Below are 55,624 nucleotides of genomic sequence, written 5' to 3'. Positions count from 1 at the left end.
ACCGGGAGCCGGGCCGCGTCGGCGAGGACCACCGGGACGCCGCGCCGCACGGCCGTCGCGGCCATGCCGGGCGAGGCGTCGGCGCCCAGGACCTGCAGGGCGGGGCGTCTGAGCCGGCTGGTGACGATGCCGGTGCCGCAGCCGAGGTCGAGGAGGGTGTGCGCGTCCGCGGGGAGCAGCCCGAGGACGGCGGCGGCCGCCGCCTCGGCGCGCGGGACCCCGCCGCGGGTGGCGTCGTAGGCCTCGGCCTCGGCGTCGTAGTCGAGCAGGGATCTCACGGACGGTATGTGCGTGGTCATCAGCTCGCGCCGTGGGCCGGGGCCAGGGCTTCGACGCGTTCGGCGAGGGCGAAGTCGGACTCCGTCACCACATCGCCGGCGTCGTGGCTGTTCACGGAGAGCCGGACCGTGTTGTAGCCCAGGGTCAGGTCGGAGTGGTGGTTCAACTCCTCCTGGACGCTCGCGATATGGGCGACGAGGGCGCTGGCGGCGAAGTGGCCGCCCAGCCGGTAGGTGCGGAAGATCCGGTCGTCCTCGAAGGCCCAGCCGGGGAGCTCCCGCAACCGGTCCTCGATCTCCTTCTGTGACAGCGGCTCACTCGGCATGCACCGGCTCCTTTTCCCCGTGACGTGTAGTCAAGGTTCCCACAGTGCACGGTGGAACAATCCTTTCGCGCCATAGTGCGCTCGGGTACTTCTACGCCTTCCAGGTCCGCCGCACCCCCCATATGCTCCTGCGCCGAACGGACTGTTACCAGCGGTAACGAGGGGGCATTCGCCATGGCGGGCACAGGAAGTTCCAGACGTACGTTCATCGTGGGCGCGGGCGCGGCGGCCGCCGCCGGCGCGGTCCTGACCGGGGTCGGAGCCGCGCCCGCGGCGGCGGCCGGGGCCCTACCGGCTCCCGACGGACGGCGTGTCGCGGTGCTCGGCGGCGGGGTGGCGGGCCTGACGGCGGCGCACGAACTCGCCGAGCGCGGCTACGCCGTGACCGTGTACGAGCGCCGGGCCCTCGGCGGCAAGGCGCGCAGCATGGACGTACCCGGCAGTGCCCGCGGCGGGCGCCGGCCGCTGCCCGCCGAGCACGGCTTCCGCTTCATCCCCGGCATCTACCACAACCTGCCCGACACCCTGCGCCGCATCCCCTTCCCCGGGAACGCGGCCGGGGTGTGGGACAACCTCGTCGCCCCGCGCGAGATGATGTTCGCCCGGGCGGCCGGGCGCGAGGACCTGCGCGGACCCATCCCCTGGCCGGGGCACTCCCCCGCCGAGCTGACGCCCGAGGAGATCCGGCGCGCCCTCACCGGCATCCTGCAGACCCTGGTCCGACTCCCGCCGCACGAGACGGCGTACTTCGTCGACCGCGTGCTGGTCTTCCTCACCAGCTGCGACGAACGGCGCGAGGAGGTCTGGGAACGGACGCCGTGGTGGGACTTCGTGCGCGCGGAGCGGATGTCGAACGAGTACCGGCGCATCCTCGCCGTCGGCATCACCCGCAACATCGTGGCGACCAAGGCCGAGGAGGCCTCCACCCGCACGGTCGGCACCCTCGGCGAGGGCTTCGTCCTCAACCTGCTGGGGCGCGGGGCCGACGGCCCGCCCGACCGGATCCTCAACCTGCCGACCAACGAAGCCTGGATCGACCCCTGGGAGGCCCATCTGCGCTCCCTCGGCGTGGAGTTCAGGATCGGCTGGACCGTCCGGGAGGTGCGGTACGCGGACGGCCGGGTGAGCGGGGTCGCCGTCGAGGGACCGGACGGCGCCGGGCATACCGTCACCGCCGACCACTACGTGAGCGCGCTGCCCGTCGAGCACGCCCGCCGCACGTGGAGCGCGGCGCTGCGGGCCGCCGATCCGATGCTGGGACGCTGCGACCGGCTGGAGACGGACTGGATGACCGGCATCCAGTTCTATCTGACCGAACGGGCCGAGCTGGTGCACGGCCACCTCAACTGCATCGACTCCCCCTGGTCGTTGACGGCGATCCAGCAGGCCGAGCACTGGCCGGCCCGCGACTTCCCGGCCGACTACGGCGACGGCACGGCGGTCGACTGCCTGTCGGTGGACATCTCCGAATGGGACAAGCCGGGGATCCTGTACGGCAAGACGGCCAAGCAGTGCACCCGTCAGGAGGTGGCGCGGGAGGTGTGGGCGCAGCTGAAGGCCTCCCTCAACGACACCGGGAAGACCCTGCTGACCGACAGCACGCTGCACTCGTGGTTCCTGGACCCGGGTGTGGACGGGCTCGGCACCCCACACCCCACCAACCAGGACGAGCTGCTCATCCACCCGGTCGGCACCCTGTACAACCGGCCGAGCGCGGGCACCCGTGTCCCGAACTTCTTCCTCAGCGGGGACTACGTGGCCGTGGACATCGACCTGGCGACGATGGAGGGGGCCAACGCCTCGGCGCGTGCGGCCGTCAACTCCCTGCTGGATCGTGACGGTTCCACTGCCGCGCGGTGCACGGTCCACCGGATGTACCGGGCGCCGGAGCTGGAGGCCGTCAAACGGCACGACCGGTGGCGGTACCGGCTGGGCCTGCGGAACCTCTTCGACCTGGGCTGAGGCACCGGCCCCTCCTCGGCTACCGTCGTGCGCATGACGACGACGGGTCCGACGACGAGTGTGGGCACCTTGCTGCGCGCCTGGCGGGAGCGGCGCGGCCTCAGCCAGCTGGAGCTGGCCGGCCGCGCCGATTCCTCGTCCCGGCACATCAGCTTCATCGAAACGGGTCGGTCCCGGCCGAGCGAGGAGATGGTGCTGCGGCTCGCCGATCATCTCGACGTACCGATGCGGGATCGCAACTCCCTCCTGCTGGCCGCCGGCTACGCCCCTCGTTACGCGCACACCGCGCTGGACGACCCGGCGATGGAGACGCTGCGCGAGGGCATCGCCCGCCTGCTGACGGGGTACGAGCCCTATCCGGCGCTGGTCGTGGACGCGGTGTACGACGTCGTCGCCGCCAACCAGGGCATCGTCATGCTGCTGGACGGGCTGCCGGAGCACCTGCTGACCCCGCCGCTGAACGCCATGCGGATCACCTTGCACCCCGAGGGCCTGGCCCCGCGGATCCACAACCTCAAGGAGTGGCGCGGGCACCTGCTGGCGCAGATGGAGCGGCAGATCGCGCTGGCCCGCTCGGAGCCGCTGCGCGCCCTGTACGAGGAGGTGTCGGCCTATCCGGTCGCCGACCGGGCGGGCGACAGCGCCCCGCAGGAGCCGACCGCGTACATCGCGCTGCCGCTCGTCATCGAGCACGACGGGCACCTGCTGTCCTTCGTGTCGTCCATCGCGACCTTCAACACCCCGATGGACGTGACCGTCGCCGAGCTGGCCATCGAGACGATGCTCCCGGCCGATCCGGCGACGGTGAAGTACCTCCGCTCACTGGGAGGTTGATCCCGCGCGCAGGGCGAGCTGCTGGATCACGGCGAAGCCGGCCACGGTGAGGGCCTGCATCGGGATCCACAGCACGCCCGCGGTGGTGGGCTCGAACCAGAGCGCGAGCGAGACCAGGCTGAGGGCGGCCCAGGCGTAGTTCGTCTCGATGACGAGCTTCACCGGGAGGACGGGCGGCTGTCGCCGCGAGGCGAGCCATCCGACGCCGGCCCCGTAGACGACGAGCAGGATCCCGAGTGCCGACAGCAGCCCCTGCCCGACCCCGAGCAGCCGGCCGAGCGGGGCGGAGAAGGCGACGTACGCGAGCCCGTTGACGGTGGTGACGACGGAGTCGAGGGCGAGGAAGCGGCGCAGCGCGGTCTGCGGGACGCGGTTGCGGGCGAAGCCGGCGAGCGGGGTCGCGGACATGGGAAATCAGCCTCCATCGAGATCGAACGGCCAGGTGGGACACGGATCCCGGGACCGAGTGCGCGGCCCCGGAACCCGATGCGTCCACTGTGCCGGGGGCCGCGGGGAGGGTCGATTACCTCCGAGGTAACGAGCGCCTCCGGTGCCCCCCGTCCCTGCCGCGGCGCGGAACCCGTCCGACGGCTCCTCCGGGGAGGGCGCAGGCCGTCAGGGGTGGTCGCGGAACGCCGCGTGAGCCCGCTCGATCTCGCCCAGGTACTGATCGAGGCGGAAGCGCACCTCCTCGACGGTGGTGCCGTCGGGGCCCGCGTACATGAGATCGGACCAGATGACCGTTTCGCCGAGGAGGCGGACCCGGACGGTCAGTCGGTCCGGGCCCGGGTCGGGACCTGCCTCGGCCGCCACCTCCGCCAGGCGCGGCGCGTCCGTCGGGTGGAGCGGACCGCCCGGGCGGAGCAGGCGCGAGGGGGCGAGGCCGGCCATCCGGTTGTCGCTGCGCGCCACCACGTCGAGGCCGTCGACGAAGAGGTAGGTGTGGACGGCGGTACACACCGGCGGCCCGGGGCACGCACCGATGAGCAGCTCGCTCCTCCCGTGGTCGTTCCGCCTGTGGGGCGCGGTGGCCCGCAGTGCGCGCGGGGGTCTACGCGGCATCCGCCCGAGGTGAGGTCATGGGCCGATCGTAGCGGCCGCGCCGTACCGGTTCCCACTCCGTTTCCCCGTCCAACACCTGTTGTGCGGGCGGAGCTTGTCGTGCCGTATCGGCGCCGGGAGGATGCCAACCCTTTTTGAGCCGCACGGCAGGAAACGTTGGGGTTCCCCTGGTTCGGCCAGGGGTGGGGGGCTAGGCTTCACCGCGTCAGAATCACTCGAACGCCTTGTCGACATATGGAGAATCCGCCGGTGCGAGCCGCCGCCCGACCCGATCTCGCCGCGATCTGGCGTCGTACCCGGGCGCTGGCGCAGGAGCACGGGCAGGATCCGGCCGAGGTGCTCGCGGTGGAGCGACTGAGTCATCTGTCGGGGGTCGCACCCGGGCGCATTCCGCAGGTGGTGGCGGGTACCGCCGTGGAGGCGCCGCTGGAGCGGCGGGTGCACGAACGCTTCCTGCGGCTGCGCGCGACCCGACGCGACAAGCACGGCCGGGAGTGGCCACTGGCCGCCATCGCCGACGACTTCGACGCCCCCGGCGCCTCCCTCGGGCCGCTCAACGCCGGTACCGGGCTGCCTCGGATGGGTCACGCGGCCGGTGTACAGCGGTTCTTCGGCGTTCACGCCGGCTTCCTGCTGGCCGACAGCAAGAGCGCGGTGGAACGGGCCCTCGCCCTGTCCTCCACCACCGTCCCGGACGGCCGGGACGACCTGGAGCACCTGTCGTACCTCACCGGCATGACCCCGCAGGCCATCCGGCTGACCCTGGACGGGCGGCCGCCCCGGCTTCCGCTCAAGGAGCAGGTGCACCTGCGGTTCGAGCACCTGCGCCGCACCCGGGTACGGGAGGACGGCCAGCCCCACTCGTTGGCGGCCGTCGCCAAGTCCTTCGACGCGTCGGGACAGTCGCTGACCCGCCTGGCCCGGGGTGAGGGCCTGCCGAACCTGGCCGCGGCCGCCGGGATCCAGCGTTTCTACGGTGTCGAGGGCGGATTCCTGCTGGCCGAGGACTCCGAGGCGCTCGCCGGTGCCCTCGCCCTGGTCGAGGGCGAGTTGGAGTCGGCGGTACGGGACCGGGAGAACCCGATGCTGGCGGTGCTGCGCGCACACGACGTACGCAGCATCGTCACCCGGGCCGGGCGGCTGTCGCCCCGGGGCTGGAAGTCGCTGGCCGACCACTTGGACGACCTCCTCGCGCGCGAGGGACAGCTCGGAGCCCCGGGCACGAGGGGCGGGTCGCCGATCGAGGGCGTCGCCGCCGAGGGAGAAGCACCATGAGGACCACACGGGCCATGCGCAAGCTGGCCTCCGAACTGTTGGAGGGCGCACACCTGACGCCACCGGCCGAAGCCGGGGAGATCATCGGGGCGCTGTGCACCGCCTACGCCCTCCGGCGCGGCGGAGAGCGGAAGGTCGATGTCCATTTCACCTCCTTCCCGCCCGACACCGCGAGCGGGCTGTGGCTGGAGCTGGACGACGTCGACCTGATCGTCGTCGAGCAGCACACCCGGCCCGAGCACCAACTCGTCATCGCGTGCCACGAGCTGTGGCATCTGGACGAGGGGACCGGCGAAAGCGTCGGTCCGGGCATGCTGGCGGCCGCCCGGCTGGCGGGACACCCCGGCCGCCTCGCCGAACTGCTGTCCTCCGGACCCGGACTGGAGGCGGTGGTCCGACAGGTCGCCGCCCGCGCCGACCAGGGGGATCCGACGGAGATCCGGGCCGAGACCTTCGGCCTGCACCTCGGCAACGCCCTGCGCTCCTACCTGCCGTCACCCCGGGAGCAGCAGCTCCCCGAAGCCATCGAGCGCATCAAGTCCTCACTCGGTTGGGGAAGCCCCGTGCCACGCCGTGACCCGCACCGGCCGGTCGCCGCATCCTTCACGCCGATGCCCTCGGCACGGCCCTGACAGAGAGCACGCCACGATGAACCAGTGCACCCCGCCCCGCCACGCGATCGTCATAGGCGGCAGTCTGGCCGGCCTCCTCGCGGCCGCCGTCCTCGCCGAGCACGCGACGGTCACCGTCATCGAAGCAGACCCGCTGCCCGAGGCTCCCGCCCCGCGTCGTGGACTCCCGCAAGGCCGGCACACCCACCTGCTGTGGTCGGGCGGTGCGCGGGCCATCGAGCGGATCCTGCCGGGCATCACCGACGACTGGACGAAGGCGGGTGCCCTCCGCCGTAGCCTGCCCACCGATCTGGTCACCATGACGGCCCAGGGCTGGATCCCGCGCTGCGCGGAGAAGCAGTTCAACATCTCCTGCAGCCGCGACCTCCTCGACTCGGTGGTCCGTGCCCGGGTGACCGGTCTGCCGGGGGTCTCCACGCTCCGGCGGAGCCGGGTGCGCGCCCTGGAGGGCACGGCGTCCCGGGTCACCGGCGTCCTGGTCGACACCCCCGAGGAAACGGGCAGGCCGCTGAGCGCCGACCTCGTGGTCGACGCGAGCGGTCGGGGCTCGCGCGCCCGGACCTGGCTCCAGGCGCTCGGCGTCACGGGCATCCGACAGGCCGAGGTCGACTCGGGGCTCGTCTACGCGACGAGGATCTTCGAAGCCCCGGCCGGGGCCCACGCGATGGGCTTCCCCATCGTCAACGTCCAGTCCGACCCCCGGGTCCGCGTGCCCGGGCGGACGGCCACGATCGTCCCGATCGAGAACGGCCGGTGGCAGGTCACCCTCTCCGGGACCCGCGGCGGCCAGCCGACCGGCGACCCCGACGCCTTCATCCCGTTCGCCAAGTCGGTCCGGCACCCGATCGTCGGTGAGCTCCTGGAGGGCCGCAGACCCCTGACGGACGTCGCCGTCACCCAGGGCACCGCCAACCGCCGGATCTACTTCGAGAAGGCCGAGCTGCCCGACGGCTTCTTCGCCGTCGGCGACTCCGTCGCCACCTTCAACCCGCTCTACGGCCAGGGCATGACCGTCGCTGCGCAGGGCCTCCTGGCCGTACGCACCCTGCTGCGGGCGAAGGGCCTGGAGCATCCCGGGATCGGGCGCGAGGCACAACGGGTCATCGCGCCCCAGGTCGGCACCGCCTGGGAGCTCGCCACGTCGCAGGACATCCTGTATCCGGGGGCCACCGGGATGAAGCCGCGCGCCGGCACCGGTCTGCTCAACGGGTACGTCAACCGGCTGATGACGGGGGCCACCACCGACGAGGCGCTCACCGCCGCCCTGTTCAAGGTCCTCACGATGAGCATCGCGCCCACCCACTGGCTCCGGCCGTCGCTGGTCTGGCACGTCGCGCGGGCTTCGGACCGGGGAGCGCTGAAGGCGCCGCCGCTCACCGCCGCGGAACGGGCCGTCGCCGGACTCGACCGGGCGCCCGGCCCGACGGAGGACCCGGTCGGCCCCGCCGACGCCGTCGGACAGGCCCGATGAGCGGCGGGATCCTGCCGCTCCTGCCCGCTTCCCTGATGATCCTGGCGCTGCTGATCAAGGTACCGAAGCTGCGCCGGGACCGGGACCGGCCGTTGAACCGGACGGCGTGCGCGCTCCTCGCCGTCGGGGCACCCATCAACTTCCTCGCGACGCCGTCGACCATCGCCGCGGTCAACCGCCTCACCGGCGTGGTCAACTTCTCGGCGCCGCTGGTGTTCGGCCTGTGCACCGTGTTCTCCGGGCTGTGCGTCGTCCTGGTCCTGCAGTGGCGCGGCGGGCCGCCCGCGGCCGTACGCCGGGCCACCCGGCTGACCACGGCCCTGTTCGGCGCGGCGACCGTGGCCATCGTCGTCCTGTTCGTCATCGGCGACGCACCGGTGGAACGGCTCGAGGACCTGGACACGTACTACGCGACGACGCCCTGGATCCGCGAGATGATCGTCTGCTTCCTCCTGGCGCACACCATGGGCACCTCGGGGCTGACCTGGCTGTGCGGCAAGTGGCTGACGCGTGCGGACCGCGCACTGCGCCCGCTGCGCACGGGACTGGCCCTGATCGTCGTCGCCGGGCTGATGGACCTGGCCTACCTGGCCGCCAAGTGGGCCTCGGTCGTGGCCCGCTGGACCGGCCACGACCTGGTGTTCCTGTCCACGGACGTGGCGCCGCCCCTGGCCGGGGCCGCCGGGCTGCTGCTCGGCGCCGGATTCCTCGTGCCGCTGGTCGGCGGGTCGGCGACCTGGGTGGCCCTCGGCCAGTACCGGCGGCTGCGCCCGCTGTGGAAGGCGTTGCGCGGATTCGCGGCGACCCAGGGACGGACCGTTCCGCTGACCTGGTGGTCCCCGGTGGGGATCCGGCTCATCCACCGCGAGTCGGTCATCGACGACGGCATCCTGGCGCTGGCCGGCTGGTTCGACCCCCGGGTGCGCGGCGCCGCGTACGAGGCGGCCCGGGACCGCGGCATGAGCGAGGCGCGGGCCGCCACGGTCGCGGACGCTGCCGTCCTGGCGGCCGCGTGCCGGCTCAAGGCCGCCGCCGCCGGCGGACCCGGGCCGGGGCCGGCGGCGATCCCGCAGCCGTACCGCCTGGGCCGGCTGCCCCTGACCGCGCTGGCCCACGCGTTCCGTACCTCCGACATCGTCGCCGCGGCCCGTGATGCGGCCACGGCCGGCCCGCCGGACGTGACCCCCGACCCGGTCGGCGCCTGAGGGGAACGAGCCACGGCCCTCCGGCCGGGTTCCCGCGACAGCACGACGCCCCGGAACGAGGGTCCGGGGCGTGCGTCGGCGCGAGCGTCCCCACGCGGGGTCGGCGCGCGGTGCGGTCAGAGCTCCGCGAGGTCCAGTCCGGCCTGCGCGGCGGCCGCCTGCACGGTCTGCTCCAGCAGCACGGCGATGGTCATCGGGCCGACACCGCCCGGCACCGGGGTGATCAGCGAGGCGCGGGCGGCGGCCGACTCGAAGTGCACGTCGCCGACGTTGCCCTCGTTGTAGCCGGCGTCCAGGACCACCGCGCCCGGCTTGATGTCCTCGCCCCGGATGAACTCGGCCTTGCCGACGGCGGCGACCAGCACGTCCGCCTGGCGCACGATCGAGGGCAGGTCCTGGGTGCGCGAGTGGCAGTAGGTGACGGTGGCGTTCTGCTCCAGCAGCAGCATCCCGGCAGGCTTGCCCAGGATCGCGCTGCGGCCGACGACGACGGCGTGCTTGCCGGTCAGGTCCACGTCGTAGGCGGCGAGCAGCCGCATGATGCCGCCGGGGGTGCAGGAGACGAAGCCCGGCAGGCCGAAGCCCATGGCGGCGAAGGAGTGCATGGTGACCCCGTCGACGTCCTTGCCGGGGGCGATGGCCTCGAAGGCGGCGCGCTCGTCGATGTGGTGCGGGACGGGGTGCTGCAGCAGGATGCCGCTGATCTGCGGGTCCTCGGAGAGCGCGGTGAGGGTGGCCACCAGCTCCTCGGTGGTGGTCCCGGCCGGCAGCTCGACGTGGCGGGAGGTGATCCCCGCCTTGGCACAGCGGTTCTGCTTCATGCGGACGTAGGTCACGGAGGCCGGGTCCTCGCCGACCAGCACGGTCGCGAGGCAGGGCGCGGTGCCGGTGCGCTCGGTGATCTTCGCCGCGTAGGCGGCGGTCTGCTCCGAGATGCGGCGGGCGAGGGCCGTGCCGTCCATCAGCCGGGCGGAGCCGGAGTCAGTGGCGGGGGCAGTCTGGGCAGTCGTCACGGGGTCTCCTGAACGTCGCTGCGGATCGCGGTTCGCCCAGGCGCGCGGCAGTCGACGTACCGGAGGTCCACAGGTACGCCGGGCCGCTCCCCGGTGGTGATCCACCCGAACGCCAGTCACGGCCCGCCGACCACTGTAGTCGACATATCCGGTGGTTGTCGGGCGTCCGACCTGGGACGATCAATGCATGACGCGTACTTTCGACCATCTTGTCGCCGAGGCCGAGTCCGTCTCCGTGGACGGCTGGGACTTCTCCTGGCTCGACGGCCGGGCCACCGAGCAGCGCCCCTCCTGGGGCTACCAGCGGCTGATGAGCGAGCGGCTGGCCCAGGTGCGGTCCGCGCTGGACATCCAGACCGGTGGCGGCGAGGTGCTGGCCGGATGCGCTCCGCTGCCGCCGCTGACGGTCGCCACCGAATCCTGGCCGCCCAACATCGAGAGGGCGACGCGGCTGCTGCACCCGCTGGGCGCCGTGGTGGTCGCCGACGCCGACGAGCCGCCGCTGCCCTTCGGCGACGCGGCCTTCGAGCTGGTGACCAGCCGGCACCCGGTGTCGATCTGGTGGGACGAGATCGCGCGGGTGCTGGCACCGGGCGGCAGCTACCTCTCGCAGCAGGTCGGTCCGGCGAGCGTCTTCGAGCTCGTCGAGTACTTCCTCGGCCCGCAGCCGGAGGAGGTCCGGCGCGGCAGGCACCCCGACGACGCGGTCGCCGACGCCACCGCCGCCGGCCTCGAAGTCCTCGATCTGCGCTCCGAACGTCTGCGCACGGAGTTCCACGACATCGGAGCCGTGATCTACTTTCTACGGAAGGTGATCTGGATGGTGCCCGGCTTCACGGTCGGGCGGTACCGGGACCGGTTGCGTGAGCTCCACGAACAGATCGAGAAGGAAGGTCCGTTCGTCGCTCACACCGCCCGCTTCCTCATCGAAGCCCGCAAAACGGGCTGATCTGAAGGGCGGACGGATCTACGCGGTTCCGGGTTGCGTGGCCACAGCGTGGCGCAGGTCACTCAATTCAGCGCGTAACGAATCGACTCGGGCATGCGATGAACCGACAGGTGTCCTCGCGCGGCCCGGAATACAGACCCCCCTCGGGTCTGTTTCCCGAGTTCGCGCGATGATGTCCCGCCCACCATTTATCTGTTCGCAACGAGAGGCTCCTTGTGTCGCTCAGCCCGTCCCGTACGTTCCCTCCGGAGATCGCCGAATCCGAGGCCCTCGTCGCGCTCGTCGAGCGCGGCCGCGAGCAGGGTCACATCAACGGTGACGACGTGCGCCAGGCCTTCGAGGCCGGCCGCATCCCGGTGGACCAGTGGAAGCGGGTCCTGCGCAGCCTGAACCAGGTCCTGGACGAGGAGGGTGTCGCCCTCCACGTCAGCGCGGCCCCCGCCACCAAGGCTGCCGCGAAGAAGCCCCGCAAGGCTGCCGCCGCCCCGGCCCGCACCGTGGCCAAGAAGGCCACCGCCGCGCCGCGCCCCATCGGCGCCCGTAAGACCGCGGCCACCGCCGCGGCCACGGCCGCCACCACCGCCACGGCGATATCCGCTTCGTCGGCCGCCGCCATCGAGGACGAGACGTCGGCCGAGGCCGCCGCCGAGCCGAAGAAGCGCACGGTCAAGAAGACCGCCACCAAGAAGACCGCCGTGAAGAAGACCGCGGCGAAGAAGACCAGCGCCAAGGACGCCGACGAGGGCGAGACCCCCGTCGTCGAGGGTGAGGACTGGGCTGCCGAGGACCTCGCCGACGAGGCCGAGGAGGAGGCGCCCAAGACGGGCGGCACCCAGGGCTTCGTCCTGTCCGACGACGACGAGGACGACGCTCCGGCGCAGACGGTCATGGTGGCCGGTGCCACCGCCGACCCCGTCAAGGACTACCTCAAGCTCATCGGCAAGGTGCCGCTCCTCAACGCCGAGCAGGAGGTGGAGCTCGCCAAGCGCATCGAGGCCGGTCTCTTCTCCGAGTACAAGCTCGAAGAGGAGGAGGACCACAAGCCCGCCTTCAAGCGCGAGCTGGAGATCCTGGTCGAGGACGGCCGCCGCGCGAAGAACCACCTGCTGGAGGCCAACCTCCGCCTCGTGGTCTCCCTCGCCAAGCGCTACACCGGCCGCGGCATGCTCTTCCTGGACCTGATCCAGGAGGGCAACGTCGGCCTGATCCGCGCCGTGGAGAAGTTCGACTACACCAAGGGCTTCAAGTTCTCCACGTATGCGACCTGGTGGATCCGGCAGGCGATCACGCGTGCCATGGCCGACCAGTCGCGCACCATCCGCATCCCCGTGCACATGGTCGAGATCATCAACAAGCTCGCCCGTGTGCAGCGCCAGATGCTCCAGGACCTGGGCCGCGAGCCCACCCCGGAGGAGCTGGGCAAGGAACTCGACATGACCCCCGAGAAGGTCATCGAGGTCCAGAAGTACGGCCGCGAGCCGATCTCCCTGCACACCCCCCTGGGTGAGGAGGGCGACAGCGAGTTCGGTGACCTCATCGAGGACTCCGAGGCGGTCGTCCCGGCGGACGCGGTCTCCTTCACCTTCCTCCAGGAGCAGCTCCAGTCCATCCTGGGCACGCTCTCGGAGCGCGAGGCGGGCGTGGTGTCCATGCGTTACGGCCTCAACGACGGCCAGCCGAAGACCCTGGACGAGATCGGCCGCGTGTACGGGGTCACCCGTGAGCGCATCCGCCAGATCGAGTCCAAGACCATGTCGAAGCTGCGCCACCCGTCGCGTTCGCAGGTGCTGCGCGACTACCTCGACTGAGTCGATCTCCTCCAGAACGCCCCTGACCTGCGCATCCGCGGGTCGGGGGCGTTCTGCGTCGCGCCGTGCGATCAGGTCAGGCGGAAGACGGGGCCCTTCGGGGTGAACGGCAGGGAGGCGCCCTGCGGGATCAGGTAGGCGTGCTCGCGCCGGATCCGTAGGGTGTCGCACCAGCCGTCCGTGATCACCAGGACCGGGGCCCCGGGCGGGAAGTCCTCCGCCCGCTGGAGCAGGTCGACGCCCGGCTGCAGCTCGGTGCCCCCGCGGCCGCGGACCCGTACCCGGCCCGCGATCTCGGTCGGGGGCAGGTAGCCCGCGTCGTAGGGCGCCGCGTCGCAGAAGACGACGCGCGCCGCCGGTACGTCGCGGGCCTCCGCGTACGAGGCGATCGCGCCCAGCGCCTTGCCGAGCAGGGCGGCGTTCATCGAACCCGAGGTGTCGAGCACCACGCCGAAGGTGCAGCGGGCGATCTCCTCGGGCGGGAAGTGGCGGCCCGCGCGCGGGATGTCCGGGGTGGACGCCTGGCGCCGCGCCGGGCGCGCGAAGCTCCGTACCGGTTCCGGGCGCGGCACGTACGCGTCGAACCAGCGGGCGAGCCGGGCGTCCCAGGGCACGGGCGGGTGGGCCAGGGCCCGGATCTCCTGGATCAGTCCGGCGGGCAGCAGGCCTCGCTCCCCGTAGGTGTGCAGGTCGAAGCCTTGGACCAGGCCGCGCCGGTAGAACTCGTCCAGGTCGGTGTACGGTGCGCTGCCCGGGTGGGGCAGCGGCTCGCCCAGGATGTCCCCGCGGCCCTTGCCGCGCAGGGTGGCGAGGCGGCGCATCCGGCGCACGTCGGTGGTGATCCGGTCGTAGACCTCCTCGACGGAGAGGTCCTTCAGCTCCGGGTCGTGCAGCAGCCCGGACGGCATCGCGCCGACGCCCATCTCGACGAGCCAGCCGTTGACCACGTAGTCGGCGGCCACGTTGTGCAGGTACGGGTCCCGGGCGCCGCGGCGCTCGCCGTGACGCAGGGCCGCGTGCAGCATCTCGTGGGCCAGGATGAACCGCCATTCCTCGTCCTCGAAGGTGCGCAGCGGGTTGACGTAGATCTCCCCGGCGGTGGCGCTGACGGCGGCGATGTCGATGCCCTGGGCGCGGGCCAGCTCGACGTCGGCGACGATCTTCAGACCGCTGGCGAGGCCGCCGAGCAGCGGGTACGCGGAGACGAACCAGTTCAGGGCCCGCTCCCACGGCTGCGGTTCGCGGTCCTCGCGGCCGGCGGCGCGCTCCATGGTGACGGACACGGACCGGGTGAGGGCGTGGGCGAAGCCGGTCTGCCAGTCCGGGACGGCCTGCCAGTGGGTCCACACCTCCAGCAGCTGGTCGGGGGCGCCGGCCGGGCCCGTACCGCAGTCCTGGTAGGCGGCCGGGACGCCGCCCCGGCGCCAGGCGCGGGCGAGCTGTTCCTCGTCGCCGCCCGGGTACTGCTGGGGCAGGTGGTCGGGGGCGCGGCCGACGGGGAAGGTCTGCAGGAAGCGGTTGACGACGACGCAGCGGGCGGCCAGCTCGACGGGGTCGGGCCGGCGCCGGACCGGCTCCTTGGCGGCCGGTACGTGACCGAAACCGAGGTGGAGCAGGCAGTGGGCCAGCGCCCAGGCCCACTCGGCGTGGTCGGCCCGGCGGGTGGGGTGGGCGTGGATCACGCCGTTGGACGTGACCACGGCCGTCCCGGCCGCGTTGCAGGCGGCGCAGCGGGCGTCACGGCAGTGGGTGGCGGAGACGGCGTGCAGGGCCGGGTTCGCGCGGATCGCGGCCCGGCCGGCTTCGTAGGCGAGGGTGGCCGGGTCCTGCTCGTCCTGCTGGGCCTGCTTGCCCGGGCGCCCGGACCGGCGCGTCACCGGCGCGCCTCGACCAGGCGGGGCATGTCGCGGGCGGCCTCGATGAGGAACCAGGCGGGCAGCACCGGCAGCCCGTCGGCGTCGTCGGCGATGACGGTCTGGGCGACCTCGACGGAGATCTCGGCGAGCTGGACGAGCAGGGACTTGGCCCGGTAGGCGGTCTGCCGGACGGCGGGCGAGACGTGTTCCTTGCGGGCCGGGAGTTCCTTGACCAGGCGGCCCCGGAAGGCCTCGGCGAGGTAGTAGAGCAGGTCGCGGTCGCCGAGCCGGGCGGGCCAGGAGGCGTCGCCCTTGATGATCGCCTCGATGCCGAAGGTGTGGCGGACGATCTTGGCGTAGCCGCAGAAGGAGACGGCGTGCGCGGGGGTGAGGGTGCCGTGCGCGATCACCTTGAGGGTCTGCTCGTCCAGGTCCGGCCCGAAGGAGTGCAGGGCGTCCGAGAGCATGTGCCAGGAGCGCGGGGTGGAGAAGGGCTCCTCGGTCTTGGGCGGCTGCGACCAGAGGTGGTCGGGGCGGTCGGTGAGGTGATCGGTGATCCAGGGGTGGATGCCGTGCTCGCCCGCCCAGACCAGCCAGTCCTGGGCGGACGCCTGGAGGTGGACGTGGGTGAGGCGGTTCACCAGCGCGGAGGCGATCGGCCGGGCCAGCGCGTTGTCGGTGGCCCGATTGCCCGCGCCGATGACGATGGAGCCGGCCGGGAGTTCGTAGGAGCCGATCCGGCGGTCGAGGATCAGCGAGTAGAAGGCCTTCTGGACGTCCGGGCTCGCGGCGTTGAGCTCGTCGAGGAAGAGGCAGTACGGCTCGTCGCGGGCGATGGCCTCCGGCGGGCAGAACACGGACCGGCCGTCACGGATCTGCGGGACACCGATCAGGTCCTCGGGGGCGAGCTGGGTGCCGAGCAGGCTGACGCACTCCAGCCCGAGCGAGTCGGCGAACTTCCTGACGAGCGAGGACTTTCCGATGCCGGGAGCCCCCCAGAGGAACACGGGCCGGACGGTGGCGAGACCGAGCAGCAGTTCGGGGATCTGGGCGGGGGTGACGGTGACGGCAGCCTGCACGGGCGTGGATGTCCTCGGGGGTGTGGCGGGTGTGTGGTGCGGCCAGTGTCGCCGCACCGCACGGCCCGGGGCATCCGGTTTTCGCGCCCGGCCGCCGAGGCCTCCTCGGGATCAGGTCTCGAGGAGGTGCTTGAGCTTCTCCTCGCCCCGGGGCATCTCCTTGCGGACCATGGGCCGGACCACGAGGGGGACGAGGGCCCGGCCCACGCCGTGGCCCTCGAAGTCGACGTCCAGGGTGAGCCGGGAGCGGGCGCCGCCGTCGAGGGGTTCCACGGTGCCGCGCACGTCGGGTCGTACCGGTCCGTCGATCCCGTGCACGTGCCAGCTCCGCGGCGGGTCGAGTTCCACGAACTCCATGGTCGTGGGAACCCGCCGGCGGCCGATCTGCCGGGTGACGAGGATCCTCGAACCGACGTGCACGGGGAGATCGCCGATCGGGACGGCGGATACGGCGCTGTCCTGCCACTCCGGCAGGTGCGTGGGGTCCGTCAGGTACGCGTAGACGTCCTCGGGCCTGCGGTCGATGTCGATGCTCTTCCTCATCGCGGACATGATGGTTCCTTGGCGCCCCCTGGCCGGCCCCTTCTTCCACGCTACTCCGCGGGGGACGCGGCGGCGCGGTGCTTCCGGGCGGACATGGCCGCGTGGACGAGGACACCCGCGAAGAGGAAGAGCACGCCCTGGTAGACGGCCGCGTAGCCGGAGCCGGCGACCAGCCACATCGAGAAGCCGAAGGCGAGGGCGGCGAGGACTCCGTCGCGGGCCAGCCGGCCGGGGTGGACCCGCTCGCGCTGCCCGGAGAGCAGGAAGTGGATCTGCGCGGCGGTGGCCAGCAGGTAGGGCACCGTCGCCGTGAAGGTGGTGATCAGCACGAGGCTCTCGAAGACGCCTTGGCTGCCGGCCGTGTAGTTGTAGACGGTGAGGGCGGAGGCGAGGGCGACGGTGACGATCACGCCGACGACGGGGACGCCGCGCTTCTTCGTCTCGAAGGCCTTCGGGAAGAGCCCGTCCTTGGCGGCGGCGTACGGGGTCTGCGCGCTGAGCAGGGTCCAGCCGTTGAGGGCGCCGAGCATCGAGATCACGGCGGCGCAGGCGACCACGGTGCCGCCCCAGGTGCCGCCGGCCCCTCCGTCTGCGGAAAACATGGCGTTGACGGCGTCGGTGAAGGGGGCGGTGGAGGCGACCAGCCGGTCGTGGGCGACCAGGCCGAAGACGGCGACGGTACCGAGCAGGTACACGGTGGCGGCGCCGACCGTGCCGAGGACGGTGGCCCGGCCGACGTTGCGGGCCGGGTCGCGGACCTCGCCCGCGCTGACGGTGGCGGACTCGACGCCGAGGTAGCTGAAGAGCAGGATCGCCGCGGAGGCGGAGACGGCGCCGGCCGCGCTCTGGTCGGTGGCCCGGAAGGGGCCGAGGTTGGCGGGGTCGAAGAAGAACAGCCCGCCCACGGCGACCAGGAGCAGCGGGGCGAACTTCAGCACGGTGGCGACGACTTGGACCGCGCCGACGTAGCGGGTGCCCGCCAGGTTGGCGACGGCGGGGAGCCACTGGACGGCGAGGGCGGCCAGGCACATGGACCACTTGTGCTCGCCCACGGCGGGGAACAGCACCGTGAGGTAGCCGACGGCCGCCACGGCCAGGGCGGCGTTCGAGACCCAGGCGGTGATCCAGTAGCTCCAGGCGGCGAGGAAGCCGGCGAAGTCTCCGAAGGCGGCGCGGGCGTAGACGTAGGGGCCGCCGGTCCGCGGGTGACGTTCGGCGAGCCGGCCGAAGACCAGGGCGAGGGCGATCGCGCCGGCGGTGAGGACGGCGAAGGCGACGAGGCTGATGGTGCCGAAGGGGGCGACCGAGGCGGGGAGGAGAAAGATCCCGCCGCCGATGATGTTGCCCATGACCAGGCAGGTCGCCACGGGGAGGCCGAAGCGGCGTGCGTGGGGGTCGCGGCCGCGCCCGGGGGGTGCGGTGGCCTCGGCGGGCAGGGTTGCGGTGCTGGTCATCGGTGGTGCGCCTCTGGGTGTCTCACATGCTGGTCAGGTCAACACATGGTTGACCACCACGAATGCGGCACAAAATCAGCGGATTTCGTCCGGTGCGGGCACCCCTGCGGAAGGAAGGCCTCCGTCATTTCCGCCCCCGGGCGGGGTTTCCTCCATCGGCTGCCCCGCGGGCACGACCACCGTCTCCCCGGCCGCTCGGCCCACGGGTGCGGTCACCGCGTCGCCCGCCGGCGCGACCACCGGTACCTGCGGCCCGTCCGCCTCCCGCAACCAGCGCCGCAGCACGGCGTGCACCGCCTCCGCTCCGGCCGGCTCCGCGCCCGGGTCGGACAGTTCCGTGGGCCACATCAGGAACGGGTGCCCCTGCTCCCCGCCCAGCCCGCCGTGCGAGCCGATCTGCTCCTCGAAGGCGTGCACCGTGCCCGTCCGCGGGTCGTACGCCGAGTTCACCATCACGTCCGCCACGTGCGGGAAGGTGTCGGTCCGACGGACGGCCCGCGCCGCGCCCGGTCCGAAAGGAGCCAGCAGCTCCTCGGCCTCCCCCGGTACGTCCAGCCGGGCCGCCCGTCCACCCCGGCCCAGCACCACCCCGTCCACCAGCAGGAATCCCACCCCGGGATGGTTCGCGAGGGTGGCGAGCAGGGCGGGGTGCGCACGCTCGACGTCGGCCCGCGACGCCCGACCGACGATGTCCGGGAAGGAGATCAGGGCGAGGTTGCCCGAGGCCAGGACCACCGGATCGGAGCCCGGCCCCGGATGCGCTGCCTCCCCCTCCTCCTCCACCGGCCGGTGGAGCGCCGCGAGCACGGCCGCCCGGGCCTCGGCCCCGCTGCGGGTCCGGCCGGCCCGGCGCGAGACCGGCAGTCCGCAGCCCGCCCGGACGAGGTCCTCGAGGGTCAGCCCGTACCGTCCGAGGAAGGTCTCCCCCGGGCTCTGGCCGTGATCGGAGAGCAGCACGATCCGGTACCGGCGCGGCGCGTGCTCGGCGACCCGGGTGATCAGCGCGAGGCTGCGGTCCAGGCGCCGCAACACCCGGTCGGTGTCCCGGCCGCGCGGGCCCGAGTGGTGCGCGACCTCGTCGTAGGCCACCAGGTCGGCGTAGACCGCGGAGCGCCCGGCGAGCATGTCGCCGATCACGGCCGCGACGACCACGTCCCGTTCGACCACGGTCGCGAAGGCCCGGATCAACGGGTACAGCCCGCCGCGCGACACTCGCGGCCGGTCCCCGCGGATCCGCGCCCGCAGCGACTGGGCGATCTCCCGGACCACCTCGGTCACGAAGGACCCGGCCGTACGGACGGCGTTGGCCGGATCGGAGAAGTACGCGAAGTAGCCCGCGCGGGACCGGTTGGCCCGGCCCCGCCGGGCCGAGACCGACAGCACCAGCGCCAGCTGATCGGCGCCGCCGCTGAACAGGTTGCCCCGGCTCGCCCCGTCCAGCGTGAGCAGTCCGCCGTCCCCGGTGCGCCCGATGGCCCGCCGTTGCAGCTCGGCGGCGCTGGTCGGCCGGTTGCAGACCATCACCTCGCCGGTGTCCTTCTCGTACCAGCGGAAGGCGGGCACGTCGAAGTTGGAGCCGTGCAGGATCCCGAGCTGGCTGGCACCGGTCTGGCTCGACCAGTCCGTACGCCAGGAGCGGGCCCGGTGGCTGCCGTCCAGCAGGCCGGCGACGGTGGGCATCAACCCGTCGGCGCACGCGCGGCGCAACTCCTCGTACCCCAGCCCGTCCAGCTGGAGCATCAGCAGGCCCGGCGGTGCCTCGGCGCCCCGGGCCGGGTCCGCCCGGCCCTGCCTGCGGCGGCGCCGGTCGGCGAGGCGGTACAGGCGCCGCCGGTAGGCCTCGTCGTCGCGCACGGCGAGCGCGGTGGAAGTCGCCGACGCCACCGCGGACATCACGGCGGCGACGACCACCGCGGTCTCGGGAGCCACCTCGCCGCGGCCGTCCGGGATCAGGCTGAGCGCTATCAACAGGAGCGAGCCGTTGAGGAAGAAGACGAGCAGCCCGAGCACCAGGGCCGGCACCAGCAGCAGGGCCCGGACGAGCACCGGCCAGACCAACGCGCTCAACAGACCGAAGGCCCCGGCGGCCCACGCGGCGGTCAGCCCGATCCGCGTGACGCTGTCGCCGTCGTCGGACTGCAGTCGGAAGTCCGGCAGGATGCCGGCCAGGGCGAGCATCGTGAGGGTGGACACGGCCCACACCAGGAGCACCCGCACCAGGGCACTGCCCGCGGTCCGCCACCGTTCTCGCCCCACGCCGCCACCTCCCGCGAGCCCGCTCCCGCCTTCCAGGCTCGCACAGCCCGGCGCGCCCGGTCGGGCGACGGGGACGGCGCACAGGGGTTCGGAGCGGGCGGGTCAGGCGCCGGAAGCCAGGTGCCGACTGCCAGGGTCGCAGGGGCTTGGTGTCGAAGGCCTGGTGCCGGAGGCCCGGTGTGACGCGTCCGCGGTCAGGTGCCGTCGTAGCCGGCGGTCGGCATGGACAGCCGGCGGTGCACCTCGGCCTTCATCGCCGAGGTGTACCGGGGCTCCTCACCGCCGGCCGTCTCCAGCCGTACGCCGCGCCGCTCACACTCGGCGGTGAACTCCTCGACGGAGCGCAGGGCGCGGGCCAGCACCCGGGGGTTGGCGGCGACGAAGAGGTCGATTTGCCCGGTGTCGACGTCGGACCAGAGCCCGCAGTGGTCGGCGCGCAGCCCGTAGACGAGCAACTGCTTCGTCACGACGTAGCCCCGGTCGGCGGCCCAGCGCGCGCACATGGCGTGCTGGCCGCGGGTGTCCACGGCGAAGGGGTCGGCGTCGAGGTCTTCGAGCGGGGCCAGGCTGGTGATCGCGGCCACGCGCAACTCTTCCATGCCGCCGGACCCTACTCCGATACTCCCGCGTAGAGGAGGGGACGGCCGAGATCCGATTCCGAGCGGCCGCGCGGGGCAGACTCTAGGCTCGTGAACGAGGCGCGAGGGGCGCGAGGGAGGGAGGGCCGGGTGCCGGTGGAGATCACCTGGTGGGGTCATGCCACGTGCACCGTCGAGGACTCCGGGGTCCGGCTGCTCACGGACCCGCTGTTCGCCCGACGGCTCGCGCACCTGCGGCGGCGGCGCGGGGCGGTCCCCCCGCCCGAGGCGGCGGCGGCCGACGCGGTGTTGGTCTCCCATCTGCACGCCGACCACCTGCATCTGCCGTCGCTGGCGCGGCTCGCGCCCGGCACCCGGCTGCTCGTACCGCGCGGGGCGCGCCGGGCCGTGCCGGGGCTGGCGCGCGTCGCCGGGCTGCGCGGGCTGGCCGTGACGGAGCTGGTGCCGGGCGAGGAGGTACCCGTACGGGACGGCGTACGGGTCCGGGCGGTCGGCGCACGGCACGACGGGCGGCGGCTGCCGTTCGGGCCGCGCCTGTGCCCGGCGCTCGGGTACGTGGTGCGGGGCGCGGCGCGGACCTACTTCGCCGGGGACACCGGGCTGTTCGACACGATGGCCGAGGAGGTCGGACCGGTGGACGTGGCCCTGCTGCCGGTGGGCGGCTGGGGCCCCTACCTCGGCCCGGGGCACCTGGACGCGGGGCGGGCGGCGCAGGCGCTGGCCCGGCTGGCGCCCGCGGCGGCGGTTCCGGTGCACTACGGGACGTACTGGCCCGTCGGGATGGACGCGGTCCGACCGCACGAGTTCCACGCGCCGGGCGAGGAGTTCGAGCGGCTCGCGCGACTGCTGGCGCCCAAGGTGAACGTCCGGGTGCCGCGGCACGGCGAGCGGGTCCGGCTGCCGTGACCTGGCGCGAGCTCGCGGCGGCGGCCGGCCAGGTGCCGCCGGAGAGCACCCAGCAGGCAGTGGGATACCCGGCACTGTTCCTGCTGGTGGCGCTGGGTGCGCTGGTACCCGTTGTCCCGACGGGCGCACTGGTGAGTTCGGCGGCGGTGGTGGCCTTCCACCACCAGTCGCCGCCCTACGGGGTGCTGCTGGTGTTCGCCGTGTCGGCGGTGGCGGCGTTCACCGGGGACATGACCCTGTACTGGCTCGGGCAGCGCGGGGTGCGCTCACGGGGCGGCTCGCGCCGATCGGAGGCGCTGCGCCGCAGGGCCACGCCGGAGCGGCTGGAGCAGGCGCGGACGCGGCTCGACGAGCACGGGGTCCTGGTCCTGGTCCTGTCGCGGCTGGTCCCGGCGGGCCGGATCCCCGTGATGCTGGCCTGCCTCCTGGCGCAGATGCCGCTGCGCCGCTTCGCCCGCGGCGATGCCCCGGCGTGCCTGGCATGGGCGGCGACGTACGGCCTGATCGGCATCCTGGGCGGCACGCTCTTCGCGGAGCCCTGGAAGGGCGTGGCCCTGGCGGTCGGCCTGGCCCTCGCGATCAGCGCGGGGCCCCCGCTGTGGCGCCGGCTGTGGCCGAGGCCGTGAACCGACCCCGACCGACCCCGCCTGGCGCTACCCCTGCCCGCCGGCCCCGAGCGAGGCCCGCCGGGCGCTACCGGTCCGCGCCCGGTCCCGGTCGTGCGGCGGCCGGCGGGAAGGCGAGGCCCGTCGGCGTGTTGAGGCCCGTGAAGGGGAGCGTGGTCTGTCCGCCGCCCGTCTCGCGGACCCGTACCACCCGGTTGTTGAAGCCGTCGGCCACGTAGAGGCTGCCGGAGCCGTCGAGCGCGAGGCCGAGCGGGGAGTTGAGGCCGGTGACGGGCACGGTGCTCTGCGCGCCACCGCCCGCGGCCGACTTCACCACGCGGTTGTTGCCGCTGTCGGCGATGTAGAGGTCACCGGCGGCGTTCAGGGCCAGGCCGGTCGGCTGGGAGAGACCGGTGAGGGGGACGGTGCTCTGGCCGCTCCCGTCCACGGCCACCTTGACGACGCGGTCGTTGACGAAGTCGGAGACGTACAGTGTCCCGCCGGGCGCCCATGCCAGCCCCCAGGGGTGCAGCAGCCCGGTGGTGGGGACGGTCGTCCCGGGCCCGCCCCCGGCCGGCACCTTCACGATCCGGTCGTTGAAGCTGTCGGCGATGTAGAGGTTCCCGGCCGGGTCGACGGCGAGCCCCAGCGGGCGGGACAGGTCGACGGTGGGCACGACGGCCTGCTCACCGCCGTTCGGGGGCAGCACGAGGACGCGGTTGTTGCCGGTGTCGGAGACGTAGAGCCGGCCCGCGGCGTCCCAGGCCATGCCGGTGGGCCGCACCAGGCCGTCGAACGGGACGGTGTTCTGCTCGCCGCCGTCCAGGGGCAGGGACACCACCCGGTTGTTGCCGTAGTCGGACACGTACAGGGGCGGGCCCGCGGGTGACCGTACGTCGCCGGGCTGCGCGGCGCCCGCAGCGCCGGCGGGGAGCGCGCAGAGCATCAGCAGCGCCACCGCGGCGGCCAGCCGCCGGGGCCACCGCCGGGCGGTCGGCGCTGCTTGCGTTCCTGACTCGGCCGTCATGCGTTCCACGACTCACCCACCTGCTCCGGACGGTCGGCCGGCCCGGTGCCGACCCCCGCCGACCTTAGGAAGCGCCTGCTGCCGACGCGGGAGCCACGCCATGGGAACGGCCGTCGGCCACCCCGATGGCCCGGGAGGCGATCCGGAAGGGCGGGACGGGTTCCGCCGGGGCTGGACCTCAAGTGCGCTTGAGTTCATAGGGTCTTGTTCAACGCACCACATCGCACCGCATCGCATCACACCGCACAGCCGACGGGGAGTCGATCCGCCATGGAGTACTCGCACGACGACGCCGAACTGATCCGCCAGCCCATCGGCTACTGGAGCTGGGCCGCCTACGACGCGGTCGTGAACCGCACCCGAGCCGCCCTCGCCGAGCTCGGCACCACCCAGCCTCAGTGGTGGATCCTGGCCCGGGTCGCCCTGGCGGGCGACGAGATCAGGACCCGGGACGAGCTGACCGCGACCCTGCGGGGCTACCTCGCGGTGGGCGAGGAGGCCCTGTCCGAGGAGCTGGACACGACCATCGTCCGAGGCTGGATCACCCAGGACACCGAAGGACGCCTGGAACTGACCCCCGAGGGGCGGGAGTTCTACGACAAGGCCGCGACTCTGCAGGGTGACCTGTGGGACGAGCGGCACGCGGGGATCTCCGACGGGGAGTACCTGATCACCCTCAAGGTGCTCCAGCGCTTCGTCCACAACGTGGGCGGCCGGGCCTGGCACCACTGAGGCCCCGCACGGCGGACGGGGCGCACGGCGTACGCCGGACGGCGGCGGGGTGGTCAGGTCAGTCCGGCCAGGACCGCTTCGAGGCGGTCCAGGGAGTCGCGTACGTACGGCAGCGCGAGCGGATCACGGGCCGTGAGCGCCGCCAGTCGCTCCTGCGGGGTGGCGCCGAGCAACGGCCCCGTGGACAACCGCACGCGCAGCGCGCCCAGTTCGTCGGCGAAGCGCTGTCCGCCGGGCGTGGGCGCGCCGAGCCGGCCGCCGAGCCAGTCCTCCAACTCCATGGCGTCGGCCACTCCGTGCCGGGCGAGTCCCGCGCGCAGCGGGGTGAGGTCGGCGTACAGGTGCCGGCCGGCCTGCGGGGGCCGGGCCAGGGCCCCGGCCGCGAGCAGCCGTCGGTGCGCCTCGGCGGCGACCACGCCGTGCAGGGTGGCGGCGGCGTACGCGCGCCCGGCGACGGCGTCGGGTTCGTCAAGGGCGTGCGCGGCGGCCCCCGCGACGGGTCCGGCGACCATCGCTCCGGTGGCGGTGAGGACGTCGAGGGTACGGGCGCGGAGCCAGGTCCCGCGCGGGGTGTCGGGGAAGCGGGCGACGGCGGCCGGCCAACCGGCCGCCAGCATCGCCCCGGACAGGTCGACGAGGACGGCCGCCTGCTCGGGCAGCATCTCGGCGGGGCTCAGGACCAGGGTGTCGTGGGGGCGGTGGACGGTGTCGCGCCAGCTCTCGTCGCTGACGACGAACAGTCCGGCGGATTCGGCCGCCTCGCAGGCCTCGTGAACCATCTCGGGCGGCGGCACGGTCGCGGTGGGGTCGTCGGCGACGGACAGCAGCAGCACGCGCGGATCGCCGCCCTCGGCGCGCACCCGCCGTACCGTCTCCAGCAGGGCGTAGGGGTCGGGGACGCCGCCGCACTCGGCCGGGGTCGGCACGTGGTAGGCCCGCCGTCCCAGCAGCCGGACCTGCGGGGTCCACCAGGCGGGACAGGGCCGGGGCAGCATCACGTCTCCCCCGTACGCCCCGAGCAGGGCCAGGAGCAACGCGGGGGCTCCGGGTCCCGCGGCCACGCTCTCGGGGGAGGTCGGGAGCCCGCGCCGCCCCCAGTGCCGGCAGGCCGCCTCCCGTACGGCGTCGCCGCCGCCCGGGGGTTCGGGGGCGGCGCGTCCCGCGGCCGCGGCGAGGACGGAGACCAGTTCGGGGAGCACGGGCAGGCCGGGCTGGGGGGCGGGTGGGCCGTACCGGACCGGTCCGCGGCCCTCCGCCGCCGTGCGCTGTGTCCCCGCCACCGCGTACCGCCTTCCGCGCTCGCCCTGCCGGGCGCCCACCGGGCCCGACGCCCGGCGCCGTCTCACGACGCCCCGCCGGATCTGACCTTTATACGATCATTCGGGGCAGGGCGCCCGCTGTACGCCCGTCGTGCGCCTGTCGTGCGCCTGTGGTGCGCCTGTGGTGCGTCAGCCCTTGCGCCCGACCATCGCGAGGAGCCTGGTCTGCGCGTCCGCGCCCGCCGGGACCTCGACCGGCTCGGCGTAAGCACCACTGGCCGCGAGTCCGTCCGCGTACGGCATGATCTCCTTGATCGAGAACTCGACGAGACCGTCGGGCAACCGGTCCGCGGCACCGATCCCCCGGGCGAGGTCCCAGGTGTGCACCACACAGTCGGCGGTCAGCTCCGAGCAGTACGCGGATCCGAGCGCGGGTCCGTACGACAGCCGCACGCTCCGGTCCAGCGCGCCGGACGCGGCGAAGGCGGCGTGCGCGGCGGCCGAGGCCCGGTCCCAGGCCGCGACCGGGTCGTCGCCCAGCACGTCCCCGGCGAAACTGCCCGCCAGCTCCTCGACGGTCCGCCCGTCGGTGACCAGCGGGGGGATCCAGAGCTGCTCCGCGGTGACGTGATTGACCAGCTCCCGCACATTCCACTCCGCGCACGGGGTCGGTTCGCCCCACTGGTCGCCGCGGACGTCACGCACCCGTTCGCCGAAGAGCCTCAGCGCCTCGGCGTGCCGTTCGAGCAGCGTGTCCGTCATGACCCTCACCGCCCTCCGCCATGGAGATGTGTCCCCCTGCAGCCACTCTCCTCGCACCACCGGCGGCCTGCCACCGCCCCGCCCGGTCCCCATGGGACACGCACTCCCTGTCCACATGTCAAAACGGCTATCTCAGATGGCGAACTGATCGTCTACGGTGGGACCAACGCTTCGACGAGGAAACGAGGAGGGGGCCGGTCATGACCGCCGCCAGGGGAACCGCCGCCACGGAAGCCGCCGCCAAGGAGACCGCCGTGTACACGCACGGCCATCACGAGTCGGTGCTGCGCTCGCACCGCTGGCGCACCGCCGAGAACTCCGCCGCGTACCTGATCGGCGAGCTGCGCCCGGGGATGCGGGTGCTGGACGTCGGCTGCGGCCCGGGCACCATCACCGCGGACCTGGCGGAACGGGTCGCGCCGGGCGGCCGCGTCACCGCCGTCGACGCCGCCGAGGACGTCCTGGAACAGGCCCGCGCGCACGCCGCCGAACGCGGCCTGGGCGACGCCGTGTCCTTCGCCACCGCCGACGTCCACGCGCTGGACTTCCCGGACGACACCTTCGACGTGGTCCACGCCCACCAGGTGCTCCAGCACGTCGGTGACCCGGTGCGGGCGCTGCGCGAGATGCGGCGAGTGTGCCGGCCGGGCGGGATCGTGGCCGCGCGCGACGCCGACTACGCGGCGATGACCTGGTACCCGGCCGCGCCGGGCCTGGACGACTGGCTGGACCTGTACCGGCGGGTGGCCCGCGCCAACGGCGGCGAACCGGACGCGGGCCGCCACCTGCGGGCCTGGGCCCGGCAGGCCGGCTTCACGGACGTGACCTCCTCGGCGACCGCCTGGTGCTTCGCCACCCCGGAGGAGATCGCCTGGTGGTCGGCCCTGTGGGCGGACCGTACGCAGGCCTCCGCCTACGCGACCACCGCCACCGGGGGCGGACACGCGACGGCCGCGGAACTGGCGGCGCTCGCCGGGGCCTGGCGCGCCTGGGGCACGGAACCCGACGCGTGGTTCTCGGTCCTGAACGCCGAGATCCTGTGCCGGGTCTGACGCGGCAGGGGCTCGGCTGTGGAAGTGTCGGTGGCTTGATATAGCGTGCGCACGTCAATGAACGCGTCACGCACATCGGGGGACACACCCATGACCCAACCGCCGCAGCCGGGCACCAACCCGTACGCCCAGCCCGGACAGCCCGGCCCCTACGGACAGCCCGGCCCGTACGGTCAGCAGCCGCCGCAGGGACAGCAGCCCCAGCAGTGGTCCGCCCCGCAGCCGACCCAGCCGGCCCGCCGCGGAGGCATGGGCTTCCTGAAGATCCTCAAGATCATCGGTGTCGTGGCCGTCCTCATCGCCGTCGGCGTGGGCTACTTCCTGAGCCAGGACGACGCCGACCACGCCAAGGCCGGCGACTGCCTGAAGAACAACGGGACCCAGATCTCGCCCGACCTCCAGGTGGTCGAGTGCGGCGGCGCCACCGCCGAGTACAAGGTGGTCCAGGTGCACCAGGACACGCTGGACACCGCCAAGTGCGAGAACGTCTCCGACATCGGCTACCAGGAGCAGACCAGGGGCGGCCGGCGCTCTTCGGGCAAGCAGTTCGTGCTCTGCATCGACAAGATCAAGAAGTAGGCGGCCGCATCCGGAAGTCGTAGCGCGCGGGCAGCGGGCAGTCGGTGAGGCCGGCCCAGACCTCGGCGAGGGTCTCCTCACCCTCCCGTAGGTCCGGGAGTTCGAATCCGTCCTCGAAGACCCGACGGGCCGCCCGTACATGGCCCTCGGCCGCGAGGAGCCGGGCCGCGAGGAGCCGGAAGCGGCCCTGCTCACGCAGGGCGGGCCGCAGCCGGTCCCAGACGGCGCGGGCCTCGGGCAGCCGGCCCGCCGCGAGGAGGGCGGCCATCGCCTCCTGGCCGAGCGCCGACTCCGCGGCCGTCCACGGCTCGCCGCCGCGACTCTCCACGGCCAGGTCCTCGAAGGCCGCCGCGAACCCGTCGGCCGCCCGCGCCACGTCACCCGCCAGGGCGTCCGCCATCGCCAGGCAGCGCAGCAGCGGCCACCGCGAGGGGGCGAGCGCCAGCCCGCGCTCCCAGCTGCGTACCGCCTGGGCCACGTCCCCGGCATGCCACTGGGCCACGCCCAGGTGGTACTCCGTCAGCGGATCCGCCGGGGCCGTCTCCAGCATGTCCCGCCAGTGCGCGGCGACCAGGCTCGGCCCCGGCGGGACCACCCGGCGCGGGGCCGGCAGGACGCCCGTGCGCCAGAGCTGGAGCCACGGCTCCTGCTCCTCCCCGAGCAGCTCCTCCCCGAAGGGGGTGCCCGGCAGCTCGAAGCGCCCGCACAGCAGCTCCAGCGCGCCCCAGCCCGAGCCCTGGGCCAGCCGCTCCCCCGGCTCGGTGTCGGCGCTGCCGCGCCACGCCTCGTACGCCGCCTCCACCCGCTCCCGTGGCAGTACGGCGTCCAGCGCGCCCTCGGCCGCGCCGCGGGCCGCCGACCAGTCCGCGCCGTGCACCTGCGCCGGCTCCGCCGACAGCGGCCCGTACGCCTCCAGCCAGCTGAACTCCGCCCCGCCCTCCAGCCGTACGTGCTCCAGCTGGGTCCGGGCCAGCCCCGCCTGGATCTCCGCGTAACCGCCGGTGCCCGGCTCGGTCAGCCACTCCTGCCAGCGCCGGCCGCCACCGCCCGCGCCCCACACGAACAGCTTGCGCCCGCGCAGCCGCGCGGTGGAGGTCTGCACGAGACCGTGCCCGGCGGCGTCCAGGGCCGCGATCCAGGGCCGGGCCCCGGCCTGGACCTCGTAGAAGAAGTCGGCCGGGTACTCGCCGCGCAGCGGGTACGTACGGTCCGCTCCCTCCCACTCCGGTACGGGGATGCGGCGCAGCGCGCGCTCGTAGCCGAAGTGCCAGGCCTCGTCGGCGGGGGCGAGCACGCGGGTGCCCTCGTCCTCCGGGACGGCGATGTTGGACCACCAGTAGACGGGTGCGGGCCGCTCGTGCGGGTTGCGGACGCGGACGCCGACGTAGAGGAACTCCGAGTCCTCCGGCAGCCACAGGTCCACCTGGAAGGGCAGGTCGCGCAGGCGCTCCCATTCCCACAGCCGGACCATCACGCCCCCGTCGGGGGCGGGGACGAGCGCGGCGTGCACCGGGGCGCAGGACAGGGTGGTGTGCCCGGTCGCTCCGGTGTTCCACTCGATGCCGCCGGAGAACCAGGCGCCGTTGAGGGCGAAGTTGGCGGGCTGGAACACCGGGTTGCGGTAGAGGAGTTCGCGGCCGGTCGGCAGGTGCACGAGGGAGTGGACGCGCCCGCCGAGGCCCGGGAGCACGGTCACCCGCAGGTGGTCGTTCTCGATGACGATCGACTCGAACTCCCGCTCCGCGCGCTGCCGTCCGTACCCGTCGCGGATCCGTACGGGCAGCAGGGAACGCAGTGGCTCGTAGCCGATCTGCCGCGCCATGTCGCGCGGCATCCCTTCGCGCGCACGCTCGTCCAGGGTGTGCGCCTCGTCGGGCGCGCGCAGGGCGGGCAGCGGGTTGTCCGAGCCCAACGGGGCTGCGGGAAGGGTCAGTACGGCGCGGCGGACGGTGGTGGCCATGAAGGAAATGGAACACGCCACGGCGGCCGGTGCACAGGGGTTCCGCGGATCACCACCGGTCAGGATTACGCAAAGGCGCCCGCGACCAGGTCGGCGAGGAGCGCGCCCGCACGCCCGTCCGGGTCCAGGTCCGGGTCGTAGATCGTGACGTTGAGCCCGGCGCAGCGCGGGGAGCCCACCAAGACGGCGAGCAGTTCGGCGAGTTCGTCGGGGAGCAGGCCTCCGGGGTCGGGGCTGTCCACCGCCGGCATGACGCTCGGGTCCAGGACATCGGCGTCCAGGTGCACCCAGAACCCGGCGGTGTCCGGCGGGTGCAGTCCGTCGAGCGCCGCCCTGGCCACCGGCCCGGCGCCGCGTCGGCGGATCTCCCCGACGGTGGCCACCGAGATCCGGGCCGCGTGCAGCTCGCCGAGGCCCGGGTCGCCGTCGCGGAGCCCGAAGAGCCGTACGTCCTCGTCACGCAGGTAGGGGCCGCGCCCCTCCAGGTCGGCGAGATCGGCCTGGCCGCGGCCGGTGGAGAGGGCCAGCTCCTCGCCGCCGGCGGCACCGACGGGCCCGTTCACGGCCTCGTTGCCGGGGTGGCGGAAGTCGGCGGAGCCGTCGATCGCGGCCAGTCCGTAGCGCCCGAGGCGGCGCATGGCGAGGGCGGCGCCGAGCTGGATCGAACAGTCGCCGCCGAGCACGACGGGGAACTGCCCGGCCCGTAGATGCCGTTCGATCCGGTCGGCGAGGGTGACGGTGTACGCGGCGAGGGCCTCGGCGTGGAACACGCCGTCGCCCTCCCGCCAGTCCCCGCGGTCGTAGCGCGGCGGCACCACGACCCCACCCTCGACGGCCCCGAGCCGGGCCTGCAGTCCCTGATCGCGCAAGGCCCCGGCGAGCTTGTAGACGCCCGGTACGGTGCCGGGCGCGGGCGGCCGCAGCCCGAGGTTGGAGGGCGCGTCGAGAAGCACGAGGGTTCGCATGCCTTCATCCTGGCGTACACCCCGCCCGTCCCGCCGTGTCACCGACCGGCATAGTCCTCCGCCGGGTCACCGATCAGCGCCGGCAGCGCGTCGACCCGGTGCCGGTCCTCGCGCTGCGCCCGCAGGTCCGCGTGGACGGCCCGCAGCCGCGCCAGAGCGGCCGGCCCCCGGTCCGTCACCTCGTCGACCGGCGGCACGGTGACCAGGTCCAGGCACTCGGTGAACAGGCGCCGGGTGGCGGGCGCGGGAGCACACGGATCGGGTGCGGGAGCGATCCCGATGCGGGCCTCCAGCGGCTCGTCGAGCACGTCGAGGTCACGCAGACAGGTCAGCACGGCATCCCCGGGGCCGCGGCACAGCTCGGTGGTCGCCTCCAGACGGAAGTCCCGGACCTCGTCGGCCCGAAGACCACCCGGACGAACAGCCGGCACGACCGGAACCCGGTCGGCGTCCGCGCCATCCGCCACGAAGGAGGTCAGCCGGCGCTCGGCGCCGACGCGCCCCTGGCCGACCGGATCGAACCGAACCTCGTCGGGCGTGTCCCACAGCCACTCCCCGCTGCCGAACGTGTCCGACCGGGACCGGTCGCGCTCTCTCACATCCGCGTACGTCGCGATGCGCACGCAGAAGTCCCGGAAGTCGAACGCGGCGCGATGTCCAGGGGGTCCCCCGTCACCGTCGCGGTCCAGCCGCCGTGGAACGTCAGCTTCATGGTCACAGTCGCTCCATCCGATCCGCCTCGTCCCGCCAGGGCCGTCAGCCAAGTGTCAGCACCACACACCGAGATCGCTCAACGTGAGTTCTGCGACTGCCGCGTCCTGGACGTTCTCGATGTCCCGTATGTAGGGCGCGGCGTTCGGGTGGTGCGTGCAGAAGGTGACGGTGGCCGTCAGGAGGTCGTCATCCACCCCGCCGAGGGAAAGGACGAGGTACGACCGGACGTCCTGATCCCCGAACTCCCGTTCCGCCTCGACGAGACAGGCGAACGCGTAGGCGAGGCATCGTCTGAGGAGAGGGCCGGTCCGTTCGGACTCCGGCACCGGAAGATCGTAGTCGGTCATGCCTCGACCGTTGATCGACGTCTCCTCCTGGAGCACGTCGAAGTACGAACCGGTGGACTCGGGCACGAGGCCGTTCAGCACCCGAGCGCCATTGGGCGTGTACGACCAGCCCTGGGCCACCACCTCGCGGAACATGGGCGGGACGTCGTCGTCCGTGAGTTCCCCGGCAGGGAACTCCGCCAGCAGCCGGGCCATCTTGTCGTTGCGTTTCATGACCATCCCTCACCGAGAGCGGCGGGAACCTTCCTTGATTCGGCGATGAGCCCTTGATCGTCGCATGCGGCCTTCTCGATGACCTCTGCAGGGAACCACCCTGCAGCGACGGCTACGGAGCACGTCCCTGCACTCTCCACGGACGCCCTTGGCCCTCGTCACCAGTTCCCGTATTGCTCCGCCTTGTCGGCGATCAACGCGGTCAGGGCCTCGACACGGTGCCGGTCCTCGCGCTGGTGCATCAGGTTGTCCTGCAGCACCCGGAGCCTGGCCAGGGCGGCCGGATCCCGGTCCCGCAGGCTGTCGAACACCGGGGTGGTCATGATGTCCAGGCATTCGGTGAACAGGAGCCGGGTGGCCGGGGCCGGCGGAGCCGGGTCGGGGGCGTCGAAGCCGCTGGTCAGGTAGCGCACCGGGTCGGTGAGGCTCCAGCCGACCACGGCGCCCCGCTGGACGAGAACCGCCACATCGGGAGCGATGCCGATCCGGGCCTCCAGCGGCTCGTCCAGCACGTCCAGGTCACGCAGACAGGTCAGCACGGCGTCCCCGGGGGCGCGGCACAGCTCCGTGGTCGCCTCCAGGCGAAATCCCCGGGCCTCGTCGGCGCGGAGCCCGCCTGGCTGGGCCAAGGGTGTGGCCGGAACGCGGGCAGAGTCCTCGCGGTCGGCGGCCTCACCGACAATCTGGAACTCGGCGCCGACAAGTTCCCGGCTGGCCGGGTCGAACCGGAGCTCGTCAGGTGTATCCCAGAGCCACGCCGTACTGCCGAATGTATCCATGATGTACCGACCACGCTCGTCCGCGTTCGCGTACGGCACGATAGATACAGAGAAGTCCCTTAGGTTGAAACGGGGCGCAATGCTGAGCGGCTGGGGCGTCGTTACAGCGGTCCAGTCACCATCAAGAGAAGGTCTCATATCAAATGCCATCTCATCTAACCCGCTCTGCGGGAGGCTGAAAGCCGTTCTTGCCTGGAATCCTGCCTTCCACCACGTCTACGTGCGTGATCGGCCCACCGGGATCGGTAGGTGAGCCTCCCAGCGCCTCGGCCCCGGACGGACCCTTGATACCGGACGAGCCGTATGCCGTGATGACATTGCCTGCCCCCATGCGGTCAGCCCGGACCACGACAATGTCCTCGCCCTGCCGGAAGATCAGCTTTCCGGTGCCCGCCGGCGTGTAATACACCGCGTCCGGCTTCTTGAGGATCTGCATGACCTGTTCCTCAGTGAAGCCGTGATCGTCCGCGTGGTAGTTGTCGGCCCTCTTCATCTTGCCGCCCTGCGGAGCTCCGATATCGCCGCCCGCAGGCCGGACTGGATCGCCGCGACCGCCTGGGGGGAGACTTCGAGGTCGCCGTCGCCCGCCATCAGGCCACCGCCCCACGGCCGCCGTCGGCGTCCGGATCGACGTCCACGGCGAAGGCGTCCGGGACGATCCCGGCCACCGGCGGGAAGAGCATCGCCCCGTCGCCGTCCGCGACGTTCACGGCAACTCCGGCCGGCACGTCGGACATCGGCACGACCGCATCCAGCAGCCGAGCACCGAGCATCGCCAGGTACGGCCAGTCGCGACCGTCCTCACCGCGCGCGCGTGCAAACCGGGCGAGGGCCTCCTCGTCCGTGAAGGCGTACAACCAGCGGATCCCGCCCGACACCGCCGACATCAGACCACCGGCGGCGACAAGGGGACGTTGGGCGTCGCTATCGGCGTCGGTCGTGGTGAGCGGCACGATCAGGGTGGTACGGCGGAACTCCCCCACCAAGTGCGCCGGATCGCCACCGACTTCACCGAGACGGAATATCCGGTCGGTCAGCTCCATGGCACGGCCCCCTCCGTAAGATGCACACGCAAAGTGGACACAATATCCTGATCGCACAATCCGATCGACACCTTCGCCGAGTAGTGACACCATCACCGGCGTGATCATGGACGAGACGACGCGGATGACAGTGCTCCGTAGGGCCGCGCTCAACAACGCGCAGTGGTGCGACGCCGTTTGTCGTGCGCACGGGGTGTCGACGCACTACGACGGCGAGAGCCTCTGGGTCGGCGCGCGGCGGACTCCGCCGATGTATCCCGATGCCGTGACCCTGGAGCCGGGCGTGCCGGCCGGGAGCGTGGTCCGGGGTGTCGACATCGCCTCCCCCGGCTGCTCCGTCAAGGACAGCTTCGCCGATCTGGACCTGGCCGAGGACGGCTTCGAGGTCCTGTTCGAGGCACAGTGGATCCACCGGCCCGCCGCGGCGCCGATTCCCGAGCCGGAGGCCGAGGCGGCCGGGTTGGAGTGGTCCGAGGTAGCGGACGCCGAGGAACTGGCGGCCTGGGAGGCCGCCTTCGACAACGACGGGGATGACCGGCTGTTCCGGCCCGCCCTGCTCCGCGACGGGATCGTGTTCCTGGCCGGTCGGGCCGACGGCCGGATCGTCGCCGGGGCCGTCGCGAGCACCGGTGGGGGCGTCGTCGGCGTGTCCAACCTGTTCGGCGCCGCCTGGGCGGGTGTCCTCGGTGCGGTCTCCGACCGGTGGCCGGAGCTGGACGTGGTCGGCTACGAGCACGGGGAGGACCTGGAGGCGGCGGTCGGGGCCGGGTTCACGGCGATCGGGCCGCTGCGGGTATGGCTGCGTCCGAGCGGGACCGGCACCGTTTTGGCGGAGTGATCGACTTGCGGTGAGACTGACGCCGTGACATCGCATCAGACAGGCCGTCTCATCGGCGCCATATTCGGGCTCGTCTTCGTCGCGGCGAACGCCGGAGCCCTACCCACGGTCGCCGCCGTCCCGCTGCGCGTGCTCGCGGTCGTCTCGTTCGTCGCGTTGTTCATCGCACTGCGCCGGACACGGACGACCCCGGCCGCCGACGAGGGCACGGGCGCGGCCGCGGCCGCGCCGAAGCGGTTCGGGCGGAGCTATCGGCTCGTGGTGGCCGCCGAGGTGGTCGCCGCACTGGCCGGTTTCCTCGTCATCACCCGCGTACTGCACACCCCGCAAGCCTCGGTGGCCTGGCTCAGCCTGGTCGTCGGGCTGCACTTCTTCGGTCTCGCCGCCGTCTGGCGCATGCCGTCGCTCCGCCGGCTGGCGGCGGCGATGACCGGCTGCGGCGCCGCCGGTCTGGTCCTGGCCGCCTGCGGCGCCTCGCTCGCCGTCATTGCGACCGTCGCGGGCATCGCCCCCGGCGTCCTGCTCCTCGGCTCCGTCTGGTGGAGCCTGCGCACCCCTTAAGCCGTCCCCAGTTCCAGCCGCGCCACGTCGGTGCGTTCGATGCCGAAGACCTGCGCGTACAGCGACAGTTCGGCCTCCAACGCGCGGACCATGGTGTCCGCCCGGCGGAAGCCGTGGCCCTCGCCCTCGAAGGTCACGTACGCGTGCGGCACCGGTACCGGCCGCCCCCGCAACGCCTCGAGCAGCCGTTCCGCCTGGGCCGGCGGGCAGATCGGGTCCTCCAGCCCCTGGAGCAGGACGAACGGCGCCGTGATCCCGTCGGCGCGGGCCACCGGGGAACGCTCGCGGCTGAGTACGGACAGGGTCTGCGGCGGCCCGGCCAGACTCTCGACGTAACGGGATTCCAGGTCGTGCGTCTCCTCGGCGAACCCCTGCAGGTCCAACACCGGGTAGATGATCGCGGCGCACGCGTACAGGTCGGTGGCGGCCAGCGAGGCGGCGGCCGTCCAACCGCCCGCGCTGCCGCCGCGGATGGCGAGCCGGGCCGGGTCGGCGGTGCCCTCGGCGGCCAGCGCGCGGGCGACCGCCGCGCAGTCCTCCACGTCCACCACGCCCCACTGCTCGCGCAGCCGCTCGCGATAGGCCCGGCCGTAGCCGGTGGAACCGCCGTAGTTCACCTCGACCACGCCGATTCCGCGCGAGGTGAAGTAGGCGATCTGCAGGTCGAGTACGGGCGGCACGTGGTCGGTGGGCCCGCCGTGGGCCCACACCACGTACGGGGGCAGTTCGTCGGCGGCGGCCCGGCAGGCGGGGTGGTGCGGCGGGTAGACGTACGCGTGGATCTGGCGGTCGTCGGGGCCGAGGAAGGTACGGCTCTGCGGCTCCGGATAGTAGGCCGGGTCCACCGGGTCCGGGCGCTGCGCGCCGACCGCCCGGGCGTGCCCGGTGGCGGTGTCCAGCTCGACCACCTCGTACGCGCTGCGCGGGCTGGCGGCGACCCCGTAGACCCGGGTGCCGTGCACGGCGAGGGTGGGCTGCCAGGCGGTCCACGGCCCGGCGGCGTCCACCAGGTCGCCGCTCTCCGGGTCGAGGACGCCGAGCACCGAGGAGCCCTGTCCGTGCAGGACGGCGATGAGCCCGGCCCCCGAGCCCGCCGGGTGCGGGGTGTCGCCGGGGAGCGGCGCGAGCCAGCGCAGCCCCGGCTTCCACAGCGGGCCGCCGAACTCCTCCTCCCGCGGGCAGAGGTTGATGGCCCAGCCGGTCCGCGGATCCACGCTGTACGGGTTCCACCAGCCGCCGCGGTCACTGACCGCGAGGAGGGTGCCCTCGGCCGTCCACTCGACCTGGGCGACGGCCTCGTCGGGGCCGCCGAGCACGGTCCGGGCGTCGGCGAGTTCCCCACCCCCGGTGATCTCGGCGACCCGCAACTCGGTACCGTCCCACGGCATCCGGGGGTGGTCCCACACCAGCCAGGCGGCGTGCCGGCCGTCGGGGGAGAGCCGGGGCCCGGTGGTGAAGCGGTACCGGTCGTGCGTCAACTCCCGCACCGCGCCGCGGTTCCCGGCCGCCGAGCCGTCCAACGGTACGGCGGCCAGGACCCGGCGCACATCGGTGGGGCCGGGCCCGGTGAACTCCTCCAGCACGCACCACACCTCGCCGCCGCGTAGCACCGGGTCGGCCCAGCGCAGGCCGCCGCCGGTCCGGGAGAGCGGGGTGAGGGGCCGCGGCTCGGGGCTGCCGGGCGCGTCGGGCTCGTACGCGTACAGCCGCTGATCGGCGAAGTGGACGAACACCAACAGAGGTCCACCGGTGGGCCGTTCGGCGCCGGCCCAGGGAAGGCCGCCGTACTCGGTGACACGGCTGCGGACGTTCCACGGGGCGGGCAGTTCGGTGATCTCGGGTGTGCCGTCGGCGAGGCGGCGGCGCACCAGGGTGCGGCGGCCGGCCTCCTCGGGCCGGGGTTCGGTCCACCACACCTCGGGGCCGACCGTGCCGAGGTACTCGGGCCGCCCGTCGAGGGAGGCGGCGAGGCCCGCGTCGAGGGGTGAGGGCCAACTGCCGTAGGGCCGGGTCGTCGCCGCCATCACCGGGCCCCGTTCACAGGGTCCGCAGCGCGCGGTCGAGGACGCGGACGCCGAAGTGCAGGGCGTCGACGGGCACCCGCTCGTCGACGCCGTGGAAGAGCGCCCAGTAGTCGAAGCCGGGCGGCAGCTTCAGCGGGGAGAAGCCGTAGCCGGTGATGCCGAGGCGGGAGAACTGCTTGGCGTCGGTGCCGCCCGCCATGCAGAAGGGGATCACATGGCCGTCCGGGTCGAACCGCTCGACCGACTCACGCAGGATCCCGTACGTCCGCCCGTCCACGGGGGCCTGCAGGGCGACCTCGCGGTGGTGGAACTCCCACCGCACGTCGGGGCCGGTCAGGGCGTCGAGGGTGGCGGCGAACTCGGCCTCGCCGCCGGGCACGGTCCGGCCGTCGACGTAGCCGGTGGCGTGCTCGGGGATCACGTTGAGCTTGTAACCGGCGCTGAGGATGGTCGGGTTGGCGCTGTTGCGCACGGTGGCGCGGACCAGGGCGCCGGCCGGGCCGAGTGCGTCGAGGAGCTCGTCGACGTCGAGGCCCGGCCGCCGGGGGTCCACCGACAGGCCTTGCAGGGCGGCGAGTTCGGTGATGCAGGCGGTCACGGTGTCCGTGAGGCGGACCGGCCACTCGTACGCACCGATCCGCGCGACGGCGGCGGCGAGCCGGCTGACGGCGTTGGCCCGGTTGGGCTTGGAGCCGTGACCGGCGGTGCCGTGCGCGGTCAGCTTCAGCCAGGCGGTGCCCCGCTCCCCCGCCGCGATCGGGTAGAGGGCCCGGCCGTCGGGGCCGCCGTGCACGGTGAAGGCCCCGGACTCGCTGATGCCCTCCGTGCAGCCTTCGAAGAGCCGCGGGTGGTGGTCGGCGAGGAAGCCGGAGCCGTCGACCGCGCTGTCCTCCTCGTCGGCGGTGTAGGCGATCACGATGTCCCGGCGCGGCTTCACACCCGCGCGCGCCCAGGCCCGTACGACCGCGAGCACCATCGCGTCCATGTTCTTCATGTCGACGGCGCCGCGACCCCAGACCACCCCGTCACGGACCTCGCCCGAGAAGGGGTCCACGCTCCAGTCGGCGGCCTCGGCCGGGACCACGTCGAGGTGGCCGTGGACGAGGAGGGCCTCGGCGGACGGGTCGGTGCCCTCGATCCGGGCGATCACATTGGTGCGGCCCGGGGTGCGCTCCAGCAGGAGCGGCTCCAGGCCGGCGGCGGCGAGGCGCTCGGCGACGTACTCGGCGGCGGGACGCTCGCGGCAGTCGCCGCCACCCCGGTTGGTGGTGTCGATCCGAATGAGGTCGGAGGTGAACTCGACGGCCTCGTCGAGAGCGACCGCGTCGACGATGTCCACCCCGTCCGGCCGGTCCGCCCCGGCCACCGGATCCGCCGCGTCGACGGCGCCGGCCGGGACCTCGGCGTTGATTGCGCACATGTCAGCCATACTGCTCCTCCACGGCCGCCGAGACGACCGTCGTGACGGCTTTGAAGGCCCGGATCCCCTCGTACATGGTTTCGCTGGAGTACGCGACCTTGCGCTCGCCGGACCGCTCCACGCCGGGGACCACCGTCGCGGACATCGCCAGGTGCGCGGCGTCGAACTCCAACTCCACGGTGAAGGGGCCGCCACGGACCGGCTCGTGCCGGACGGCGAGGGCGGTGGCCTCCTTGGCGGCGGCCCGGATGTCGGCGGCGGTACGGGCCGGGGTGCGGCACACGGCGGCGTAGCGCGAGACGTGGTCCTTGACGGCGACGGTCGCCGCTCCCGGGGCGTATCCGGCGGCGTCCACGCAGGTGAGGTCGTCGCCGGTGACCAGGATGACGGGGACCCCGTACTCGGCGACGACGTGCGCGTTGAGCAGCCCCTCGCTCGCCCGCGTCCCGTTGACCCAGACTCCGGTGATGGAGTTGGCGAGGTAGGTGTGGGCGAGGACCCCCTCGGAACCGGCCCCGGTGTGGTAACCGACGAAGGCGACGCCGTCGACGTCCCCGTGCTGGACCCCCTCGACCATGGAGAGGGTCTTGTGCCGGCCGGTGATCATCTCGGCGCGGGCGTCGAGCTTCTCCAGGAGCAGGTTGCGCATGGACCAGTGCGCCTCGTTGATGAGGACCTGGTCGGCCCCGCCGTCGTAGAAGCCGAGTACGGCCGCGTTGACGTCGGAGGTGAACATCGCTCGGCAGCGTTCCCACTGAGGGGTTCCGGGCAGGACGTCCGCGGGCCAGGTGACGCCGGTGGCGCCTTCCATGTCGGCGGAGATGAGGATCTTCATCGGGCCCCCGGGCGGTCGGTTGCGCTCAGGGTGCCACCCTAGCCGCCGAGGCCCCCGGAGGCCGTGGGGCACACGCCCCGGCGCGGCGCGCGGTGGGTGCCGTTCCCGCGCCCGGCGACGCCCCGCCCGCCCGTCGGCGCGCCGGGTTCACCCGATCCGGTGAGGCCGCTGCCCGGCCTCACCGTCAACGCCGTTGCTCAGCGCTCCACTTCGGTGGCCAGGTTCTCCAGCACGGAGTCGTAGATCCGGCCGAGGCCCTTGGGCGCGAAGGTGCGCTCGAAGAAGCCGCCGATGCCGCCGGCGCCGTTCCAGACGGTGGTGACCACGGCCTTGGACTTGCCCTCACCGGCCGGGGTGACGCGCCAGGTGGTGACCATGGAGGAGTTGCGGTCCTTCTCCACCAGCTCGCCGTCGGTGGGCTCGCTGACCTCCAGCAGGCAGTCGCGTACGCGCTTGCTGGTGGCCTGCAGCTTCCAGTGCACCAGGGTGCCCTCGCCGTCGCCGCCCTCGCGCACCTCGTACTCGCTGAAGTGCTCGGGAAGCAGCTTCCCGCGGGTCCCTGTGTAGTCCGCCAGCGCGTCGAACACCGTCTCCGCGTCAGCCGCGATGATCCGCTCCGTGGTGGCCTCGACCTGCGCCATAGCTGTTCCTCCAGCAGTTGTGTCCGCTCGTCACGGCGAAGCCAACCACCTCCGGGGCGGTGGCCCAAATCCGGGTCGGACGTGGCAGCGGAGCTCGACCAGGAGCGTGTCCCCGGGCAGCTCCTCCAGGTGAGCACGTGCCGGCGCCAAGGGGTCCCGGCGCTCACCGGGGCGGCGAACTCCTCCCGGCCGGTCCGGCCGACGGTCTCGGCGGCCGCTCCCCCGTGGAGGAACCCGCCGAGGTCGTACCCGCGATGGGCCTCCAGCAGGGCGGCCACGGCCTCCCGGTAGGCGGCGACCAGCGGCTGGGCGTCGAACGCTTCCCTCGCCTCCCGGTCGGCCCGCTTCCCGGCCCGGTACTCCTCCGGGGTCGGCCAGGGCGAGTCCCCCACCACGCGGCGCGGCTCGACCGGCGGGTGACTCCGGGGCAGCTCCCGCCACAGGTCCCGTGCGGCCCGGGCGGTGTCCCGCGCCTCGGCCCGGATCTCGGCGAAGGCCATCGCTTCTCGGGGCCCGCCCGCGCACCCGGCCGGGCACACCGTCATCGCTGGAGTCGCGCACGATCCGCACGATCATGGGAACGTTTGTTCTATTCTTTCGCCGAGCTAGCGAGGGAGGCGCACCATGCGCTGGGAGAACCTGACCGACGGACCCGCGGGCCCGGCCGCGCTCTTCGGGGCCGACGCCGTCGTGACCCGCACCATCGACACCCCCGAGTTCCGGGGGATCACCTTCCACGAGGTGCGCGCCCGGTCGATCGTCAACCGGGTGCCCGGCGCCTCGCGCATGCCGTTCGAATGGACCGTGAACCCCTACCGGGGATGCAGCCACGCCTGCGTCTACTGCTTCGCCCGCAAGACGCACAGCTATCTCGACCTCGACACCGGCCTCGGCTTCGACTCGCAGATCGTCGTCAAGACCAACGCCCCCGAACTGTTGCGCCGCGAGCTCGCCTCGCCCCGCTGGACCGGCGCGCACATCGCCATGGGCACCAACGTCGACTGTTACCAGCGCGCCGAGGGCCGCTACCGGCTGATGCCCGGCATCATCGAGGCCCTGCGCGGCCGCGCCAACCCCTTCTCCATCCTCACCAAGGGCACGTTGATCCTCCGCGACCTCCCCCTGCTGCGGGAGGCCGCCGAGGTCACCGAGGTCGGCATCTCCGTCTCGGTCGGCTTCACCGACACCGATCTCTGGCGGACCGTCGAGCCGGGCACCCCCTCCCCCGCCGCCCGGCTCGGCGCCGTACGGACCCTCACCGACGCCGGGATCGAGTGCGGGGTGCTCATGGCCCCGGTGATCCCCTTCCTCGGGGACTCCCCGGAGCAGCTGGGGGCGACCGTACGGGCCGTGGCCGAGGCCGGCGCGACCTCCGTGACACCCCTGGTACTCCATCTGCGGCCCGGGGCGCGCGAGTGGTTCATGGCCTGGCTGGGCGCCCACCACCCCCACCTGGTCCCCCGGTACGAGCGGATGTACGCGGGCGGGTCCTACGCGCCCACCTGGTACCAGCGCCGGATCACCCGCCAAGTCCACGAACTGGCGGCCGAATTCGGCATCGGCCCGGCCCGGCGGGGCGACGCGCGCGGGACCGTCGCACCGGAGCGTCCGGACGACCGCGCACCCGCCGGGGCCACTCAGCTCAGCCTCCTGTGACGGCCGACACCGCCTGAACGGTCATCACATCGGGCCAATCAGCGGCCCAATCCCGCCTTCCAGGCGTGGTTTCCGGGACGATTCCGCCCAGAACCCTCGGCTGGGAGGCCCCATGATCCACCCCTTGAAGAAGCGCGCCGCAGTCCTGCTGTCGATCTCCACCGTCGCCGCCACCGTCGCCGCCGCTCTCGCGAGCCCGGTCACGGCCGCGCCCGCCGCACCGGCCGATCCGGCCGCCCAGGCGCCGGCGCGGGCCGCGTTGCGCTGGACCGGCTGCAAGACCCCGCGCTACCCGACGCTGCAGTGCGCGTCCCTCAAGGTGCCCCTGGACCACGCGCGGCCCGACGGCCGGCAGATCACCCTCGCCCTGACCCGGGTCCCGCACACCGGCCCCACCTCCCAGGGCCCGCTGCTGGTCAACCCCGGCGGCCCCGGCGGCAGCGGCCTCAGCCTCGCCGGATACATCGCCTCCGCCCTCCCCAAGGACGTGTCCGCCCAGTACGACGTGATCGGCTTCGACCCCCGGGGCGTCGGCAAGAGCGAGCCCGCCCTGGACTGCGCGGCCGGCCACTTCAAGCCCGCCCGGCCGGACTCCGTACCGATGGACGAGGCCACCGAGCGCGCCAACCTGGACCGGGTGCGTTCCTTCGCCGAGTCCTGCGGGACCAAGCACGCGGACGTGCTCCCGTACATCGACACGGTCTCGGCCGCCCGGGACATCGAGGTGCTGCGCGGCGCTCTCGGCGCGGAGCGGATCAGCTACTTCGGCTACTCGTACGGGACCTACCTGGGCGCGGTGTACGCCAAGCTCCACCCGGGCCGCGTGCACCGGCTCGTCCTGGACTCCGTGGTCGACCCGAGCGGGGTCTGGTACGAGGACAACCTCGCCCAGGACCTCGCCTTCGACGCCCGCCACAAGGCCTTCCTGGCCTGGGTGGCCCGGTACGACGCCACCTACAAGCTGGGCACCGACCCGGCGGTGGTCGAGCGGGCCTGGTACGCGATGCGGGACGCGGTGCGGGAGAGCCCGGCGGGCGGCAAGGTGGGCCCGGCGGAGCTGGAGGACACCTACATGCCGGGCGGGTACTACAACGGCTACTGGCCGAACCTGGCCGAGGCCTTCGCCGCGTTCGCGGTGGCCAAGGACCCGAAGCCGCTGGTGGCCGCCTACGAGCGGTTCGGCGCGGTGGAGCCCTCCGCGGGCAACGGCTACAGCGTCTACACGGCGGTCCAGTGCCGTGACTCGGCCTGGCCCAAGGACTGGAACCAGTGGCGGGCCGACATGTGGCGCACCCACGCCGAGGCGCCGTTCATGACCTGGAACAACGCCTGGTACAACGCCCCGTGCGCGTTCTGGCCGACGGAGCCGCTGGACGCCCCGGACGTCACCAACGCGGATCTCCCGCCCGCGCTCCTGCTCCAGGCGACGGAGGACGCGGCGACCCCGTTCGAGGGCGCGCTCAGCATGCGGGACAAGCTGAAGGGCTCGTCCCTGCTGGTGGAGGAGGGCGGCGGCAACCACGGCATCGCCCTGAGCGGCAACAAGTGCCTCGACGAGAAGGTCGCGGCCTATCTGGCGACGGGCAAGGCCTCGGACGCCACCTGCCCCGCCCAGGCGGCGCCGAAGCCCACCACGGCGACCCGCGCGGTGCCCGCGTCCGCCGGCGGCGCGGCCCTGCACGGCCTGCTCGGCTTCCGGGGCTGACACCCCCACCGGTCGGACACCGGGTGAGGCCCCGGGGCGGACCCCGGGGCCTCCATGTCGTTCCGGCCCGAACTCCTCGTCGCGACCGGGGCCTGCGCGATCACCGCCGCGCGGGCGGGCCGCGATCCTCAGTCCAGGCCGCGCAACGCGGCCGTGGCCGCGACCGCCAGCCGAGGGTGCGACTGGGCGCGGGTGAGGAGTTCGCGGGCGCGGGGGTCGGCGAGGGCGCCGAGGCCTTCGACGCAGGCCAGGGCCACCCGCCAGTACGGCTCGTGCGGTGACAGCAGGCGTCCCAGGGTGGCCAGCAAGGCCGGTACGGACTCGGGCGCCCGCAGGGCGGTGAGCAGCCGCACGGGCTGCAGGGCGTAGGCCGTGCGCAGGCTGTTGGTGGCGAGGGCCGCCGCCGCCCGGGCGGTGCGCGGGTCGTCGAGGACGGCCAGCGCCTCGGCGGCGGCCGCGCAGCGGGCCGGGTCCCGGTGGTTGAGGAGCAGGACGAGGGATTCGAAGGCCCGACGGTCTCCCGCGAGGCCGAGCCGGTACGCGGCCAGTTCGCGGGCCCACAGGGGCCGTCCGGCCGAGGTCAGGGAGGCCGCGAGGTCGTCGGCGCCGGCCGTGAGCAGCACCTCGTAGTCGGGTGACGGTCCCGCCTCCGCCCGCAGGCGCTCCAGCACGTCGTTCACCCGGCCACCCTAGGGGGACACAGCGGTCGCCGTGCCGGGTTTCGGGACATCGGAGACAGCCGGTTGATCGATGATCGATGATCGGTACATTTGGGCGGTACAGGTCACATCTCCGCGCTCTGGCGGACCAGTTACCGGCGAGTTACTGTCGTTTCAACACGTACGAGGGCGGCCTGGTGACGCAGCCGCCTCGTGCCGGTCGGTTCGTACATCCACGGTGTGACCCCGGGACAGGGTTCCTCCGTTTCCGCCCCAGGGACTCATCTCCCCGCGGGCTCCCCTCCTCGGGCCCACTCACCACGGGTCCTTCCACCGCACGGCTCTTCCGTACGGCATCCGCGCGCGCCGTGCGCCGCGCGCCCCTCAGTCGTCACCCTCTTCCACTGGAGTCCCTCGATGGACCGTCAGTCCAGTCAGCCCACCCTCCAGACCATCGCCGTCGTCGGCCTCGGCACGATGGGCACCGGCATCGCCGAGGTCCTCGCCCGAGCCGGCCGCGAGGTCATCGGCATCGACATCAGCGAGGCCGCCGCCCACCGGGCCGGGGCCGCCCTCGCCGCGGCCACCGCGCGCTCCGTCGCCCGGGAGCGGCTCACCGAGCAGGAGCGGACCGACGTGCTCGCCCGCTTCCGGACCTTCACCGACCTGGGCGCCGCCGCCGAGGCCGACCTGGTCATCGAGGTCGTGCCCGAGTCGTACGAGATCAAGCAGCAGGTGTTCCACGAGCTCGACGCGATCGTGCGGCCCGACACCATCCTCGCCACCGGCACCAACGCCCTGTCGGTGACGCGCATGGCCGCCGAGTCGCTGCGCCCGGAGCGCGTGCTGGGCCTGCACTTCTTCAACCCGGTCCCGGCCATGAAGCTGGTCGAGATCGTCTCCTGCGTCCTGACCGCCCCGCCGGCCGTCGAGGCGGTCACCGAACTGGCCCGCGAGCTCGGCAAGGAGCCCGTCCCGGTCGGCGACCGGCCCGGCTTCGTGGCCGACGGCCTGCTCTTCGGCTACCTCAACCAGGCCGCCGCCATGTTCGAGGCGCGCTACGCCTCCCGCGAGGACATCGACGCGGCCATGCGGCTCGGCTGCGGTCTGCCGATGGGTCCGCTCGCGCTGCTCGACCTGATCGGCGTGGACACCGCCCGTACCGTCCTCGAGGCCATGTACGCCTCCTCCGGCGACCGGCTGCACGCCCCGGCCCCGATCCTGGGCCAGCTGGCCGAGGCCGGCCTGACCGGGCAGAAGTCCGGCCGCGGCTTCTACACGTACGAGGCGCCGGGCAGCTCGGTGATCGTCCGCGACCTGCAGACCCCGCTCGACGGGTCCCTGGTGGGCGGCGGCCGTCCCGTGAACTCGGTCGGCGTGGCGGGTTCCGGAACCATGGCGAGCGGGATCGCCCAGGTCTTCGCGCAGGCCGGTTACAGCGTGGTGCTCGCCGCCCGCAGCCAGGAGAAGGCCGAGGCCGCCAAGGCCGCGATCGGGAAGTCCTTGGGCCGTGCGGTGTCCAAGGGCCGCCTGACCGAGGAGGGTGCGGCCGAGACCCTGGAGCGGATCACTCCGGCGGGGTCGCTGGACGCCTTCGCCGAGGTGGACCTGGCCGTGGAGGCCGTCGCCGAGGACCTGGCGGTCAAGCAGGAGCTGTTCGCGGCCCTGGACAAGGTCTGCAAGCCGGGTGCGGTGCTGGCCACCACCACCTCCTCGCTGCCGGTGATCGCGGTCGCCCGCGTGACCTCGCGTCCGCAGGACGTGATCGGCATGCACTTCTTCAACCCGGCCCCGGCGATGAAGCTGGTCGAGGTGGTCCGGACCGTCCTGACGGCCGACGACGTGCACGCCACGGTCCGCGAGATCTGTCTGAAGGTGCGCAAGCACCCGGTGGACTGCGGCGACCGCGCCGGCTTCATCGTGAACGCGTTGCTGTTCCCGTACCTCAACAACGCGATCAAGATGGTCGAGCAGCACTACGCCGACATCGACCAGATCGACGCGGCGATGAAGCTGGGCGGCGGCTACCCGATGGGCCCGTTCGAGCTGCTCGACGTGGTCGGCCTCGATGTCTCGCTGGCCATCGAGAAGGTCCTGCACAAGGAGTTCCGCGACCCGGGCCTGGCCCCGTCCCCGCTGCTGGAGCACCTGGTGGCGGCGGGCTGCCTGGGCCGGAAGACCGGCCGCGGATTCCGTGAGTACGCCGCCCGCCGGTAATCCGTCGGGTCATGAGCCGGATGCGTGGGGAGGGCTGCTCGGGCCCGCCGGACCCTCACGGCGGGCCAACCCTCACGAGCCCAGTGCGGGCTCTCCCCCGCATCCACCCCTCTCCCACCCCCCGCAGGCGCGCTCCCCTGCACGAATGAAGTACTTTCGCTCTATGTCCCAGCCCGCCAAGAACTCGCCCCGCGCCGCCACGGCCTCCGAGACCCCGGAGAGCCCGGCCGGCACCAAGGCGGCCGCTCAGCGGCTCAAGATGCGCCGCGAGCTCGCCGCCGCGGCCATGGAGCTCTTCGCGACCAAGGGGTACGAGGCGACGACGGTCGACGAGATCGCCGCGACCGCCGGGGTCGCGCGGCGGACCTTCTTCCGGCACTTCCGGTCCAAGGAAGAGGCGATCTTCCCGGACCACGACGACACCCTGACCCGCGCCGAGGCCGTGCTGGACGTGGCCCCGGCGCACGAGCACCCGCTCGACACGGTGTGCCGCGGGATCAAGGAAGTCATGAAGATGTACGCCGCCTCGCCGGCGGTGTCGGTGGAGCGCTACCGCCTGACCCGCGAGGTGCCGGCGCTGCGGGAGCGGGAGATCGCCTCGGTGGCCCGGTACGAGCGGCTGTTCACCCGCTACCTGCTCGCCCACTTCGACGAGCACGACCACCACGACGGCAACGACGACCCGCTGCTGGCGGAGGTGGCCGCCTCGGCGGTGGTCACGGCCCACAACCACGTGCTGCGGCGCTGGCTGCGCGCGGGGGGCCAGGGGGACGTGGAGGCGCAGCTGGACCATGCCTTCTCGATCGTCCGGAAGACCTTCGGTTCGGGCATCGGGGCGGGCCGGACCCCCGGATCGGCACCGGCCGCGCCGGCGGCCGTCCGTACGCAGGGCGAGGTGTTGGTGGCGGTGGCCCGCACCGACGCCCCGCTGGACGAGGTCATGCGGACCATCGAAGAGGCACTGCGCGCCACGTAGGAGTCACACCGGGTCGCACCCCCGACGGTCGTCGGAGGTGCCCCTGGTCACAGCGGCCGCTCCCGTTTCGGGAGCGGCCGCTTTCGTATGTCCGGCTTGCCCCTACTCGCGGGTAGCTCTGATCGATCATCGCTCATCGGTGCAGGTCAATCGGCAAATGAGAGAAAGTTTTGGCACGCGGTGCCTTGCCGGGTGACACGGGGTGCCATACGTTGAAGACGTCCGGATGTCCCCGCGACCCTCGCCCACACGGCGTGGAACGCGCCCCGGATTGCCTGCGTCACCAGGCACCGCACGCCTCACCACGGGCGTCGCCCAGCACCACAGCACAGCCGGACCGACGGCACACCGCTCCCCGCTCCACGCACCCCGTTCACCTCAGCGCACCCTCATCCGCGCTAGCCGGAGGCTCACCGTGAAGGACATCCTGGACGCGATTCAGTCGCAGTCCGCCACCGCCGCAGACTTCGCGGCCCTGCCGCTGCCCGACTCCTACCGCGCGATCACCGTGCACAAGGACGAGGCGGAGATGTTCGCCGGGCTCACCACGCGCGAGAAGGACCCGCGCAAGTCCCTGCACCTGGACAACGTCCCGGTGCCGGAGCTGGGCCCCGGCGAGGCCCTGGTCGCCGTCATGGCCTCCTCGGTCAACTACAACTCCGTGTGGACCTCGATCTTCGAGCCGGTGTCCACCTTCAGCTTCCTGGAGCGCTACGGGCGCCTGTCGGAGCTCACCAAGCGCCACGACCTCCCGTACCACGTCATCGGCTCCGACCTCGCGGGCGTCGTCCTGCGCACCGGCCCCGGCGTCAACGCCTGGAATCCCGGCGACGAGGTCGTCGCGCACTGCCTCTCCGTCGAGCTGGAGTCCTCCGACGGCCACAACGACACGATGCTCGACCCCGAGCAGCGCATCTGGGGCTTCGAGACCAACTTCGGCGGCCTGGCGGAGATCGCGCTCGTCAAGTCGAACCAGCTGATGCCCAAGCCCGACCACCTCAGCTGGGAGGAGGCCGCCTCCCCCGGCCTGGTCAACTCCACCGCGTACCGCCAGCTGGTCTCCCGCAACGGCGCCGGCATGAAGCAGGGCGACAACGTCCTGATCTGGGGCGCCAGCGGCGGCCTCGGCAGCTACGCCACCCAGTTCGCGCTCGCCGGCGGCGCCAACCCGATCTGTGTCGTCTCCTCCCCCGAGAAGGCCGACATCTGCCGGGCCATGGGCGCCACCGCGGTCATCGACCGCAACGCCGAGGGCTACAAGTTCTGGAAGGACGAGAACACCCAGGACCCGCGCGAGTGGAAGCGCTTCGGCTCGAAGATCCGTGAGCTGACCGGCGGCGAGGACATCGACATCGTCTTCGAGCACCCGGGCCGCGAGACCTTCGGCGCCTCGGTCTACGTCACCCGCAAGGGCGGCACCATCACCACCTGCGCCTCGACCTCGGGCTACATGCACCAGTACGACAACCGCTACCTGTGGATGTCGCTCAAGAAGATCGTCGGCTCCCACTTCGCCAACTACCGCGAGGCGTGGGAGGCCAACCGCCTGATCGCCAAGGGCAAGATCCACCCCACCCTGTCGAAGGTCTACTCCCTGGAGGACACCGGACAGGCCGCCTACGACGTCCACCGCAACCTCCACCAGGGCAAGGTCGGCGTCCTCGCGCTGGCCCCCGAGGAGGGCCTCGGCGTCCGCGACCACGAGATGCGCGCCGAGCACCTCGACGCCATCAACCGCTTCCGTAACGTCTGAGACCGTTCAAAGGCCTAAGGGACAGCCTGAGATGACAGAGCGCCAGAAGGACCGTCCGTGGCTCATGCGGACGTACGCCGGCCACTCCACGGCCGAGGCGTCCAACGAGCTGTACCGCCGCAACCTCGCCAAGGGCCAGACGGGGCTGTCGGTCGCCTTCGACCTGCCGACCCAGACCGGATACGACCCCGACCACATCCTCGCCCGCGGCGAGGTGGGTCGGGTCGGGGTCCCGGTCTCCCATCTGGGCGACATGCGGCGGCTGTTCCAGGACATACCCCTGGAGCAGATGAACACCTCGATGACGATCAACGCCACGGCCATGTGGCTGCTGGCGCTCTATCAGGTGGCCGCCGAGGAACAGGGCGCGGACATCTCCCTGCTCCAGGGCACCACCCAGAACGACATCGTCAAGGAGTACCTCTCGCGCGGGACGCACGTCTTCCCGCCGGGGCCGTCCCTGCGGCTGACGACGGACATGATCGCGTACACGGTCAACCACATCCCCAAGTGGAACCCGATCAACATCTGCTCGTACCACCTCCAGGAGGCCGGGGCCACCCCGGTCCAGGAGATCTCGTACGCGATGTCCACGGCGATCGCGGTCCTCGACTCGGTGCGCGACTCGGGCCAGGTGCCCGAGGAACGCTTCGGCGAGGTCGTCGCCCGGATCTCCTTCTTCGTGAACGCGGGCGTCCGCTTCATCGAGGAGATGTGCAAGATGCGCGCCTTCAGCCGCATCTGGGACAAGGTCACCCACGAGCGCTACGGCATCGAGAACGCGAAGCAGCGTCGCTTCCGTTACGGCGTCCAGGTCAACTCCCTGGGCCTGACCGAGGCCCAGCCGGAGAACAACGTCCAGCGCATCGTGCTGGAGATGCTCGCGGTCACCCTCTCCAAGGACGCGCGCGCCCGCGCCGTGCAGCTGCCCGCCTGGAACGAGGCGCTGGGCCTGCCCCGGCCCTGGGACCAGCAGTGGTCGCTGCGCATCCAGCAGGTCCTCGCCCTCGAGAGCGACCTGCTGGAGTACGAGGACATCTTCGCCGGATCCCACGTCATCGAAGCCAAAGTCGACTCCCTGGTCGCCGACTGCCTGGCCGAGATCGACCGGATCCAGGAGATGGGCGGCGCCATGGCGGCCGTCGAGTCCGGTTATCTGAAGGGCGAGCTGGTCTCCTCGCACGCCGAACGGCGGGCGCGGATCGAGGCCGGCGAGGACAAGATCGTCGGTGTCAACTGCTTCGAGCAGACCGAGGAGAACCCGCTCACGGCCGACCTGGACGGCGCCATCATGACGGTCGACCCGGCAACGGAGGCGTTCACCGTCGAGCGCATCGGCCGCTGGCGCGCCGAGCGCCAGGAGTCCTCGGACCGCCAGGGGAACGGCGACCCGTTCGTCTTCCCCACCACCCAGCAGGCGCTGGAACGCCTCAAGGAGGCCGCGGCGGGCACCGAGAACCTCATGGAGGCCACGCTGGAGTGCGCCCGCGCCGGTGTCACCACCGGCGAGTGGGCGACCGCCCTGCGCGAGGTGTTCGGCGAGTTCCGTGCCCCGACCGGCGTGTCCTCGGCCCCGGTCGCGGTCACCGCCGAGCCCGGCACGCCGATGCACGAGGTCCGCGAGAAGGTGTCCCGCACCGCCGACGAGCTCGGCTCGGGCCGACTGCGCCTGCTGGTCGGCAAGCCCGGCCTGGACGGGCACTCCAACGGCGCCGAGCAGATCGCCGTCCGGGCCCGCGACGCCGGCTTCGAGGTGGTCTACCAAGGCATCAGGCTGACGCCGGAGGAGATCTCCTCCGCGGCGCTGGCCGAGGACGTGCACTGCGTGGGACTGTCCATCCTGTCCGGTTCGCACAGCGCTCTGGTCCCGGACGTCCTGGAGCGGCTGCGACAGGCGGGGGCGGGTGACATCCCCGTCATCGTCGGAGGCATCATTCCGAACGCCGATGCCGTGACGCTCAAGGCCGCGGGTGTCGCCGCGGTCTTCACACCGAAGGACTTCGGCATCACGGAGATCATCGGCCGTATCGTCGACGAGATCCGCAAGGCCAACAAGCTCGCCCCCCTCGACATGAACAACGAATTCGTTGCAAGCACGGAGGTCCCCGCATGACCACGCCCGTCCACCCGGTGAACCGCCTTCGCCCGCGTCGCTCCTGCCTCGCGGTACCCGGCTCGAACCCGCGGTTCCTGGAGAAGGCCCAGGGCCTGCCGGCCGACCAGGTCTTCCTGGACCTGGAGGACGCCTGCGCGCCCCTCGCCAAGGAAGGCGCCCGCCACACCATCGTGGACGCGCTGAACAACGGCGACTGGACCGGCAAGACCCGCGTCGTGCGCGTCAACGACTGGACCACGCACTGGACCTACCGTGACGTCGTCACCGTCGTCGAGGGCGCCGGCCAGAACCTCGACTGCATCATGCTGCCGAAGGTCCAGGACGCCCAGCAGGTCGTCGCCCTCGACCTCCTTCTGACCCAGATCGAGAAGACCATGGGCTTCGAGGTCGGCAAGATCGGCATCGAGGCGCAGATCGAGAACGCCAAGGGCCTGGTGAACGTCGACGAGATCGCCGCCGCCTCGCCGCGCCTGGAGACCATCATCTTCGGCCCGGCCGACTTCATGGCCTCGATCAACATGAAGTCCCTGGTCGTGGGCATGCAGCCGCCCGGCTACCCGGCGGACGCCTACCACTACATCCTGATGCGGATCCTGATGGCGGCCCGCATGCACAACCTGCAGGCGATCGACGGTCCCTTCCTCCAGATCCGCGACGTGGACGCCTACCGCGAGGTGGCCGGCCGGGCCGCCGCGCTGGGCTTCGACGGCAAGTGGGTGCTGCACCCGGGCCAGGTCGACGCGGCCAACGAGGTCTTCTCCCCCTCGCAGGAGGACTACGACCACGCCGAGCTGATCCTCGACGCGTACGACTGGTGCACCTCGGAGGCCGGCGGCAAGAAGGGCTCCGCGATGCTCGGCGACGAGATGATCGACGAGGCCAGCCGCAAGATGGCCCTGGTCATCGCCGGCAAGGGCCGGGCCGCCGGCATGGAGCGCACCACCAAGTTCGAACACCCCTCGACCGAGAAGACGGCGGAGGCCTGATCCCGATGCAGTTCGGACGCACGTACGAAGAGTTCGAGGTCGGGGCGGTCTACAAGCACTGGCCCGGAAAGACGGTCACCGAGTACGACGATCATCTTTTCTGTCTGCTGACCATGAATCACCACCCGCTCCACATGGACAGCAATTACGCCGAGAACACGACCGACTTCGGCAAGAACGTCGTCGTGGGCAACTACATCTACTCGCTGCTGCTCGGCATGTCCGTGCCGGACGTCTCCGGGAAGGCCATCGCCAACCTGGAGATCGAGTCCCTGCGGCACGTGGCGCCGACCTTCCACGGCGACACGATCTACGGCGAGACCACGGTCCTCGACAAGACCCCGTCGAAGTCGAAGAACGACCGCGGCATCGTCTACGTCGAGACCAAGGGCTACAAGCAGGACGGCACCCTCGTCTGCGTCTTCCGGCGCAAGGTGATGGTCCCGACCGAGACGTACATCAAGGAGCGCGGCGGCGAGCAGCCCGGCCGCCCCACGCTGAAGGAACAGGGGAAGTAGCCATGGCCCGACTCGCCCAGACCGCCGGGCTGACCGACGTCCAGCGGGAGATCCTCAAGACCGTCCGGGAGTTCGTCGACAAGGAGATCATCCCGGTCGCGACCGAGCTCGAACACCGCGACGAGTACCCGCAGCAGATCGTCGACGGCCTCAAGGAACTCGGCCTCTTCGGCCTGATGATCCCGGAGGAGTACGGCGGCCTGGGTGAGTCGCTCCTCACCTACGCCCTGTGCGTCGAGGAGATCGCCCGCGGCTGGATGTCCGTCTCGGGCATCATCAACACCCACTTCATCGTGGCGTACATGCTCAAGCAGCACGGCACGCAGGAGCAGAAGGACCACTTCCTCCCGCGCATGGCCCTGGGCGAGGTGCGCGGCGCGTTCTCGATGTCCGAGCCGGCTCTGGGCTCCGATGTGTCGGCCATCTCGTCCAAGGCGGTGAAGGACGGCGACGAGTACGTCCTGAACGGCCAGAAGATGTGGCTGACGAACGGCGGCAGCTCCACCCTGGTGGCCGTTCTCGTCCGAAGTGACGAAGGACACCCCGAGGGCACGGCGCCCCACAAGTCGATGACGACCTTCCTCGTCGAGAAGGAGCCCGGCTTCGGTGAGGTCCGCCCCGGCCTGACCATCCCCGGCAAGATCGACAAGATGGGCTACAAGGGCGTCGACACGACCGAGCTCATCATGGACGGACTGCGCATTCCGGCCAATCGGGTACTCGGCGGGCAGACGGGCCGAGGGTTTTACCAAATGATGGACGGCGTCGAGGTCGGCCGCGTCAACGTGGCGGCGCGTGGCTGCGGCGTCGCTCAGCGTGCTTTCGAACTGGGTGTCTCTTATGCCCAGCAACGTCACACTTTCGGCAAGGCGATCGCCGAGCACCAGGCGATTCAGTTCAAGCTGGCCGAGATGGCTACCAAGGTCGAAGCCGCCCATGCGATGATGGTGAATGCAGCACGCAAAAAGGACTCCGGGGAACGAAACGACCTCGAAGCAGGGATGGCGAAGTACCTCGCCTCCGAGTACTGCAAGGAGGTCGTCGAGGACGCCTTCCGTATCCACGGTGGATACGGGTTCTCGAAGGAGTACGAGATCGAGCGTCTCTACCGGGAGGCCCCGATGCTGCTGATCGGTGAAGGTACCGCCGAGATCCAGAAAATGATCATCGGGCGACGCCTGCTCGAGGAGTACCGGCTTCAGGGCTGAAAGTCCCTTTTGCAGCGAATCATCCATGGGTTCGTTGCGAAAGGATCACTGGCAGTGACTGGCTGACGGTCATCGACTCGGCTTCTGGCTTGCCCAGTTGTTGCGCGCAACCGATAGCATTCCAGTAAAGCCGCCGTCCCGTCCCCCCGTTTGCGGCGCGGCAATCACCCGCTACGAAGGTCATCCATGCCCCACAGCCAAACCTCTGCACCTCGCGACAGCCTCCTTGGCGTACGCCTCGCGCGCGGAGCATCGCCGTGGCTTCTGCCGACCGTCGCCACCGCGGCGCTCAGCCTCACCCGGGCCCGCAAGTCCGGACGCTGGGCCGCGGCGGCCGTGCCCGCCACCGCGCTCGCCGCGGGCATGCTGTGGTTCTTCCGCGACCCCGAGCGAGAGATCGCTCAGGGCCGTGTCATCTCGCCCGCCGACGGTGTGGTGCAGAGCATCATGCCGTGGAAGGACGGACGGACCCGGGTCGCGATCTTCATGAGCCCGCTGAACGTCCACGTCAACCGTGCGCCCCTCGCGGGCACGGTGACGTCCGTGGAGCACATCCCCGGCGGATTCGTCCCGGCGTTCAACAAGGAGAGCGAGAACAACGAGCGCGTTGTCTGGCACTTCGACACCGAACTCGGTGACATCGAGATGGTGCAGATCGCCGGCGCCGTCGCCCGTCGCATCGTCCCGTACCTGCCGGCCGGAACCAAGGTGGAGCAGGGCGAACGCATCGGTCTGATCCGCTTCGGCTCCCGCGTCGACATCTACCTCCCCGAGGGCGTCGAGGTCGCGGTCGAGGTCGGTCAGGCCACCACCGCGGGGGTGACACGAATTGACCGTGACTGACCCTGAGACTCCGGCCGCGGGCTGGGTTCCCGAACCTGCCGAGGAGGAGTCCGCCGAGGACGACATGCCGCTCTCGCTGCGGCTGTCGATAGCGGACACCCTCACGCTCGGTAACGCGACGTGCGGATTCATGGCGGTGTACTTCACCACCACCGGAATCCTCATCCCGCACCTCACCGGCAGTGGCGAAACGGGCATGGCCCGTAACAGCGCCGCGACGGCAGTGATACTGATGCTGCTCGCCGCGGTCTTCGACCTCTTCGACGGCATCGTGGCCCGCAAGCTGCGCAGCTCGCCGATGGGTGCCGAGCTGGACAACCTCTCCGACCTGATCAGCTTCGGCCTCGCGCCGGCCTACTTCGTGCTCGTCTACGGCATGGTCGCCGTCGACGCGCACCAGAAGATGTCGGCGCTGGCCGCGATCGTGGTGCTGCTCGCCGTGGTGCTCAGACTCGCGAGATTCAGCTGCGTGACGATGAAGGACGGCATGTTCCAGGGCATGCCGAGCCCCTTCGGCGCGCTCACGGTCGTCTCGATCGTGCTGCTGGAGCTGCCGTTCGTCCCGACGCTGCTCGCGATCATCGGGGTGGCCTGGCTGATGGTGAGCCGGGTCGAGTACCCCAAGCCGCGGGGCGTTCTCGCGGTGGCGATGCTCTGCTGGATCATCAGCGCGATGGGTCTGCTGGCGGCCTGGGCGTTCGACGCCCCCGGCGGCCAGCTGCTGCTGCAGACCGGCTGCGCCCTGCAGATCGCGATGGCGGCGACCATTCCGCTCTTCGCGACGACCCGGAAGGCCAACACCTTCCGGCACAACCGCCGCGAGGCCCGAGCGGGCTCGCTGCGCTAGCCGTACCTGTGAGAAGGCCCCGGATGCCATCGGCATCCGGGGCCTTCTGCCGTTCCCTGGCGGGGCCGGTCCGCGGAGCGCGGTGACGCCGGGGGCGGGGGTGTCGGGGCCGGGGTGTCGGGGGCCGGGGTGTCGGGGGCCGGGGTGTCGGGGGCCGGGGTGTCGGGGGCCGGGGTCGGCGGCGGGGTGGGGGGGGGGGGGGGGGGGGGGGGGGGGGGGGGGGGGGGGGGGGGGGGGGGGGGGGGGGCGGGGGGGGGGGGGTCGGGGGGTGTGAGA

General features: G+C 72.3%; 52 protein-coding genes and 1 riboswitch (1 of these 53 cut by a window edge). Of the genes, 26 read left to right on the top strand and 26 right to left on the bottom strand.

Annotation, left to right across the window (positions count from 1 at the left end; translation table 11 throughout):
* On the bottom strand, window positions 1-299 hold the start of the coding sequence (locus ACGFYY_RS12050; RefSeq protein WP_393708635.1) for a class I SAM-dependent methyltransferase. The gene continues 466 nt to the left of window position 1, outside the view; only the first 299 of its 765 coding nucleotides appear in the window; the start codon lies at window positions 297-299; the stop codon falls past the left edge of the window.
* Window positions 299-604 (bottom strand): 4a-hydroxytetrahydrobiopterin dehydratase, encoded by a 306-nt coding sequence (locus ACGFYY_RS12045; protein WP_033220077.1) that lies wholly within the window; start codon window positions 602-604, stop codon window positions 299-301. Before ACGFYY_RS12045 ends, ACGFYY_RS12050 begins: the two co-directional genes overlap by 1 nt.
* A 174-nt stretch (window positions 605-778) precedes the next feature.
* On the opposite strand from ACGFYY_RS12045, the gene ACGFYY_RS12040 reads away from it, so the two are divergent.
* Together ACGFYY_RS12040 and ACGFYY_RS12035 are read left to right on the top strand one after the other, a co-directional pair.
* Entirely contained in the window at window positions 779-2,566 is a 1,788-nt protein-coding gene (locus ACGFYY_RS12040) for an FAD-dependent oxidoreductase (RefSeq protein WP_393708632.1), read from the top strand.
* Between the two features lie 33 nt (window positions 2,567-2,599).
* Window positions 2,600-3,400: a helix-turn-helix domain-containing protein gene (locus tag ACGFYY_RS12035; RefSeq protein ID WP_393708630.1), complete on the top strand. Its 801-nt coding sequence runs from the start codon at window positions 2,600-2,602 to the stop codon at window positions 3,398-3,400.
* Here the strand turns inward: ACGFYY_RS12035 and ACGFYY_RS12030 are convergent.
* Window positions 3,386-3,808 carry a hypothetical protein gene (locus tag ACGFYY_RS12030; protein WP_393708626.1) on the bottom strand — a complete coding sequence of 141 codons (423 nt, stop codon included), beginning with the start codon at window positions 3,806-3,808 and terminating at the stop codon, window positions 3,386-3,388. The two genes, ACGFYY_RS12035 and ACGFYY_RS12030, sit on opposite strands and share 15 nt — an antisense overlap.
* A 207-nt stretch (window positions 3,809-4,015) precedes the next feature.
* A complete protein-coding gene (locus ACGFYY_RS12025; protein WP_393708624.1) occupies window positions 4,016-4,462 on the bottom strand; it encodes a hypothetical protein in 447 nt (148 codons plus the stop codon).
* 249 nt (window positions 4,463-4,711) lie between these two features.
* Between ACGFYY_RS12025 and ACGFYY_RS12020 the strand changes: the two genes are divergently transcribed.
* The 4 genes from ACGFYY_RS12020 to ACGFYY_RS12005 are packed head-to-tail and all read left to right on the top strand — an operon-like array spanning window position 4,712 to window position 9,045.
* Window positions 4,712-5,737 (top strand): hypothetical protein, encoded by a 1,026-nt coding sequence (locus tag ACGFYY_RS12020; protein ID WP_393708622.1) that lies wholly within the window; start codon window positions 4,712-4,714, stop codon window positions 5,735-5,737.
* Entirely contained in the window at window positions 5,734-6,369 is a 636-nt protein-coding gene (locus ACGFYY_RS12015) for a toxin-antitoxin system, toxin component (protein ID WP_365276758.1), read from the top strand. Before ACGFYY_RS12020 ends, ACGFYY_RS12015 begins: the two co-directional genes overlap by 4 nt.
* A gap of 16 nt (window positions 6,370-6,385) precedes the next feature.
* Entirely contained in the window at window positions 6,386-7,840 is a 1,455-nt protein-coding gene (locus ACGFYY_RS12010) for an NAD(P)/FAD-dependent oxidoreductase (RefSeq protein WP_393708620.1), read from the top strand.
* Complete coding sequence (locus tag ACGFYY_RS12005) at window positions 7,837-9,045, top strand: MAB_1171c family putative transporter (protein ID WP_393708618.1); 1,209 nt, start codon at window positions 7,837-7,839, stop codon at window positions 9,043-9,045. Before ACGFYY_RS12010 ends, ACGFYY_RS12005 begins: the two co-directional genes overlap by 4 nt.
* Window positions 9,046-9,161: 116 nt before the next feature.
* Here ACGFYY_RS12005 and ACGFYY_RS12000 read toward each other — a convergent pair whose 3' ends face one another.
* Window positions 9,162-10,007, bottom strand: coding sequence for a bifunctional 5,10-methylenetetrahydrofolate dehydrogenase/5,10-methenyltetrahydrofolate cyclohydrolase (locus ACGFYY_RS12000; protein ID WP_202203591.1), 846 nt, complete (start codon window positions 10,005-10,007; stop codon window positions 9,162-9,164).
* 78 nt (window positions 10,008-10,085) lie between these two features.
* Window positions 10,086-10,188: riboswitch (ZMP/ZTP riboswitch) on the bottom strand.
* Window positions 10,189-10,245: 57 nt separating this feature from the next.
* Here ACGFYY_RS12000 and ACGFYY_RS11995 point away from each other — a divergent pair.
* Together ACGFYY_RS11995 and ACGFYY_RS11990 are read left to right on the top strand one after the other, a co-directional pair.
* Entirely contained in the window at window positions 10,246-11,007 is a 762-nt protein-coding gene (locus tag ACGFYY_RS11995) for a class I SAM-dependent methyltransferase (RefSeq protein ID WP_365276767.1), read from the top strand.
* A 215-nt stretch (window positions 11,008-11,222) separates the two neighbouring features.
* Window positions 11,223-12,815: an RNA polymerase sigma factor gene (locus ACGFYY_RS11990; protein WP_393708615.1), complete on the top strand. Its 1,593-nt coding sequence runs from the start codon at window positions 11,223-11,225 to the stop codon at window positions 12,813-12,815.
* 71 nt (window positions 12,816-12,886) lie between these two features.
* On the opposite strand, the gene ACGFYY_RS11985 is transcribed toward ACGFYY_RS11990, so the two are convergent.
* The 6 genes from ACGFYY_RS11985 to ACGFYY_RS11960 form a co-directional block, all read right to left on the bottom strand.
* Complete coding sequence (locus ACGFYY_RS11985) at window positions 12,887-14,692, bottom strand: hypothetical protein (RefSeq protein ID WP_393708613.1); 1,806 nt, start codon at window positions 14,690-14,692, stop codon at window positions 12,887-12,889.
* Window positions 14,689-15,750, bottom strand: a complete 1,062-nt coding sequence (locus tag ACGFYY_RS11980) for a MoxR family ATPase (protein ID WP_365276776.1) — start codon at window positions 15,748-15,750, stop codon at window positions 14,689-14,691. The genes ACGFYY_RS11985 and ACGFYY_RS11980 overlap by 4 nt, the downstream gene beginning before the upstream one ends.
* Before the next feature lie 111 nt (window positions 15,751-15,861).
* Complete coding sequence (locus ACGFYY_RS11975; RefSeq protein WP_393708611.1) at window positions 15,862-16,302, bottom strand: SRPBCC family protein; 441 nt, start codon at window positions 16,300-16,302, stop codon at window positions 15,862-15,864.
* Between the two features lie 41 nt (window positions 16,303-16,343).
* A complete protein-coding gene (locus ACGFYY_RS11970) occupies window positions 16,344-17,747 on the bottom strand; it encodes an amino acid permease (RefSeq protein WP_393708609.1) in 1,404 nt (467 codons plus the stop codon).
* Between the two features lie 75 nt (window positions 17,748-17,822).
* Window positions 17,823-20,003: a phage holin family protein gene (locus ACGFYY_RS11965; RefSeq protein ID WP_393708607.1), complete on the bottom strand. Its 2,181-nt coding sequence runs from the start codon at window positions 20,001-20,003 to the stop codon at window positions 17,823-17,825.
* Window positions 20,004-20,197: 194 nt separating this feature from the next.
* Window positions 20,198-20,602, bottom strand: a complete 405-nt coding sequence (locus tag ACGFYY_RS11960) for a hypothetical protein (RefSeq protein WP_393708605.1) — start codon at window positions 20,600-20,602, stop codon at window positions 20,198-20,200.
* 129 nt (window positions 20,603-20,731) lie between these two features.
* Between ACGFYY_RS11960 and ACGFYY_RS11955 the strand changes: the two genes are divergently transcribed.
* Together ACGFYY_RS11955 and ACGFYY_RS11950 are read left to right on the top strand one after the other, a co-directional pair.
* Complete coding sequence (locus ACGFYY_RS11955) at window positions 20,732-21,508, top strand: MBL fold metallo-hydrolase (protein ID WP_393708603.1); 777 nt, start codon at window positions 20,732-20,734, stop codon at window positions 21,506-21,508.
* Complete coding sequence (locus tag ACGFYY_RS11950; protein ID WP_393708601.1) at window positions 21,505-22,134, top strand: DedA family protein; 630 nt, start codon at window positions 21,505-21,507, stop codon at window positions 22,132-22,134. Before ACGFYY_RS11955 ends, ACGFYY_RS11950 begins: the two co-directional genes overlap by 4 nt.
* A gap of 67 nt (window positions 22,135-22,201) precedes the next feature.
* Here ACGFYY_RS11950 and ACGFYY_RS11945 read toward each other — a convergent pair whose 3' ends face one another.
* Window positions 22,202-23,140 (bottom strand): SMP-30/gluconolactonase/LRE family protein, encoded by a 939-nt coding sequence (locus tag ACGFYY_RS11945; RefSeq protein ID WP_393708930.1) that lies wholly within the window; start codon window positions 23,138-23,140, stop codon window positions 22,202-22,204.
* A 270-nt stretch (window positions 23,141-23,410) separates the two neighbouring features.
* Here ACGFYY_RS11945 and ACGFYY_RS11940 point away from each other — a divergent pair, with 270 nt between their 5' ends.
* A complete protein-coding gene (locus ACGFYY_RS11940) occupies window positions 23,411-23,872 on the top strand; it encodes a MarR family transcriptional regulator (protein WP_393708599.1) in 462 nt (153 codons plus the stop codon).
* Between the two features lie 53 nt (window positions 23,873-23,925).
* Here the strand turns inward: ACGFYY_RS11940 and ACGFYY_RS11935 are convergent, their stop codons facing one another.
* Window positions 23,926-25,152, bottom strand: coding sequence for an aminotransferase class I/II-fold pyridoxal phosphate-dependent enzyme (locus ACGFYY_RS11935; protein WP_393708597.1), 1,227 nt, complete (start codon window positions 25,150-25,152; stop codon window positions 23,926-23,928).
* Between the two features lie 168 nt (window positions 25,153-25,320).
* The gene (locus tag ACGFYY_RS11930) at window positions 25,321-25,893 is read right to left on the bottom strand and encodes a TIGR03086 family metal-binding protein (RefSeq protein WP_393708595.1); all 573 of its coding nucleotides are present in this window, start codon (window positions 25,891-25,893) and stop codon (window positions 25,321-25,323) included.
* A 200-nt stretch (window positions 25,894-26,093) separates the two neighbouring features.
* Between ACGFYY_RS11930 and ACGFYY_RS11925 the strand changes: the two genes are divergently transcribed.
* Together ACGFYY_RS11925 and ACGFYY_RS11920 are read left to right on the top strand one after the other, a co-directional pair.
* Window positions 26,094-26,945 carry a methyltransferase domain-containing protein gene (locus ACGFYY_RS11925; protein WP_393708593.1) on the top strand — a complete coding sequence of 284 codons (852 nt, stop codon included), beginning with the start codon at window positions 26,094-26,096 and terminating at the stop codon, window positions 26,943-26,945.
* Between the two features lie 90 nt (window positions 26,946-27,035).
* Window positions 27,036-27,524 carry a hypothetical protein gene (locus ACGFYY_RS11920; RefSeq protein ID WP_393708591.1) on the top strand — a complete coding sequence of 163 codons (489 nt, stop codon included), beginning with the start codon at window positions 27,036-27,038 and terminating at the stop codon, window positions 27,522-27,524.
* Here the strand turns inward: ACGFYY_RS11920 and ACGFYY_RS11915 are convergent.
* The 7 genes from ACGFYY_RS11915 to ACGFYY_RS11885 all read right to left on the bottom strand — a co-directional run bounded on the left by ACGFYY_RS11915 (window position 27,514) and on the right by ACGFYY_RS11885 (window position 33,545).
* Window positions 27,514-29,484, bottom strand: a complete 1,971-nt coding sequence (locus ACGFYY_RS11915) for a DUF5107 domain-containing protein (RefSeq protein WP_393708589.1) — start codon at window positions 29,482-29,484, stop codon at window positions 27,514-27,516. The genes ACGFYY_RS11920 and ACGFYY_RS11915 overlap by 11 nt on opposite strands.
* Window positions 29,485-29,549: 65 nt before the next feature.
* A complete protein-coding gene (locus ACGFYY_RS11910) occupies window positions 29,550-30,449 on the bottom strand; it encodes an arginase family protein (RefSeq protein ID WP_393708587.1) in 900 nt (299 codons plus the stop codon).
* Window positions 30,450-30,487: 38 nt separating this feature from the next.
* A complete protein-coding gene (locus ACGFYY_RS11905) occupies window positions 30,488-31,072 on the bottom strand; it encodes a hypothetical protein (RefSeq protein WP_393708585.1) in 585 nt (194 codons plus the stop codon).
* A gap of 144 nt (window positions 31,073-31,216) precedes the next feature.
* Window positions 31,217-31,723 carry a hypothetical protein gene (locus tag ACGFYY_RS11900; RefSeq protein WP_393708583.1) on the bottom strand — a complete coding sequence of 169 codons (507 nt, stop codon included), beginning with the start codon at window positions 31,721-31,723 and terminating at the stop codon, window positions 31,217-31,219.
* Window positions 31,724-31,881: 158 nt separating this feature from the next.
* Window positions 31,882-32,502, bottom strand: coding sequence for a hypothetical protein (locus ACGFYY_RS11895; protein ID WP_393708581.1), 621 nt, complete (start codon window positions 32,500-32,502; stop codon window positions 31,882-31,884).
* 151 nt (window positions 32,503-32,653) lie between these two features.
* Complete coding sequence (locus ACGFYY_RS11890; protein ID WP_393708579.1) at window positions 32,654-32,938, bottom strand: hypothetical protein; 285 nt, start codon at window positions 32,936-32,938, stop codon at window positions 32,654-32,656.
* 154 nt (window positions 32,939-33,092) lie between these two features.
* Window positions 33,093-33,545, bottom strand: coding sequence for an SseB family protein (locus tag ACGFYY_RS11885; RefSeq protein ID WP_393708577.1), 453 nt, complete (start codon window positions 33,543-33,545; stop codon window positions 33,093-33,095).
* A 106-nt stretch (window positions 33,546-33,651) separates the two neighbouring features.
* Between ACGFYY_RS11885 and ACGFYY_RS11880 the strand changes: the two genes are divergently transcribed.
* Both ACGFYY_RS11880 and ACGFYY_RS11875 read left to right on the top strand, forming a co-directional pair.
* Window positions 33,652-34,383 (top strand): hypothetical protein, encoded by a 732-nt coding sequence (locus ACGFYY_RS11880; protein WP_393708928.1) that lies wholly within the window; start codon window positions 33,652-33,654, stop codon window positions 34,381-34,383.
* A 24-nt stretch (window positions 34,384-34,407) separates the two neighbouring features.
* Window positions 34,408-34,944: a hypothetical protein gene (locus ACGFYY_RS11875; protein WP_393708575.1), complete on the top strand. Its 537-nt coding sequence runs from the start codon at window positions 34,408-34,410 to the stop codon at window positions 34,942-34,944.
* Here the strand turns inward: ACGFYY_RS11875 and ACGFYY_RS11870 are convergent.
* The 4 genes from ACGFYY_RS11870 to ACGFYY_RS11855 form a co-directional block, all read right to left on the bottom strand.
* On the bottom strand, window positions 34,941-36,968 hold the full coding sequence (locus ACGFYY_RS11870; protein WP_393708573.1) for a prolyl oligopeptidase family serine peptidase: 2,028 nt from the start codon (window positions 36,966-36,968) through the stop codon (window positions 34,941-34,943). The genes ACGFYY_RS11875 and ACGFYY_RS11870 overlap by 4 nt on opposite strands.
* Window positions 36,969-36,981: 13 nt before the next feature.
* On the bottom strand, window positions 36,982-38,388 hold the full coding sequence (locus ACGFYY_RS11865; protein WP_393708571.1) for a M20/M25/M40 family metallo-hydrolase: 1,407 nt from the start codon (window positions 38,386-38,388) through the stop codon (window positions 36,982-36,984).
* A gap of 1 nt (window position 38,389) precedes the next feature.
* The gene (locus tag ACGFYY_RS11860) at window positions 38,390-39,223 is read right to left on the bottom strand and encodes a M55 family metallopeptidase (protein ID WP_393708569.1); all 834 of its coding nucleotides are present in this window, start codon (window positions 39,221-39,223) and stop codon (window positions 38,390-38,392) included.
* A gap of 197 nt (window positions 39,224-39,420) precedes the next feature.
* Window positions 39,421-39,864: an SRPBCC family protein gene (locus tag ACGFYY_RS11855; RefSeq protein ID WP_030729835.1), complete on the bottom strand. Its 444-nt coding sequence runs from the start codon at window positions 39,862-39,864 to the stop codon at window positions 39,421-39,423.
* Between the two features lie 624 nt (window positions 39,865-40,488).
* Here ACGFYY_RS11855 and ACGFYY_RS11850 point away from each other — a divergent pair.
* Window positions 40,489-41,520 (top strand): Rv2578c family radical SAM protein, encoded by a 1,032-nt coding sequence (locus ACGFYY_RS11850; protein WP_393708566.1) that lies wholly within the window; start codon window positions 40,489-40,491, stop codon window positions 41,518-41,520.
* A gap of 112 nt (window positions 41,521-41,632) precedes the next feature.
* Window positions 41,633-43,225 carry an alpha/beta hydrolase gene (locus tag ACGFYY_RS11845; protein WP_393708564.1) on the top strand — a complete coding sequence of 531 codons (1,593 nt, stop codon included), beginning with the start codon at window positions 41,633-41,635 and terminating at the stop codon, window positions 43,223-43,225.
* 128 nt (window positions 43,226-43,353) lie between these two features.
* Here the strand turns inward: ACGFYY_RS11845 and ACGFYY_RS11840 are convergent, their stop codons facing one another.
* Window positions 43,354-43,905, bottom strand: coding sequence for an adenylosuccinate lyase (locus ACGFYY_RS11840; RefSeq protein ID WP_393708562.1), 552 nt, complete (start codon window positions 43,903-43,905; stop codon window positions 43,354-43,356).
* A gap of 396 nt (window positions 43,906-44,301) precedes the next feature.
* On the opposite strand from ACGFYY_RS11840, the gene ACGFYY_RS11835 reads away from it, so the two are divergent.
* The 9 genes from ACGFYY_RS11835 to pssA all read left to right on the top strand — a co-directional run bounded on the left by ACGFYY_RS11835 (window position 44,302) and on the right by pssA (window position 55,348).
* The gene (locus tag ACGFYY_RS11835; RefSeq protein ID WP_393708560.1) at window positions 44,302-46,101 is read left to right on the top strand and encodes a 3-hydroxyacyl-CoA dehydrogenase family protein; all 1,800 of its coding nucleotides are present in this window, start codon (window positions 44,302-44,304) and stop codon (window positions 46,099-46,101) included.
* Window positions 46,102-46,264: 163 nt separating this feature from the next.
* A complete protein-coding gene (locus ACGFYY_RS11830; protein ID WP_393708558.1) occupies window positions 46,265-47,077 on the top strand; it encodes a TetR family transcriptional regulator in 813 nt (270 codons plus the stop codon).
* 415 nt (window positions 47,078-47,492) lie between these two features.
* Window positions 47,493-48,830, top strand: coding sequence for a crotonyl-CoA carboxylase/reductase (gene ccrA, locus ACGFYY_RS11825; protein ID WP_030729858.1), 1,338 nt, complete (start codon window positions 47,493-47,495; stop codon window positions 48,828-48,830).
* 31 nt (window positions 48,831-48,861) lie between these two features.
* Window positions 48,862-50,943, top strand: coding sequence for a protein meaA (locus tag ACGFYY_RS11820; protein ID WP_365267839.1), 2,082 nt, complete (start codon window positions 48,862-48,864; stop codon window positions 50,941-50,943).
* A complete protein-coding gene (locus ACGFYY_RS11815) occupies window positions 50,940-51,932 on the top strand; it encodes a CoA ester lyase (RefSeq protein WP_030729863.1) in 993 nt (330 codons plus the stop codon). The genes ACGFYY_RS11820 and ACGFYY_RS11815 overlap by 4 nt, the downstream gene beginning before the upstream one ends.
* 5 nt (window positions 51,933-51,937) lie before the next feature.
* Window positions 51,938-52,450: a MaoC family dehydratase gene (locus tag ACGFYY_RS11810; RefSeq protein ID WP_030010163.1), complete on the top strand. Its 513-nt coding sequence runs from the start codon at window positions 51,938-51,940 to the stop codon at window positions 52,448-52,450.
* A 2-nt stretch (window positions 52,451-52,452) separates the two neighbouring features.
* Entirely contained in the window at window positions 52,453-53,658 is a 1,206-nt protein-coding gene (locus ACGFYY_RS11805; protein ID WP_030027413.1) for an acyl-CoA dehydrogenase family protein, read from the top strand.
* 186 nt (window positions 53,659-53,844) lie between these two features.
* Window positions 53,845-54,501 (top strand): phosphatidylserine decarboxylase, encoded by a 657-nt coding sequence (locus ACGFYY_RS11800; RefSeq protein WP_030010161.1) that lies wholly within the window; start codon window positions 53,845-53,847, stop codon window positions 54,499-54,501.
* The gene (gene pssA, locus ACGFYY_RS11795; RefSeq protein WP_365267841.1) at window positions 54,488-55,348 is read left to right on the top strand and encodes a CDP-diacylglycerol--serine O-phosphatidyltransferase; all 861 of its coding nucleotides are present in this window, start codon (window positions 54,488-54,490) and stop codon (window positions 55,346-55,348) included. The genes ACGFYY_RS11800 and pssA overlap by 14 nt, the downstream gene beginning before the upstream one ends.
* Window positions 55,349-55,624 lie beyond the last annotated feature (276 nt).

Source organism: Streptomyces sp. NPDC048331, assembly GCF_043201215.1.
In the GTDB taxonomy this organism is placed as follows: domain Bacteria; phylum Actinomycetota; class Actinomycetes; order Streptomycetales; family Streptomycetaceae; genus Streptomyces.
The sequence above is the reverse complement of the archived record's forward strand: the minus strand, read 5'-3'. Positions and strand labels throughout refer to the sequence as shown.

What these genes read in the sequence shown, in the direction of transcription:
- ACGFYY_RS12030 (WP_393708626.1), bottom strand. Translation starts at nt 3,808, where the DNA reads ATGTCCGCGACCCCGCTCGCCGGCTTCGCCCGCAACCGCGTCCCGCAG.
- ACGFYY_RS11845 (WP_393708564.1), top strand. Translation starts at nt 41,633, where the DNA reads ATGATCCACCCCTTGAAGAAGCGCGCCGCAGTCCTGCTGTCGATCTCC.
- ACGFYY_RS11880 (WP_393708928.1), top strand. Translation starts at nt 33,652, where the DNA reads ATGGACGAGACGACGCGGATGACAGTGCTCCGTAGGGCCGCGCTCAAC.
- ACGFYY_RS11945 (WP_393708930.1), bottom strand. Translation starts at nt 23,140, where the DNA reads ATGACGGCCGAGTCAGGAACGCAAGCAGCGCCGACCGCCCGGCGGTGG.
- ACGFYY_RS11940 (WP_393708599.1), top strand. Translation starts at nt 23,411, where the DNA reads ATGGAGTACTCGCACGACGACGCCGAACTGATCCGCCAGCCCATCGGC.
- ACGFYY_RS12000 (WP_202203591.1), bottom strand. Translation starts at nt 10,007, where the DNA reads ATGGACGGCACGGCCCTCGCCCGCCGCATCTCGGAGCAGACCGCCGCC.
- ACGFYY_RS11920 (WP_393708591.1), top strand. Translation starts at nt 27,036, where the DNA reads ATGACCCAACCGCCGCAGCCGGGCACCAACCCGTACGCCCAGCCCGGA.
- ACGFYY_RS11885 (WP_393708577.1), bottom strand. Translation starts at nt 33,545, where the DNA reads ATGGAGCTGACCGACCGGATATTCCGTCTCGGTGAAGTCGGTGGCGAT.
- ACGFYY_RS11970 (WP_393708609.1), bottom strand. Translation starts at nt 17,747, where the DNA reads ATGACCAGCACCGCAACCCTGCCCGCCGAGGCCACCGCACCCCCCGGG.
- ACGFYY_RS12025 (WP_393708624.1), bottom strand. Translation starts at nt 4,462, where the DNA reads ATGCCGCGTAGACCCCCGCGCGCACTGCGGGCCACCGCGCCCCACAGG.
- ACGFYY_RS11805 (WP_030027413.1), top strand. Translation starts at nt 52,453, where the DNA reads ATGGCCCGACTCGCCCAGACCGCCGGGCTGACCGACGTCCAGCGGGAG.
- ACGFYY_RS12015 (WP_365276758.1), top strand. Translation starts at nt 5,734, where the DNA reads ATGAGGACCACACGGGCCATGCGCAAGCTGGCCTCCGAACTGTTGGAG.
- ACGFYY_RS11960 (WP_393708605.1), bottom strand. Translation starts at nt 20,602, where the DNA reads ATGGAAGAGTTGCGCGTGGCCGCGATCACCAGCCTGGCCCCGCTCGAA.
- ACGFYY_RS11865 (WP_393708571.1), bottom strand. Translation starts at nt 38,388, where the DNA reads ATGTGCGCAATCAACGCCGAGGTCCCGGCCGGCGCCGTCGACGCGGCG.
- ACGFYY_RS11800 (WP_030010161.1), top strand. Translation starts at nt 53,845, where the DNA reads ATGCCCCACAGCCAAACCTCTGCACCTCGCGACAGCCTCCTTGGCGTA.
- ACGFYY_RS11810 (WP_030010163.1), top strand. Translation starts at nt 51,938, where the DNA reads ATGCAGTTCGGACGCACGTACGAAGAGTTCGAGGTCGGGGCGGTCTAC.
- ACGFYY_RS12035 (WP_393708630.1), top strand. Translation starts at nt 2,600, where the DNA reads ATGACGACGACGGGTCCGACGACGAGTGTGGGCACCTTGCTGCGCGCC.
- ACGFYY_RS11995 (WP_365276767.1), top strand. Translation starts at nt 10,246, where the DNA reads ATGACGCGTACTTTCGACCATCTTGTCGCCGAGGCCGAGTCCGTCTCC.
- ACGFYY_RS11850 (WP_393708566.1), top strand. Translation starts at nt 40,489, where the DNA reads ATGCGCTGGGAGAACCTGACCGACGGACCCGCGGGCCCGGCCGCGCTC.
- ACGFYY_RS11820 (WP_365267839.1), top strand. Translation starts at nt 48,862, where the DNA reads ATGACAGAGCGCCAGAAGGACCGTCCGTGGCTCATGCGGACGTACGCC.
- ACGFYY_RS12010 (WP_393708620.1), top strand. Translation starts at nt 6,386, where the DNA reads ATGAACCAGTGCACCCCGCCCCGCCACGCGATCGTCATAGGCGGCAGT.
- ACGFYY_RS11855 (WP_030729835.1), bottom strand. Translation starts at nt 39,864, where the DNA reads ATGGCGCAGGTCGAGGCCACCACGGAGCGGATCATCGCGGCTGACGCG.
- ACGFYY_RS11860 (WP_393708569.1), bottom strand. Translation starts at nt 39,223, where the DNA reads ATGAAGATCCTCATCTCCGCCGACATGGAAGGCGCCACCGGCGTCACC.
- ACGFYY_RS11815 (WP_030729863.1), top strand. Translation starts at nt 50,940, where the DNA reads ATGACCACGCCCGTCCACCCGGTGAACCGCCTTCGCCCGCGTCGCTCC.
- ACGFYY_RS11915 (WP_393708589.1), bottom strand. Translation starts at nt 29,484, where the DNA reads ATGGCCACCACCGTCCGCCGCGCCGTACTGACCCTTCCCGCAGCCCCG.
- ACGFYY_RS12045 (WP_033220077.1), bottom strand. Translation starts at nt 604, where the DNA reads ATGCCGAGTGAGCCGCTGTCACAGAAGGAGATCGAGGACCGGTTGCGG.
- ACGFYY_RS11830 (WP_393708558.1), top strand. Translation starts at nt 46,265, where the DNA reads ATGTCCCAGCCCGCCAAGAACTCGCCCCGCGCCGCCACGGCCTCCGAG.
- ACGFYY_RS11870 (WP_393708573.1), bottom strand. Translation starts at nt 36,968, where the DNA reads ATGGCGGCGACGACCCGGCCCTACGGCAGTTGGCCCTCACCCCTCGAC.
- ACGFYY_RS11910 (WP_393708587.1), bottom strand. Translation starts at nt 30,449, where the DNA reads ATGCGAACCCTCGTGCTTCTCGACGCGCCCTCCAACCTCGGGCTGCGG.
- ACGFYY_RS12005 (WP_393708618.1), top strand. Translation starts at nt 7,837, where the DNA reads ATGAGCGGCGGGATCCTGCCGCTCCTGCCCGCTTCCCTGATGATCCTG.
- ACGFYY_RS12040 (WP_393708632.1), top strand. Translation starts at nt 779, where the DNA reads ATGGCGGGCACAGGAAGTTCCAGACGTACGTTCATCGTGGGCGCGGGC.
- ACGFYY_RS11930 (WP_393708595.1), bottom strand. Translation starts at nt 25,893, where the DNA reads ATGACGGACACGCTGCTCGAACGGCACGCCGAGGCGCTGAGGCTCTTC.
- ACGFYY_RS11900 (WP_393708583.1), bottom strand. Translation starts at nt 31,723, where the DNA reads ATGAAACGCAACGACAAGATGGCCCGGCTGCTGGCGGAGTTCCCTGCC.
- ACGFYY_RS11895 (WP_393708581.1), bottom strand. Translation starts at nt 32,502, where the DNA reads ATGGATACATTCGGCAGTACGGCGTGGCTCTGGGATACACCTGACGAG.
- ACGFYY_RS11975 (WP_393708611.1), bottom strand. Translation starts at nt 16,302, where the DNA reads ATGTCCGCGATGAGGAAGAGCATCGACATCGACCGCAGGCCCGAGGAC.
- ACGFYY_RS11890 (WP_393708579.1), bottom strand. Translation starts at nt 32,938, where the DNA reads ATGCAGATCCTCAAGAAGCCGGACGCGGTGTATTACACGCCGGCGGGC.
- ACGFYY_RS11925 (WP_393708593.1), top strand. Translation starts at nt 26,094, where the DNA reads ATGACCGCCGCCAGGGGAACCGCCGCCACGGAAGCCGCCGCCAAGGAG.
- ACGFYY_RS11835 (WP_393708560.1), top strand. Translation starts at nt 44,302, where the DNA reads ATGGACCGTCAGTCCAGTCAGCCCACCCTCCAGACCATCGCCGTCGTC.